Raw genomic sequence first — 56,764 nt, forward strand, 5'->3', positions numbered from 1 at the left:
CGTCGATCAGGCTGAACGCGGCCGGCGTGGCGGCCAGGGCCTTACCGTTCTTGACCAGATAACCACGGTCGAGCAGGCCCTGAATGATCGACGCGCGAGTCGCTTCGGTGCCGATGCCGGTAGTGTCCTTGAGCTTTTGCTTGAGCAGCGGGTCTTGCACCAGTTTGGCGACATTCTTCATGGCCTTGATCAGGTCGCCTTCCGTGAACGGCTTTGGCGGTTGCGTCCACAGGTCCTTGAATTGCACGCCGGCCACTGCGCAATCGATGCCTTCGGCCAGGTTGGGCAGAGTCTGTGGCGCCGGGGCTTCGCGCCCCTTGGCCGGAGCCAGTGCTTCGGGCAGGGCGCGTTTCCAGCCCGGCTCGATGATCTGCTTGCCGACAGCGCGCAGGCCCTCTCCAGCACAGTCGAAGTCGGCCTGGGTGCGATCGTATTCGTGATTGGGCAGGAACTGCGCCAGGTATCGGGCGCGGATCAGTGTGTAGACCGCACGCTGTTTGCCCGCCAGGCGTTCGAGATTTTTTGCCGCAGCCGTGGGGATGATGCCGTGGTGCGCGCTGACCTTGGCATCGTTCCAGGCCCGTGAGCGCCGTTGCGGATCAAGGTGATCGTGCAAGGCGTTCAACGCCGGATCGGCCTGGCGCAATGCCGCCAGAATGGCCGGTGCCTCGCTGTGCTGGCTGAGGGGCAAGTAGCCGCAATCACTGCGCGGATAAGTAATGACTTTGTGGGTTTCGTAGAGCGCCTGGGCGATGTCGAGGGTTTCCTGGGCGCCGAGGCCGAGCTTCTTCGAGCAGACCTCCTGCAGGGTGCCCAGATCGAACGGCAGCGGGGCCACTTCGCGCATTCGTTCGGTGCGCAGCTTGATCACCCGCGCACTGGCCGCGCCGCTCATGGCGGCCGCCGCTTGTTGTGCCAGCGCCTGGTTCAGGCAGCGGTCCTGATCGTCGCAAAGCTCCGATGCCGCGCGCCATTGAGCGGTGAATGCGGTGCCGTTGTGCAGCAGTTGCACGTCGATGGCCCAATAGGGGACGGGCACAAAGTCGGCGATGCTGCGATCGCGATCCACCACCAGGCGCAAGGTAGGCGTTTGCACCCGGCCCACCGGCAACACGCCTTGATAGCCGGACTGGCGCCCCAGCAGGGTGAACAGCCGGCTCATGTTCATGCCGATCAGCCAGTCGGCCCGGGAACGCCCGAGGGCCGAGTGATAGAGGCTGAAGGTTTCGTTCCCCGGTTTGAGGGCCGCGAGGGCCTTGCGGATGGACGCATCGTCCAGCGCCGACAGCCAGAGGCGGCGGATCGGTCCGCGATAGCGGCAATGCTCCACCAGTTCCCGGGCGATCATCTCGCCCTCGCGGTCGGCGTCCGTGGCAATGATCAGTTCGGAGGCTTCGCCGAGCAGGCGTTTGACCGCCTTGTACTGGCTGGCGGTACGCGGCTTGACGGTCATTTTCCATTTTTCGGGAATGATCGGCAGGTCGGCCAGCACCCAGCGCTTGTAGCGCGCGTCGTAGGCATCCGGCGGTGCTGTTTCCAGCAGGTGGCCGATGCACCAGGTCACCGTGATGTCTGTTCCCAGCCAGCAGCCATCGCCCCGGCGCCGGGCGCCTAGGACTGCCGCAATGTCTTTGGCCTGGGAAGGTTTTTCACAGAGGTACAGCCGCATAACCACCATCGTCGATCTATGTGTCAGGGGTGCACAGAATGGCGCTTGATGAGCGATGGAGCAATCTTTATCTGTATGGATGTACAGCTTTGTATGTCGCTCCCGTTCGGCTGCGAAGCAGTCGCGAGGGTAAAACTTGGGTTATACCTGATAAATCGAGGTTTCAGGTTTTGGGGCTGCTGCGTAGCCCATCGCGGGCAAGCCACGCTCCCACATCGATTTGCAGGTCCATCACCGTCATGAGGAACGTTTTCCATGAAAAGCTCCGGTCCTAGTCCTGTCATCACCATCGCCGAGCAGCCTGGCTGTCTGCTGGTGAGATTTCACGGCATTCAAGTGGCCGCCTCGGCGCGAGCACTGGTGTTGCTGGAGGCCAACTACCCGCCGGTGTACTACGTGCCGCGAGAGGACATCGACGAGAAGTACTTCGCCCGCACCGACCACACCAGTTATTGCCCGTACAAGGGCGATGCCAGCTATTTCAGCCTGCAGGTGCCGGGGCATGAAAGTGCCAACGCAGTGTGGAGTTACGAGGATCCCAAGGTGTCGGTGGAGCAAATCCGCGGATACCTGGCGTTCTATCCGGATCAAGTGAAGTTCGAGTTGCTTGATGCCGAGGTCTGATCGGGGTTGATCGCCGCGACGAGGGAGCCAGCTCCCTCGTCGACAGGCATTGCCTCAGTTCTTGTCGAGATCCACGTTGCGCGTTTCGCGCAGACAAATCATCCCCACCACCAGGCTCACCCCGGTGATCACCACCGGGTACCACAGCCCGTAGAAGATGTCCCCGGTGTACACCACCAACGCGAACGATACGGTCGGCAGGAAACCGCCGAACCAGCCGTTGCCGATGTGGTAGGGCAGGGACATCGAGGTGTAGCGGATGCGGGTCGGGAACAGTTCGACCATCAACGCCGCCAGCGGGCCGTAGCACATCGCGGAGATGATGATCAGCGCGACGATCAGCGCCACGATCATCGGTTTGTTGATCTGCTGCATGTCAGCCTGTTGCGGGTAACCGGCGAGGGTCACGGCACCGCGCAGGGCGGCTTCGTCGAAACCATCGATCTTCACGTCACCGACGCTGACCTGCACGCCGCTGCCGGCCGGGGCCGCTGCGCTCTGGTACGGCAGGCCCTGCTTGACCAGGAAGGTCTTGACCTTGTCGCACGGGCTGTCGAATTTCGCCTTGCCCACCGGGTCGAACTGGAAGGTGCAGGTGGCCGGGTCGGCCATCACGGTGATCGGTGCCTGGCGACTGGCCTGGTCGATGGCCGGGTTGGCGTAGTGGGCCAGGGTCTTGAAGATCGGGAAGTACAGCGCGGTGGCCAGCAGCAGGCCGATCATCAGCACCGGTTTACGCCCGACCTTGTCCGACAGCCAGCCAAAGAAAATGAAGAAAGGCGCGCCAATGGTCACGCTGACAATCAGCAAGCCGTTGGCCACCGCCGGGTCCATTTTCAGGAACTGGGTGAGGAAGAACAGCACATAGAATTGCGCGGCATAGAAGGTCACCGCTTGCCCGGCATTGATGCTGAACAGGGCGATCAGCACCACCTTGAGGTTTTCCCATTTGCCGAAGGAGTCGCGAATCGGTTGTTTGCACAGCTTGCCTTCTTCTTTCATTTTCACGAAGGCCGGCGACTCATGCAGGCTCATGCGAATCCAGGTCGAGATGCCCAGCAGCACGATGGAAAACAGGAACGGAATGCGCCAGCCCCAGACTTCGAACTGGTCACCGGTGAAGTAGCGGCAGCCCAACACCACCAGCAGCGACAGCAGTAGGCCCAGAGTCGCGGTGGACTGAATCCAGCTGGTGTGGAAGCCCCGCTTGCCGACGGGCGCGTGCTCGGCGACATAGGTCGCGGCGCCGCCGTATTCACCGCCCAGGGCCAGGCCCTGGAGCATGCGCAGCATCACCAGGATGATCGGCGCGGCGATGCCGATGCTGGCGTAGGTCGGCAGCAGCCCAACGCAGAACGTCGCCAGGCCCATGAGGATGATGGTGGCGAGGAAGGTGTACTTGCGCCCGATCATGTCCCCCAACCGCCCGAACACCAGCGCGCCGAACGGCCGGACGATGAAGCCGGCGGCGAAGGCCATCAGCGCGAAGATAAACGCCGTGGTGTCGTTGACCCCGGCGAAGAACTGCTTGCTGATCACCGCCGCGAGGGCGCCATAGAGGAAAAAGTCGTACCACTCGAAGACCGTCCCGAGGGACGAGGCGAAGATGACTTTCTGGGTTTCCTGGCTGGTGCCCGCGCTGCGCACGGCTTCCAGGGTTTGAACGTTCTCTGACATACCGGTATCCCTCACAGTGATTGTTTTTGTTGTTCCACTGGTGTTGCGTGTTCCTTGCAGGGGTGATGCTCGATGTCCGTGAATCTGATGCGGTCCTTGTGGGAGCGGGCTTGCTCGCGAAAGCGTCGTGTCATTCAACATCAATGTGAATGATCCACCGCCTTCGCGAGCAAGCCCGCTCCCACAGGTGATGTGTTTACAGAAGGGTTGAGGATCATCTGCGCAGCCTTCTCGGCAATCATCAGCGTCGGCGAGCAGGTGTTGCCCGAGGTGATGCGCGGCATGATCGAGGCATCGGCAATGCGCAGGCCGGGGATGCCGTGGACCTTGAGTTGCGCATCGACCACGGCGTCGGCGTCATTGCCCATGCGGCAGGTGCCCACCGGATGGAAAATCGTGGTGCCGATCCGTGCGGCGGCTTCGTGCAGTTGTTCTTCGCTTTGCAGGCTGTCACCGGGCAGGTATTCCACCGGATTGAAGGCGCGCAGTGCCGGGGCAGCGACGATGCGCCGGGTCAGGCGGATGGCGTCGGCGGCGACCCGCAAATCCTCCGGGTGGCTCAGGTAATTGGGTTGGATCAGCGGGGCTTCTTGCGGATCGGCGGAGCGGATTTCCACCCGGCCACGGCTTTGCGGGCGCAGATCGCAGACCGATGCGGTGAACGCCGGGAAGGCATGCAGCGGTTCGCCAAAGCGCTCCAGCGACAGCGGTTGCACGTGATATTCGAGGTTGGCTGACGTCTGCTCCGGCCCCGAGCGGGCAAAGGCGCCCAACTGGCTCGGCGCCATGGACAGCGGGCCACTGCGGTCATACAGGTAGCGCAGGCCCATGCCCATCTTGCCCCACAGGCTGCCGGCAATCTGGTTCAGGGTGCGGGCATTTTCCAGCTTGTAGATCAGCCGCAGTTGCAGGTGATCCTGCAGGTTGCCACCGACGCCGGGTAGCTCATGGGCGACCCCAATACCCAGCCGTTCCAGCAGCGGACGCGGGCCGATGCCGGAGCGTTGCAGGATGCTGGGCGAACCGACCGAGCCGGCACACAGGACGATCTCTTTGCGCGCCTTGAAGGTTTTCGCCTGGCCTTGCCAGCGGGCACTGACCGCCGAGGCGCGGCCATTGTCCAGCAGCACGCGGTCGACTTCGACACCGGTCAGCACGGTGAGATTGGGACGCTGGCGAATGGGTTTGAGAAAGGCCTTGGACGCGTTCCAGCGGATGCCGGCCTTCTGATTGACTTGGAAATAGCCGCAACCTTCGTTGTCGCCCTGGTTGAAGTCATCGATGCTGGCGATGCCACTTTGTTCGGCGGCACTGCGGAAAGCGTCGAGAATCGGCCATGACAGGCGCTGGCGTTCAACTCGCCATTCGCCCGCGACGCCATGAAATTCGGCGGCACCGGCAAAGTGGTTTTCACTCTGCTTGAACAGCGGCAACACCTCTTGCCAGCTCCAGCCAGGGTTGCCGTCGGCGGCCCAGCGGTCGTAGTCGCCGGCCTGGCCGCGCATGTAGATCATGCCGTTGATCGAGGAGCAGCCACCCAGTACCTTGCCGCGCGGGTAGCTCAGGGCGCGGCCTTGCAGGCCCGGTTGCGCTTCGGTCTTGAAGCACCAGTCGGTGCGCGGGTTGCCGATGCAAAACAGGTAGCCCACGGGGATGTGAATCCACGCGTAGTTGTCGCGACCACCGGCCTCGAGCAGCAACACGCGATGTTGCGCATTGGCCGACAAACGATTGGCCAGCAGACATCCGGCCGGCCCGGCCCCGACCACGATGTAATCGTATTCATCAAGGGAAGTCTGCATCCCTGACCTCGCGTTGTTGTTCTTGTTGTCTGTCATCCTAGTTGTTAGCTTTCGTCAAAAGAATGTTAGTTTTTGCGCAGCCGCTGTGCGTTTTTAAACAGCATCCCGAACGGCAAAGAACAAGGACGCTTCATGTTCGACTGGAATGACCTGCGGTTTTTTCTCGAATTGCAGCGCAGCGGGCGTTTGCTCACGGCTGCCCGGCGCTTGAACACCACCCATGCCACCGTGGCGCGGCACATCGAGGCCATCGAAAAGAGCCTCGGTACGGCGTTGTTCGTCCAGCATGCCCAGGGGTATGAGATGACCCCGGCAGGCGAGGCGTTGCTTAAACACGCCGAGGCGATGGAGAACGTGGCGCTGCTGGCCCAGGAGGAAATCACCCAGTCCACCGCGCCGCTGGGCAAGATCCGCGTTGGGGTGACGGAAGGGCTGGGCATCATGTTCCTGGCCAGTCGCATGAGCGGCTTGTTCGAGCGCTATCCGGGGCTGGAGGTGGAACTGGTGGCGGTGCCGCGGTTTGTCAGCATCCTCAACCGCGAGGCGGAAATCAGCATCCACCTCGAACGCCCGGCCGCCGACATGCTGGTCACTCGTAAACTCACCGACTATCGCCTGGCGCTCTATGCCAGCCAGGACTACCTCGACCGTTCACCGCCGTTGCGCAGTCGCGAGGACCTCGGGCGCCATGCGTGGATTGGCTATGTCGATGATTTGCTGTTCAGTCAGGAACTGATGTTCCTCAACAGCTTCTGCCGCAACCCGCGGGTGGTGTTTCACAGTACCAGCGTGATCGCCCAGCAACAGGCAGCGCGCTCAGGTCTGGGGATTGCCGTGCTGCCGTGCTACATGGCCAGTGCCGATCCCGGTCTGGTGCCATTGCTGCCGGACGAAAGCATCCAGCGTAGCTACTGGATCAGCACCCGCCGGGAGCTGCACAAGTCGGTGCGGTTGCGGGTGTTGTGGGATTATGTGGTGGAGTTGTGTGAGCGGGAGCAGGGGTTGTTGCAGGGGGCAGTTTCCCTCGGTGCCTGAGCTGACGCTATCGCGGGCAAGCCCGCTCCCACAGGTTTTTGTGCTGTTCACACCAACTGTGTAGCACAGCAGATCCCTGTGGGAGCGGGCTTGCCCGCGATGGCGGCGGTCCATCCAGAATTGATCCTACGGCTTAACCAACAATCTCGAACGCCGTACTGGCCAGCCGTTCACCATTGACCAGGACATGCACCGCATGGCGCCCCGCATAATGCCGGCGGGTGGTGAGTTCCTTGATCTGCTGGCCACGGCTGACGGCTTCGACGGCGTTGCCCGGCAGCGTCAGCGCCTTGAGTTTGAACACCTTCGCCGAGGTGCTGCCATTGGCCTTGACGTAATCGATGGCGTAGTCGATCACCAGGCGCTGACTGTTTTCTACCGTGGACCTGACGGCAAACGACAGGGTGATTTTTTCTCCCAGGCCAATCACCGGCGGTTCGACTTTCACATCGACGATCTCGACTTCGGGCTTGCCGCCCGCACCGATGATCGCCAGTGCCCGCTGGTTGCCCTGTTTGATCAGGCTGCGCAGGGCGTGCTTGGCGATCCATGCGGTGTGCCGGTTGTCCAGCGACCAGCCTTCAATCAGATCCAGCACCCAGTCGGGATGATCCTTGGTGATGTCGTTGAGGTGGTTGGCCACAGATTTGCGCACGTACAGGCTGGTGTCGGCCTTGAGGTTGTCGAGGATGTTCGCGGCCAGTGTCGGATCGGCCTGGATGGGCTCCAGCCGGAATGACCAGGGCAGGCGTGGCCGGCATCCTTCGCTGGCCAGGCGCCGTACATGCTCGTTGTCGTCCAGCGACCAGGCATGCATCAGCTTGAGCGAGCGATCGAGGTCACTGCGCAGAAAGTGACGGATTGCGAATTCCGAAGAGCCAAATGCGGTGAAGTACTTCAGCGCGTCCATCGACTGATCGAACGCATGGGCGCCGTAGCTGGCGACGTAGTGCGGCAGGCACATGCCGACAAAGCCGCTGTTCAGGCGCGGGGCGAGGGCGCGCAGCACCTGCAGCGACGCCTCGTAGTCCAGGGGCAGCACGGCGTGCAGGCACTCGCTGACCCGGGCCATGCGCTGCATGACGCTGAGGTCTGCCAGGCCGGATTGGGCCAGCTTCAGGAAGCGCCAGGCTTCGAATGGCGGATAGACAGCGGTCATTTCGCTGGCGATGTGCTGGAGGCGCTCGGCGTTGAAGATTTCCTTGAGGGCCGGAGATTGTTGGTCAGTCATGGTGTTTCCCTGGCAATTGTTGTTGATCCATCACACCGCGTTATCGTTCATCGCGAGCAGGCCCTCATATTCACCTCATTTGGTGCCCGCCTGCTCCTGCAGTTGATCCGACTCGAACAACCTGCCCAGTTCGACCCGCGCTTCCTGCGCCGTCTGCATCACTTTCACCGCGTCGTCATACACCGCATGCTGGGCTTCAAGCACCTCTTCGTCGTGCTGCTTGAAGCGTTTGATCCGCGCATCCGCCTGGGCCTGGGTCAATCCCAGGCCGATCAGGGTTTGCCGGCTCATTTCCAGGCTCGAATAAAAGGTTTCGCGCACGGCGTGAGCGCCGACATCCATCAGCCGGTGCACATGCTGGCGGTTACGGGCACGGGCGATGATTTTCATGTGCGGGTAGAGCTTGCGCACCAGTTCGGCGGTCTTGATGTTGGTGTCCGGGTCGTCGGTGGCGATCACGAAATATTCGGCTTCCCCGACCTTGGCCGCGTTGAGGATTTCCGGGCGCATCGGGTCGCCGTAGAACACCGGCACGCCACCGAAGCTGCGGGACAGTTCGATGGTTTCCACCGAGGTGTCGAGGGCCACGAACTTGATGTTCTGCGCGCGCAATATCCGCGCAACGATCTGCCCCATGCGACCCATGCCGGCGATCACCACCCGTGGTGCGTCGGCGTCGATTTCGCGGAACTTCTCCGGTACTTCCACCGGTTGCACTTTCGGGCTGACCAGGCGTGCGCAAAGCAGCAGCAACAGTGGCGTCACGGCCATGGACAGGGTGATGGTCAGCACCAGCAAGTCATACAGCTCCGTGGCGAACAGCCCGTGGTCGCGACCAATCTTGAACACCACAAAGGCAAATTCACCACCGGCCGCCAACACGATGCCCAGGCGGATCGCACTGACCTTTTTCAAGCCCCCGGCCAGGCGACCGACCAGGAACAACAGCGGCAGTTTGATCGCGATCAGCAGCAGGGTCAGGCCCAGCACCGCCATCGGCATGTTCAGCAACAGGCTCAGGTTCGCGCCCATGCCGACGCTGATGAAAAACAGCCCGAGCAACAGGCCCTTGAACGGTTCGATCTGGGCTTCCAGTTCATGGCGATACTCGGAGTCCGCCAGCAGCAGGCCGGCGAGGAAGGCGCCCAGGGCCATGGATATTCCGACCAGCTCCATCAGCCATGCCGTGCCAATCACTACCAGCAACGCCGTGGCGGTGGAGACCTCTGGCAGCGCGGTTTTGGTCACCACGCGAAACACCGGCCGCAGCAGATAACGCCCGCCGATCACCACCACGGCGATGCTGGCCAGCACTTGCAGGCCGTGGTTCAGGTTTTCGCTGGCGGTCGTGCTGTGATCGCCACCGGCAAGCAACGGCACCATGGCGATCAAGGGGATCGCGGCGATGTCCTGAAACAACAGGATCGCGAACGCCAGCCGCCCGTGGGGGCTTGTCAGTTCCTTGCGCTCAGCCAGGCTTTGCAGGCCGAACGCCGTGGACGACAACGCCAGGCCCAGGCCCAGGACGATCGCGGTGTTCAACGGCTGGCCAAACAGCCAAAGCGCAACCACGCCAATCACCGTGCCAGTGAGCAACACTTGCGCCAGGCCCACGCCGAACACTGACTTGCGCATCACCCACAAGCGTCGTGGCGACAGTTCCAGGCCGATGATGAACAGCAGCAACACCACGCCGAGTTCGGAAATGTTCGCGACGCTTTGCGGATTGTCGATCAGGCCCAGCACCGACGGGCCGATGATCACCCCGGCAAACAGATAGCCCAGAACCGCCCCCAGTTGCAGGCGCTTGGCCAAGGGAACGATGAGCACGGCCGCCATCAGAAATACGACAGCGGCTTGTAGCGGGTTGCCTTCATGGGGCATGGGCGAAACTCCAGAACTCGACACAGCGGGGGTGACAAGAATAAAGGCTGGGCCCTTCGGCGTCAGCAAAACGCTCGGGCTCAGATGTTACAATTTGCATTAATTGGTTACATTTATAGAATTAGCTGATCAATCAAACTGTCCCTCTCGAGTAGACCCCATGGCGATCAACTTCGACCTCAACGATCTGCAGGCTTTTCGTGCCGTGGTCGAGCAGGGCAGCTTCCGCAAGGCCGCCGATACGGTACGGATATCCCAGCCAGCCTTGAGCCGGCGCATCGAAAAGCTCGAAGACGCCCTCGGCGTGCGGCTGTTCGAGCGCACCACGCGCAAGGTCAGCCTGACCCAGGCCGGACGGGGTTTCATGCCCAGCGTCGAGCGCCTGCTGGACGATCTGGACGTGGCATTGCTGGGCATCAGCGAAGTCGCTTCGACCCGACTCGGCCATGTCACGGTCGCCTGTGTACCCTCGGCGGCTTACTACTTCATGCCGCGAGTGATCGCGCACTATCACCGGCAGTTTCCACGGATCAAGGTCAAGGTGCTGGACTCCAGCGCCCACGACGTATTGAGTGCGGTGGTCAATGGCGAAGCGGATTTCGGCCTGAGCTTCATGGGCACGCTGGAAGCCGAAGTGGATTTCGAGCCCTTGGTGCAAGAGGGGTATGTAGTGGCGTGCCGGCGCGATCATCCGCTGGCGGGGCGAAGCAGTGTCACTTGGGACGAGTTCTATCAGCAGGACTACATCTCGCTGGATAAAACCTCGGGCAACCGTTTTCTGCTGGATCAGGCACTGACCGGCGTGGTGCCGCAGCGGCCGAGCATCTGCGAAACCCGTCACGTGACCACCATGATCGGGCTGGTGGAGGCCGGGTTGGGCGTGGCGGCGGTGCCGCTGATGGCGATGCCGGCGGCGGACCATCCGATCCTGACGCGGGTGCCGTTGACCGATCCGCAGGTGATGCGCAGCGTCGGTCTGATCAAGCGCCGGGGGCGAACCCTGACCCCGGCGGCATTGGAGCTGGAACGGCTGGTGGTGGAGATGAAAGTCCTGTAGCCGTCGGTCAGCGACTGACCGAGTCCAGTCCGGTTGCTTTCACGTCCGGTTGAGCCTGGGCCGAGGCCATGTAGTCCAGTAAAGCCTTGGCTTCGGCCGGGTGCCGGGCACCTACCGGGATGCCGGCGGCAAACCGGGTGACCGACTGCACAGACTCCGGAATCTTCGCCACGAAACTGACCCCCGGCACCGGCAACAATTCGCTGACCTGCTGGAAGCCAAGTTGATAGTCGCCAGTGGCAACCACCGAACCCACGGGGATTTTCGCCACCATGGTCGACTTGGGCTTGAGCTGGTCTTCGATCCCCAGGCGCTTGAACAGTTGCTGCTCGATGTACACGCCGCTGGCGCTGTCGGAGTAGGCCACTGATTTGGCGTCGAGCAGCGTCTTTTTCAGGCCCTCGACGTTGCTGATATCCGGTTTCGGCGCACCTTCACGCACCACCAGGCCAATGCGCGAATCCGCCAGTTCGACACGGGAAGCCGGGTCGACCTTGCCCTGCTTGATCAAATCGTCCAGAGCGTAACCGACCATGATCACCACGTCGGCTTGCTCACCCCGGGCCAGGCGATTGGGAATCGCTTCGGGGGCCTTGCCCATGGAGGGACCGAGCGCGGTGTCGAGGGTGTTGCCGGTGGAAGCGGCGAATTTCGGGCCGAGGATCTTGTAGGCTGCCGTGAAGCCGCCGGAGGTCATCACGCGGATCTCTTCAGCCTGGGCAATGCTGCTCAAGCCCAGGCTGACCAGCAACGCGAGGGCGGCAAGATTGAAGGTTTTTTTCATGGTCATGTTCTCGATGAAGGGCCGGTTCACGACGCCACCGGTTGCAGATGATTCGAGGCGCGGCGATAGAGCATGAGCGTGGCGCACAGCGCGCACAGTGCTGCAAAGCTCATCCAGTAACCCGGCGCCGCCTTGTCGCCGGTGTACTGGATCAGCAAGGTCGACATCGCCGGGGTGAACCCGCCGAACACGGCCGTGGCCAGGCTATAGGCGAGGGAGAAACCGGCCACCCGGACTTCCACGGGCATGATCTCCGTCAGCGCCGGAATCATCGCGCCGTTGTACAGGCCGTAGATGAACGACAGCCACAACAGCACCAGCAGCATGTGGATGAAGCTGGGCGCGTTCACCAGATAGGTCAGCACCGGGTAAGTGGTGGCGATGGCCAACAAGGCCATGGCGATCAACACCGGACGTCGACCGATGCGGTCCGAGAGGGCGCCACCGATCGGCAGCCAGATGAAATTCGAAACGCCCACCAGCAATGTCACCAGCAGCGCATCGGACGTGCTCAGGTGCAGCACGGTTTTACCAAAGGTCGGCGCGTACACCGTGATCAGGTAGAACGCGGTGGTGGTCAGGGCGACCATCATCATGCCCGCGAACACGGTCAGCCAGTTTTGCCCCAGGGTGCGGAACACCTCACCCATGCTCGGGCGGTGTTTGCGGGTGGCGAACTCTTCGGTCTCCTCCAGGTTGCGGCGTAGCAGGAAGATGAACGGCACGATCATGCAGCCGACGAAGAACGGAATCCGCCAGCCCCAATCGGCAATCACGCTCGGCGCCATCCACTGGTTCAAGGCGTAACCCAGCGCGGCGGCGACGATGATCGCCACTTGCTGGCTGCCCGACTGCCAACTGGTGAAAAAGCCCTTGTGGCCGGGTGTGGCGATCTCGGCGAGATACACCGACACGCCGCCCAGTTCCGCACCGGCGGAAAAGCCCTGCAGCAGCCGCCCGATCAGCACCAGGGCCGGGGCGAACAGACCGATGGTTTCGTAACCGGGCACCAGCACAATCAGGATGGTGCCGCTGGCCATGATCGACAGGGTCACGATCAACCCTTTGCGTCGACCCACATCATCGATATAGGCACCCAGCACCACGGCGCCCAACGGACGCATCAAAAAGCCTGCACCGAACACGGCGAAGGTCATCATCAGCGAGGCGAATTCGCTGCTGGCCGGAAAGAACACGGCAGCGATCTGCGTGGCATAGAAACCGAAAAGGAAGAAGTCGAACTGTTCGAGGAAGTTGCCCGAGGTGACCCGGAAAATGGCACTGGCGCGAGAGCGTCCGCGCGGGATTGAGGCTGTCATCGATAAATACTCCACCGCTTTTATGACGTGCGCCGGCTGGACGCGGCGCACGGTTCTTATTGGGGCTGATAGTGGAGCAGGGGCATCGATATGTTAATTGCATTGTTGGCATGCATTGATGCGTGAAGCGGATCAATGCATTCGTGGCCTTGCTCGTGCAGTTACCGGTACAGGCTCCCGTCGACGAAGCGCTATTCGCTATGCGCCCGCGCAACGCTCTCGGTGCCCAGCCGATATTGATTGTTCCCGCTGCGTTTGGCCTCATACATCGCCAGGTCGGCAATGTGCAGCAAACGGTCGATACTCGACGCATGATCGGGGAACACCGCGACGCCGAGGCTGGTGCCGATGTGGCGCTGGTCGTTGCCGATGGTGACGGGCGGGGAGAGTTCGACGAAGATTTTCTGGCAGATGCTGCGCGCTTCGTCTTGAAGGCTATTGCCCTGGGGCAGGTCCTGGAGAATGACCACGAATTCGTCGCCGCCGATCCGGGCGACGGTGTCGGTGCCGCGCAGAATGCGCTTGAGCCGGGTGGCGGTCGTGACCAGCACGCGGTCGCCGGCCGCATGACCATAGCGGTCGTTGATGGCCTTGAAACCATTGAGGTCGACAAACACCAGCGCCACCCGCGTGGCACTGGTGCGCGCCAGCTCCAGCGCTTCGGACAGGCGTTCTTCGAGCACCAGGCGATTGGGCAGGCCGGTCAACGGGTCGTAATGGGCCAGGTGCTTGAGGTAGTTGGCCGAGGCCTTTTCTTCGGTGATGTCGCGTACCACGCCCATCATCTTGACCGTTTCGTCGTGGTCGTTCTTGACCACGTTGCCGGTTTCGCGCAGCCAGCGGATCGTTCCGTCGGGCCAGACCACGCGGTATTCCTCGTCATGGTTTTCGCCGGTTTCCAGGCAACGCAGTTCGCCGGCCCGAACCCTGGGCCGGTCGTCCGGATGCACGCAGGAGCAGAACAGGGCGTAGGAGGGCGTCACTTCGCCGATCTTGAAGCCGAACATGCCGAAAATCGCATCTGACCAGTACAACCGGTCGGTGTCGACATCCCAATCCCAGGTGCCGATGCGGGCAAAGTACTGGCTGCGTTTGAAGCGCTCGGCGTCGCCGTCCTGATGGATGCTCTGGCCTTCGGACAGGCGGGTGACGATGCTGCGATATTCGGCCAGTTGCTTTTGCAGCGAACGTTCGCGCCAGACCAGCGCGACGATCAGGGTGAGCGTCGTTGAACCAAGGATGACGCTGGTCCAGAGCAGGATCATTCGGGGATGGCCATCAGGGCGGTGAACCGTAGGGTAATTGTTGATTATTTTAGTTCAGCAAACCGCTTTGAACGCCGCGCGGGAGGCGGCAATGGTTGCCAATCGCGAGCAAATCTGGGAAAACGGCGCCCATCAGGCCCTTGAGGGCGAGAGAGCATACGAGTGAATTCAATGAATGACGAGCTTCAGGTAATCGATCTTCAGGTGGGTGACGGAAAAGCCGCCGTAAAAGGCGCGCTGATCACCACCCAGTACCGTGGTTGGCTGGAGGACGGGACCGAATTCGACTCTTCCTACAGCCGGGGCAAACCCTTCCAGTGCGTGATCGGCACCGGGCGGGTCATCAAGGGCTGGGACCTGGGCATCATTGGCATGCAGGTCGGTGGCAAGCGCAAGGTGTTGGTGCCGGCGCACCTTGCCTATGGCGAGCGCACCATGGGCAAGATCACGCCGAATTCGAACCTGATCTTCGAAATTGAATTGCTGGAAGTGCTGACGCGGGATGATTGACCCTCAGGCCTGAAAGGTTTCCCGGTACGCGTACAGGCCAGGTGTGCCGCCGGTCATGACGAACAGCACGTTGTCCCCGGTGGCGAATCGCCCTTGCTGCAAGTCGGCCAGCAATCCCGCAAAGGCTTTGCCGGAGTACACCGGGTCGACCAGCAGGCCTTCGGCACGGGCCATCAGGCGTACCGCGTCCTGCATGGCGGCGGTTGGCAAACCATAGCCGGCGCCCAGCTGGCTGCCATCAATCACCATCTCATCAGCCTGCACCTCGGCGCTGCTGCCCAGTAGCGCCAGTGTCTCGCGGGTCAATTGCAGAGTTCTCGTCGCTGATGAGTCCTGGTCGGACAACACCGAGTACGACTTGACCAGGGAAGTACCCCGGCCAAGCAAATGGAAGCCCGCCGCGAGCCCTGCATGGGTCCCGGCGCTACCATTGGGGACCACCACTTGATTGAACGTCAGGTCCAGCTCCGCCTCTTGCCGGGCGATTTCCGCTGCGCAGCGAGCGTAGCCGAGGCTGCCCAAAGGGGTCGAGCCACCGGTCGGCAGAACCATGACCTTGCGCCCGCAATCCCGAAGCTGCGCCGCCCTGGCCTCGGCTTTGGCCAGTGAGTCGGTACCGCCGGCAAACACCTGCATCTGTGCGCCGAACAGTTGGTCGAGCAGCACGTTGCCATTGAGTTCGTAATCCACCTCGGCCTTGGCGACGGCCCGGGTCAGGAACAGCTCGCAGTCGATGCCCAGCCGGGCGCACACCGCGGCGGTCAGGCGCGCATGATTGGACTGGATACCTCCCACGGTAATGATCGTATCGACCCCGGCTTGCAGCGCCGCGCCAATATGGAATTCAAGTTTGCGCAGCTTGTTGCCGCCCGCGCCGATCAACATATGGTCGTCGCGTTTGAGAAACAGGCCGATACCCTGCTTGTCCAGGCCCAGCTGCTGTTCGAGTCGCGCAGCCCGCTGGATGGGGGTGGGACCTTGCAGCAGGTCTGCCCGCGCAAAAACACTCAGGGACTTGTCCAGTTGGGTCTGCATCGATCGAGCCTCGTTGTTCACCATGATCAGGCTGACTTTATGGAGAAAGGTCGGTGGGATAAACGCACTGCCGGTCATGACTGTTTTAACACGGTGTAACTAATCGGCCGGGCGGCGGGACTTTCCAGGTCGCTTTGGATAGGCTGAACCGGACTTGAAACCACGATCTGAAGAGGAGAAGGCGGGTTGCCAATCAACGAATACGCCACGGCCATCGAACTGCTGGACGAGTCTTATCGGCATTGGACCGGTGAACCCCTGCCAGCACCGCAGGCGCTGAGCGGGCCTGAACGCCTGCTCTGGCTGCACGCCCACGCGCCCTACAGCTTGCTGGCCCACGGCACGGAGGACGACCCTCTGTTCTTCTACGCCAATGAACAGGCGCTGACCTGCTTCAAGTACCCGCGCCCGGAATTTCTGGGCATGCCGTCACGCTTCAGCGCCTCGCCACTGGACCGCGCGGTGCGCCAGACCCTGCTGGAGCAGGTCACGGCCCATGGCATTGCCCACGGTTACAGCGGCTATCGGGTGGATCGGCAGGGTAGTGCCTTCATGATTCATGAAGGCAAGGTGTGGACGCTGATCGATCAACAGGGGTTGCGCGTGGGGCAGGCGGCGTTGTTCTGGCCGGATGCAGAGCGGGTCGGGCAGTTGGGGTGTTGAGCCCCAACCTTTAGCGGACGGCCTGCCGACCGGCTGGCGAATATCGATATCAACCCGACCTGTCATCGGGTTGTGACTTGCCAGGCTGCGCTCTATCGGCGAACATACGCGCCATATAGGGGTAGGGGGTATAGGTATGTCGCACATTCACGAACATAAAGATGACTTGATCAAGCGGGTCAGACGGATTGCCGGGCAGGTGGAGGCCGTAGAGCGAGCGCTTGAGTCCGATGCCGATTGCGCCAAGACCCTGCACCTGGTCGCCGCCATCCGGGGCGCGGTCAATGGTCTGCTGGAGCAGTTCATCGACGCCCATGCCCGCGAGCACGTGGCCCATCCGGACTTGAGCGATGAAGAGCGCGCCCAGGGCGTGGAAGACTTGTTGCTGGCCATCCGCCGTTATGCCAAATAGAGGCCTGAATTCCATGAAACAGACACCCCAGGCTTCGCGTTTTGCCCATGATCATGTGTTTCTCGGCGCATCCCATGATGAAAACGCCCGACGCACCTTATGGGTGGTGGCGCTGACGTTCGTGATGATGATTGGTGAAATTGCTGCCGGTTACATCACTGGTTCCATGGCCCTGCTGGCCGATGGTTTTCACATGGCCACCCATGCCGGGGCCTTGGGCATCGCGGCGGCGGCCTATGGATTCGCACGACGCAATGCCAACAACGCGCGCTACAGCTTCGGCACCGGCAAGGTCGGGGATCTCGCCGGTTTTGCCTCGGCCATGGTGCTGGGGCTAGTGGCGATCGGCATTGCCGGTGAGTCCGTTTATCGCCTGTTTCAGCCAACGACCGTGGCATTCACCGAAGCGACGGTGATTGCGGTGGTGGGGCTGGCGGTGAACATCGCCAGTGCCTTTTTGCTGGCTGGCGACCACGGCCATCATGGCCACGATCACGGACATAGCCATGACCACGGCCATCATCACCATCACGACAACAACCTGCGCTCGGCGTATGTCCATGTGTTGGCCGACGCCTTGACCTCGGTGCTGGCGATTGCCGCGTTACTGGCCGGGCGCTATCTGGGGTGGGTGTGGCTGGACCCGGTGATGGGCATCGTGGGCGCCATCGTGATCGCGAAGTGGGCCGTTGGATTGATGCGTGACAGCGCTGCGGTGTTGCTCGATGTCACGGATGAGCACGTTGCCGATGAAATTCGTGAACTGCTGGAGTCATCGGACGATGTGCGCATCAGCGATCTGCATGTCTGGCAGGTTGGCCCCCAGGCGCGGGCCGCGATTGTCAGCGTTGTGGCCGCGGCCAATGTCAGTGCCGACAGCATTCGCGAACGCCTGGCGCCGGTCCATGAACTGTCTCACCTGACCGTTGAATACCGCACGGCTTGAGCGGCTTGCGGTCAGTCACTGACCAGCGGAATCCGTCCATTCGTGGATGGGCGGTATTGCCACTTCAGCTGCTCCAGTGCCGGCCTCATCGCCAGAAACTGCCTGAGCGTGGCGCCGGCAATGCTCAACGCCAGGCGTTGCCCCGGGCATTGATGGCGCCCTGCACCGAAGGTGAAGCTGCGCCGGTTCGGGCGGTCGAGCAGGAAGGTGTCGGGGTTGTCGTTGAGCTGCGGGTCGCGATTGGCCGAGGCCAGCAGCACCAGGATCACGTCGGTGGCGTTCAGCCTCACGCCGTCAATCTCGCAGGGGGCGGTGACGAAGCGGCGGGTGTTCTGTACCGGCGGGTCGAAGCGCTGCACTTCGGCCATCAGGTCTTCGACAGGGATTGATTCGCCGCGTAACAACGGATGTTGAATCAATGCCAGCACGGCGTTGCCGATCAGCCCGGCAGTGGCCTCGAAGGTCTGGGAGAGCAGGCCGATCAGGTTGGCGATCAGGGTTTGCGGCGCGCCGGTTGCGAAACGTTGGCGGATGCCTGCCAGCAAAGGGCTGTGGTTGTGCGGATCGTCGAGCAATTCGATGAAGTAACCGCTCAATTGTTCGGCGGCAGCGTTGGCGGCGGTCAATTGTGCCGCGTCGCTCAAGGGCGACAGGCAGGCGACGAAATCCGCCGTCAACTCGCTGATGGCGCGGCCCTGGGCCGGGGTGAACCCCAACAACGCCGCCACCACGCACACCGGTCCGCGAAACATGGCGTTGTACAGGCCAGCGGCATCCGCGGTGATCAATCGGGCGCTGACCAGGGCCTCGACTTCCCGCGCATCGATCAACTCCAGCCCCGGCGCAATCGCCGACCGTGGGCAACGCTGGCGTTCACCTTCATTCATGCGCATCAATTGGCTGAACACCTGGCCGGCCATGCCGTCGGCGATCGCCTTGGGGACTGGCTCCTGCGCCGGTCGAACGTGGCAATCGGGGTGCGCCAGCACGGCGGCCACCGCCCGGGCGCTGCTGGCCACCCACAGGTTCAGCCCCGGATGAAAAGCCAGTCCACCGTTGGCACGCAGTTGTGCGTAGTAGGGATAAGGATCGGCATGGGTCGCAGCGATGATCGGGTCCATGGGTCACAGCCTTTTGTTGTTGGAAAGAGTTGCTACTATCTCCAGTCCGAAAGGGCTTTGATTCGTCCGGGAGCGAAATATGAGCGCAGAACATCACGACATCGGTGTCTCGCAGGTGGCGGCAGCCATCGCTGAGCCGGCGCGGACGAAAATCCTCTGTTCGCTGATGGACGGCCACGCCCGGACCAGCACCGAACTGGCGGCGGTGGCCGAAGTCAGCGCGTCGACCGCCAGTGCCCACTTGGCCAAACTCAAGGAGCTGGCGCTGGTGCGGCTGCACGTCCAGGGACGTCATCGCTATTACAGCCTGGCGGACAAACGCGTGGCCCAGGCCCTGGAGGTACTGATGGTGATCGGCCAGAACACCGCGCCGGGCTTCCGGGCGCGGACCCCGGATCGCCTGCAATTTGCCCGCACCTGCTACGACCACATGGCGGGAACCCTGGCGGTGCTGTTGCATGACCGGTTGCTTGAAGCGGGCTGGCTGGAGGAAACCGATGAACAGGCCTATCGCTTGAGCGACAGTGGTACGGCAATGTTTCAAGGGCTCGGGATCGAGGTACAGGACTTGAGCACCTTGCGCCGCCGCTTTGCCTGCCCGTGCCTGGACTGGAGCATGCGCCGGCCACATCTGGGCGGGTCGCTGGGCGCGGCGTTGCTGCAAACGGCGCTCAAGCGCAAGTGGGTGACCCAGGATCTGGACAGTCGGGCGTTGGCGTTGACGGGGTTGGGGCGCAAAGAGTTTGGAAGGCGGTTTGGAATCGAATTGCCGTTGGTGGTTGAGGGTAATGTCAAAGTTTCGCAAATGACGGCAGGTTCGGTGGAGTTCGGGAACATTCGCTGACTGACAATAGGTGTATTCCGGATGCTTCTGTATTGAATGCAATGCCGTCATCGCGAGCAAGCTCGCTCCCACAGGGGGGGGAGTGGTGGGTTTGTCAGTACAATGCAAACAAAAAGCCCCCCATCGGTCACCCGATGGGGGGCTTTTGTGCGTCTGGCGTCAGGTCAAACCTTGACGATCCAGCCCGCTGGCGCTTCGATGTCGCCGGTTTGCACGCCGGTCAGCTCTTTGTAGAGCTTCTGGGTGATCGGGCCGACTTCGGTTTCGCTGTGGAACACGTGCAGGTGGTCGTTGTAGTTGATGCCGCCAATCGGCGTGATCACCGCAGCGGTACCGCAAGCACCGGCTTCCTTGAAGTCGGAGAGCTTGTCGATGAACACGTCACCTTCGACCACGTCCAGACCCAGGCGGGACCTGGCCAGCTCGATCAGCGACAGACGGGTGATGCCCGGCAGTACCGATGGCGAGTTCGGGGTCACGAACTTGTTGTCGTGGGTGATCCCGAAGAAGTTGGCCGAACCGACTTCCTCGATCTTGGTATGGGTCAGCGGATCCAGGTAGATACAGTCGGCGAAATGCGCTTTCTTGGCCTGGGAGCCCGGCATCAGGCTGGCGGCGTAGTTGCCACCGACCTTGGCGGCACCGGTGCCTTGTGGCGCGGCGCGGTCGTAGCTGGAGATCAGGAAGTTGTGCGGGGTCAGGCCGCCCTTGAAGTAGGCGCCAACCGGAATGCAGAAGATCGAGAAGATGAACTCGGGGGCGGTACGCACGCCGATGTTGTCACCCACGCCGATCACGAACGGACGCAGGTACAGCGCGCCGCCAGTGCCGTACGGCGGAATGAAACGCTCGTTGGCGCGGACCACTTCCTTGCAGGCTTCGATGAACTGCTCGGTTTCCACCTGCGGCATCAGCAGGCGGGCGCAGCTGCGCTGCATGCGCAGGGCGTTCTGGTCCGGGCGGAACAGGTTGATCGAGCCGTCCTTGCAACGATAGGCCTTCATGCCTTCGAAGCATTGCTGGCCATAGTGAAGGGCAGTGGAGCCTTCGCTGATGTGCAGCACGTTGTCTTCGGTCAGGGTGCCTTTGTCCCACTCGCCATTGCGGAAATACGACAGATAGCGCTTGTCGGTCTTGATGTAGTCAAAACCCAGCTTGTCCCAATTGATGCTTTCGTTACCCATGACACCCTCTATCACTGAACAACCGCCGAAACGGTTCAAGGCTTCTGACGTTTTTTGGATGGGGACAACAATACTTCATTCTTGGGCTAAATCGCAGCCCAGACTATCGGGTGACGGACAGATTTCTTAGCCTGCTCATGAAAAAAGCCGCCGATCCCTCATCGTTCGAAATCCTGTGGCGAGGGAGCTTGCTCCCGTTCCAGTGCGTAGCACTGGTAAAACCAGACATCGCGGTACTTCTGAAAGACCGCGGTGGTCCGGTTGGGACGGCTTCGCCGCCCAGCGGGAGCAAGCTCCCTCGCCACAATTGGCCTCCGGTCGATCTGCTTACAGATGCAACGCATGCCCCAACGCCCGCAACGCTGCTTCCTGCACCGCCTCACCCAGCGTCGGATGCGCATGGATGGTGCCGCCGATGTCTTCCAGGCGTGCGCCCATCTCCAGGCTCTGGGCAAACGCCGTGGACAACTCCGACACGCCAACGCCCACCGCCTGCCAGCCGACAATCACATGATTGTCCCGACGGGCGACCACCCGCACGAAGCCGCTTTTCGACTCCAATGTCATCGCCCGGCCATTGGCGGTGAACGGGAAGCTCGACACGATGCAGTCCCAACCTGCGGCGTTGGCTTCGTCCGGGGTCTTGCCGACCACCACCAGTTCCGGGTCGGTGAAGCACACGGCGGCGATGGCGGTCGGGTTGAACTCGCGGGATTTACCGCTGATCAGCTCGGCGACCATCTCGCCCTGGGCCATGGCCCGGTGGGCGAGCATCGGTTCGCCGCTCAGGTCACCGATGGCATACACGTTGCGCATGCTGGTCTGGCAGCGGTGGTCGATCTTGATCGACGAACCGTTCATGTCCAGGTTCAGCGCTTCGAGGTTCCAGCCCTGGGTGTTCGGCTTGCGACCGACGGCCACCAGCACCTGATCGGTCTCTAGGTTCAGGGTCGCGCCGTTCGGGGCCAATACCTGCAATGTATTTTCTTTTGAATCAAAGCCTTGCACGCTGTGTTTCAAGTAAAGCTTTATGCCGAGTTTTCTCAGTTCGTCGTGCACAGGCTGGGTCAGTTCGGCGTCGTAGGCCGGCAGGATGCGTTCCTGCGCCTCCACCACGCTGACCTCGGCGCCGAGCTTGCGATAGGCAATGCCCAGCTCCAGACCGATGTAGCCACCGCCGACCACGATCAAGCGCTTGGGTACGGACGTCGGCGCCAGGGCCTCGGTGGACGAGATGATCGGCCCGCCAATCGGCAACATCGGCAGGTTCACGCTTTTCGAACCGGTGGCCAGCACCAGGTGCTCGCACTGGATGCGCGTGTCGCCGACATCCACGGTTTTTCCGTCAACCACTTTGGCCCAGCCTTGAACGACCTGGACCTTGTTCTTTTTCAGCAACGCGGCAACGCCGGTGGTCAGGCGATCGACAATGCCGTCCTTCCACTCAATGCTCTTGGTGATATCGAGGGAAGGCGCCGAAACGCTGATGCCCAGGGCCGAAAGCTGATGGTGGTGCTGCGTCTGGTGAAACTGCTCGGCGACGTGAATCAGTGCCTTCGACGGAATGCAGCCGATGTTCAGGCAGGTGCCGCCCAACGATTGGCCTTCCACCAGAATGGTCGGGATGCCCAACTGGCCGGCACGGATCGCTGTCACATAACCGCCAGGACCGCCGCCGATGATCAGCAGAGTGGTGTTCAAAGTTTGCATGGTGCTCTCCAACAAAAATCAGTCCACAAACAAGGTAGCGGGTTGTTCGAGCAAGCCACGGATGGCCTGGATGAATAGCGCCGCGTCCATGCCGTCGACCACGCGGTGATCGAAGGAGCTGGAGAGGTTCATCATCTTGCGGATCACGATCTGGCCTTTGATCACCATTGGCCGTTCGACGATCTTGTTCACGCCGACAATCGCCACTTCCGGCAGGTTCAGCACCGGCGTGCTGACGATGCCGCCCAAGGCGCCAAGGCTGGTCAGAGTGATGGTCGAGCCGGACAACTCGTCGCGGCTGGCCTTGCCGTTGCGCGCGGCAGTGGCCAGGCGAGCGATTTCCGCTGCGCTGTCCCACAGGCTGCGGGCTTCGGCGTGACGCACCACCGGCACCATCAGGCCAACGTCGCTCTGGGTCGCGACGCCCACATGCACCGCGCCAAGGCGGGTGATGACCTGGGCTTCGTCGTCGTAGCGGGCGTTCATCTGCGGGAAGTCGCGCAGGGCGACGACCATGGCACGGACCAGGAACGGCAGCAAAGTCAGCTTGCCGCGGGTCGCGCCGTGTTTTTCGTTGAGGTGCGCGCGCAGTTCTTCCACGGCGGTGACGTCGATTTCTTCGACATAACTGAAGTGGGCAGCACGCTGGGTGGCGTCCTGCATGCGCTGGGCGATCTTGCGGCGCATGCCGATCACCGGGATCTGCTGTTCATCGGTACGTTGGGCGTAAGCAGCCGCCACCGGTGCCGAAGCGTTCGACTGACCCTGGGCCAGGTAGGCGTCGAGGTCTTCATGCAGTACACGGCCGGCGGGGCCGCTGCCACGCACCAGGCGCAATTGAATGCCGAGGTCCAGCGCATGCTTGCGCACGGCCGGGGAGGCCAGCGGGCGCTCATCGGCCTGGCGAGCAACCATCGGGCCCTGGCAGACGGCAGCTTTCGGCGCCGGGGCAGCAACCGGTTTGCTTTCAGCCACGGCTTCAACTTTAGGTGTGGCCACCTGGGCTTCTTTAACGGGAGCCGGTTGCGCCGACTCCTTAACGTTACCCGCGCCTTCGACTTCAATGCTGATCAGCACACTGCCAACCGCCATGACTTCGCCCGGCTGGCCGCCAAGGGCGATGACCTTGCCATGCACCGGCGACGGGATATCGACCATCGCCTTGTCGGTCATGACATCGGCCAGCACCTGATCTTCGACGACCATGTCGCCGACCTTGACGTGCCATACCGACAATTCAACTTCTGCAATGCCTTCACCAATGTCCGGCATTTTAATGACGTGCGTGCCCATTCAGACCTCCATGACCCGTTTCAACGCCGCGCCCACTCGGGACGGGCCTGGGAAATACGCCCACTCTTGCGCGTGCGGGTAGGGGGTGTCCCAACCGGTGACGCGTTCGATCGGCGCTTCCAGGTGGTGGAAGCAATGCTCTTGCACCAGCGACACCAGTTCGGCGCCAAAGCCGCAGGTACGGGTCGCTTCGTGCACCACCACGCAACGGCCGGTCTTTTTCACCGATTTGACGATGGTTTCCAGGTCCAGCGGCCACAGGCTGCGCAGGTCGATGACTTCGGCGTCAACGCCGCTTTCTTCAGCAGCGACTTGCGATACGTACACGGTGGTGCCGTAGGTCAGCACGGTGACGTCCTTGCCCGGACGGGTGATCGCAGCGACGTCCAGCGGTACGGTGTAGTAACCGTCCGGCACTTGCGCGGCGGGGTGCTTCGACCACGGGGTTACCGGGCGGTCGTGGTGGCCGTCGAACGGGCCGTTGTACAGGCGTTTCGGCTCGAGGAAGATCACCGGGTCATCGTTTTCGATGGAGGCAATCAGCAAGCCCTTGGCGTCGTACGGGTTGGACGGCATCACCGTGCGCAAGCCGCAGACCTGGGTGAACATTGCCTCGATGCTCTGGCTGTGGGTCTGGCCGCCGTAGATGCCGCCGCCGCATGGCATGCGCAGGGTCATCGGTGCGGTGAATTCGCCAGCCGAGCGATAACGCAGGCGGGCGGCTTCGGAAATGATCTGGTCGGAGGCCGGGTACACGTAGTCGGCGAACTGGATTTCGGCCACCGGACGCAGACCGTAGGCGCCCATGCCCACGGCGACACCGACGATGCCGCTTTCGGAGATCGGCGCGTCGAACACCCGGGAGGTGCCGTACTTGTTCTGCAGGCCTTCGGTGCAGCGGAACACGCCGCCGAAGTAGCCCACGTCCTGGCCGAAGACCACGACGTTGTCGTCACGTTCAAGCATCACATCCATGGCCGAGCGCAGGGCCTGGATCATGGTCATGGTGGTCGTGGTCATGGCGGTTTCCAGCTCGATATTGTTGTTGTGATCGTTCATGTCAGATCCCCAACTCTTGACGCTGGCGCTTCAAGTGCTCCGGCATCTCTTTGTAGACGTCTTCGAACATGGTCGCGGCGCTCGGAATCTGGCCGCCGGCGAGGGTGCCGTACTGTTCGGCTTCTTTCTGTGCTGCGATCACTTCGGCTTCGAGCTCGGCGCTGACCGCGGTGTGTTCCTCTTCGGACCAGTGACCGGTCTTGATCAGGTGCTGCTTGAGGCGCGCGATCGGATCACCCAGCGGAAAGTGGCTCCAGTCATCGGCCGGACGGTATTTCGACGGATCATCGGAGGTCGAATGCGGGCCGGCGCGGTAGGTGACCCATTCGATCATGGTCGGGCCGAGGCCGCGGCGTGCGCGTTCGGCGGCCCAGGCAGAGGCGGCGTAGACCGCGTAGAAATCGTTGCCATCAACCCGCAGGGAGGCAATGCCGCAACCGACGCCACGACCGGCGAAGGTGGTCGCTTCACCACCGGCAATCGCCTGGAAGGTGGAGATCGCCCACTGGTTATTGACCACGTTGAGGATCACCGGCGCGCGGTACACGTGGGCGAACGTCAGGGCGGTGTGGAAGTCCGACTCGGCGGTGGCGCCGTCGCCGATCCACGCCGAAGCGATTTTGGTGTCGCCCTTGATCGCCGAGGCCATGCCCCAGCCCACGGCTTGCACGAACTGGGTGGCGAGGTTGCCGGAGATGGTGAAAAAACCGGATTCCTTGACCGAGTACATGATTGGCAACTGACGCCCCTTGAGCGGATCGCGCTCGTTGGACAGCAGCTGGCAGATCAGGCCGACCAACGGAACGTCGCGGGCCATCAGGATGCTTTGCTGGCGGTAGGTCGGGAAACACATGTCGTCGATGTTCAGGGCCAGGGCCTGGGCGCTGCCGATGGCTTCTTCGCCAAGGCTCTGCATGTAGAACGACATCTTTTTCTGACGCTGGGCGACCACCATGCGGTTATCGTAGATGCGGGTCTTGAGCATGGCACGCATGCCCTTGCGCAGGATCTCGCTAGAGACGCCTTCGGCCCAGGGACCGAGGGCATTGCCCTGGTCGTCGAGCACGCGAATCAGGCCACGGGCCAGGTCAGCCGTGTCAGCCGGTTCAACGTCGATTTGGGGTTTGCGCACCGTGCCGGCATCGGTCAGATGCAGGTAGGAGAAGTCGGTTTTACAGCCGGGACGGCCCGAGGGTTCGGGGACGTGCAGGCGCAGCGGTTCATACGCTTGGGTCATGGCTTCTACGCTCGATCTTGTGAATTTCTTGTAGTGAGCTGACAGATTTCGTTCGGTAGAAGAAATCTTGTCCTACAACAATCATAGGCCCGGCCAAGAAGAATATTTCTCTCTGTTTCGTTGCGCTAAAGATCATTTGCAGATAAAAAACCTGCATAAACACAAAAAACAGGTGGTTTTGTCTCATGCGCAAACTGGACCGTACCGACATCGGCATTCTCAACAGCCTTCAGGAGAATGCGCGCATCACCAACGCCGACCTCGCGCGTTCGGTGAACCTGTCGCCGACCCCGTGCTTCAACCGGGTCAAGGCCATGGAAGAACTGGGGGTGATTCGCGAGCAAGTGACGCTGCTTGATGCCGACCTGCTGGGGCTGCATGTGAACGTGTTCATTCACGTCAGCCTGGAGAAACAGGTGGAGGAGGCGTTGCAGCATTTCGAAGAGGCGATTTCCGATCGCCCCGAAGTGATGGAGTGCTACCTGATGGCCGGCGACCCGGACTATCTGATCCGGGTGCTGGTGCCGACCATCCAGTCGCTGGAACGCTTCATGATGGACTTTCTGACCAAGGTTCCGGGGGTGGCGAACATCCGGTCGAGCTTTGCGCTCAAGCAGGTGCGATACAAGACCGCGCTGCCGTTGCCGGCCAATGGGTTGACCCTGGGTAATTGAAGGTCAAAAGATCGCAGCCTTTAGAGCTTGTTGATCGGGATTTTCAGGTAGGTCACGCCGTTGTCCTCGGCTGGCGGCAAATTCCCCGCCCGTACGTTCACCTGGATCGCCGGCAGCAACAGTGTCGGCATCCCCAACCCTGCATCGCGCCGGGTGCGCATTTCCACGAAGGCGTTTTCGTCGATACCGTCGCGTACGTGAATGTTGTGTTTGCGCTGTTCACCGACGGTGGTCATGCATTCGGACGCGCGTCCCTCGGGCGGGTAGTCGTGGCAGACGTACAGGCGCACGCTGGCGGGGAAGGCCAGCAGTTTCTGGATCGAGGCAAACATCTGGTTGGCATTGCCGCCGGGGAAGTCACAACGGGCAGAGCCGACGTCGGGCATGAACATCGTATCGCCCACCAGAATTACATCTGCGTCGATCAGGTAGGCCATGTCCGCCGGGGTATGGCCGGGCACGTGCAGGGCGGTCGCCTTGAGGTTGCCGATCATGAACGATTCGTTGGGGGCGAACAGCTGATCGAACTGGGAACCGTCGACGCGAAAGGATGGCTCCAGATTGAACAGCGCCTTGAACACGTCCTGGACCTTGCTGATGGACTCGCCAATGGCGATTTTGCCGCCAAGCTCCCTACGCAGATACGGCGCGGCGGACAGGTGATCGGCATGGGCGTGGGTTTCCAGCAGCCATTGCACTTGCAACTGACGGGCGCGGACGAAGGCGATGATCCTGTCGGCCTGGGTGGTCGCGGTACGCCCGGCGGCGGCGTCGTAGTCGAGCACCGGATCGACAATCGCACACTGCCCGCCATCGGCCTCGTAGACCACGTAGCTGTAGGTCGAGGAGGCGGGGTCGAGGAAAGCTTCAATCAGCGCGGGCATGGACACGAACCTGTGCAGGGTAGGAAAAGCAAGACGGCGAAATTTCAGCCGTGGGTTGCAACATTATATATTTAAACATAATGTTTACAGCTTAAGTGACATTGAAGGCATCCTGCAAATGCAATCCATTCTGACCGAATGTGAAGTCGCCCAACTGCGCGCCTCGGCCTCCAAGGCCTGTGCGCTGCTCAAGGCCCTGGCCAATGAGGATCGCCTGTTGATCCTGTGCCAGCTGACTCAGGGCGAACGCAACGTAGGCGAGCTGGAAAAAATGACCGGCGTGCGCCAACCGACCCTGTCCCAGCAATTGGGGATCCTGCGCGATGAAGGACTGGTCGCCACCCGTCGTGAAGGCAAGTACATTTTTTACGGTCTCGCCAGTCACGAAGTGATCCAGGTGATGAAAACCCTCTCCGGGCTTTATTGCGGGGCGGTGCTAAAAAGCTGGATTCAACCCTGAATGCAAGCCAGCACACCAATCCAATGAGATTTCGTTTCGACTAGCATCAATCCTTGCGTGCAGCAAAAGGAACAAGCAATGAACGATCAACACTGGGGCCCATCCATCAGTGCAGATATCGTGGTCATCGGCGGCGGCACGGCGGGCATCGGCTTTGTCGCCAGCCTGCTCAAGCGTAGCCCGCATCTGAACATCACCGTGATCGAACCCGACTCCCGGCACTACTATCAACCGGCCTGGACACTGGTCGGCGGTGGTGCCTACAACGTGGAAAACACCGTGCGGCCGATGGCGTCGGTGATGCCGCGCGGGGCTCATTGGCTGCAGGCTGCCGTGACGGGCATCGATCCCGACAAGCGCCAACTCACCCTCGGTGACGCGCGCACGGTCAGCTATCAAAACCTGGTGGTCTGCCCCGGCCTGCGCCTGGCCTGGGAGAAAATCGAAGGACTGGAGGACACCCTCGGCCAGCACGGCGTGACTTCCAATTACAGCTACCGGCACGCGACCTACACCTGGGATCAGGTGCAGAAATTGCGCGGCGGCAAGGTGCTGTTCACCCAGCCGGCCATGCCGATCAAATGTGCCGGAGCGCCACAAAAGGCGCTGTATCTGTCCTGCGATCACTGGCGCAAGACCGGTGTGCTGGACAACATCGACGTCGAATTCAATCTCGCGGGCGCGGCGCTGTTTGGGGTGGCGACCTTTGTCCCGCCACTGATGAAGTACATCGAGAAGTACAAAGCCCGGTTGGCGTTCAACTCGAACCTGGTCAAGGTCGACGGCCCGGCGAAAACCGCGTGGTTCGACGTCAGGGATGCCGATGGCAATGTCACGCGCCAGGCAAAGTCCTTTGACCTGCTGCATGTCGTGCCGCCTCAGGTGGCCCCGGATTTCGTTGCCCGCAGTCCGCTGGCCGACGGCGCCGGCTGGTGCGAAGTCGACCCCCACAGCCTGCAGCATCCGCGTTATCCCGGCGTCTTCGCGCTGGGTGATATCTGCGGCACCACCAATGCGAAAACCGCCGCGGCGGTGCGCAAGCAGATCGTGGTGGTGGCCGAAAACCTGCTGGCCTTGCGCAAGCAACAGCCGCTGCCGTTGAAGTACGACGGCTATGGCTCCTGCCCGCTGACGGTGGAGAAGGGCAAGGTGATCCTTGCCGAGTTCGGGTACGCGGGCAAGTTGCTGCCGACCTTTCCCCTTGACCCGACGATCCCGCGCCGCTCGGCGTGGTGGCTGAAGGCGACACTGCTACCGTGGTTCTACTGGAACGGCATGCTCAAGGGCCGCGAGTGGCTGACACGTGTGACCAAGGTCGACTGAGAACTCCCTATGTTGCTGGCAAGTCTGTTTGGTGTAGTGATGGGGTTGGTGCTCGGCTTGACTGGCGCCGGCGGCGGTATCCTTGCGGTCCCGGCCCTGGTGTTGGGGTTGGGCTGGAGCATGACCCAGGCCGCTCCGGTGGCGTTGTTTGCAGTGGGCAGTGCGGCAGCGGTGGGTGCCATCGACGGCTTGCGCCATGGCTTGGTGCGTTATCGCGCGGCGCTGCTGATCGCCGCGCTCGGAGCGGTGTTTTCGCCGGTGGGCATCTACTTTGCCCACCAGTTGCCGGAAAAAATCCTGATGATCCTGTTCAGCCTGCTGATGGTCGTGGTGGCCGGGCGGATGTTGCGCCGCGAGCGCAAGGACGGGGGCCCCAGCGATCACGGTCAGGCCAACTGGGGCCAGAAGAACTGCATGCTCGATCAACAGACCGGGCGCTTTTCCTGGACCGCCAAATGCACCGCGACCCTCGCCGCGCTCGGGGCGGTGACTGGCGTAGTCTCAGGATTGCTGGGGGTGGGCGGTGGTTTTCTGATCGTCCCGGCCTTCAAGCAGCTGACCGACGTGCAGATGCGTGGGATCGTTGCCACGTCGCTGATGGTGATCAGCCTGATTTCTGCCATCGGTGTGATCGGCGCCTTCCATGCCGGGGTGCGCATCGACGGTTCGGGCATTGCCTTCATCGTCTCCAGCATCGTCGGCATGATCATCGGTCGCAAGCTCTGCGCCCGGGTGCCGGCGCGGGCGTTGCAGGTCGGGTTCGCCAGCATCTGCGTCGTGGTCGCCGCCTACATGCTGTTTCGGGCCAACGCCTAGCCGGTACCGGTTCCTGTGGACGCCACTGGGGTCCACAGGCCTACACCCTAAGTGGCGAGCCTCGCCGACCAGCGGTCTTACGCCATAGTGGTCGCGCACCGCCGGCCCATCCAAAGCACCTGAAAACCAGCCCCAAGGCAGCGTATGGCGCCGCCGGTCTGGTTTCGATAATCGCCTCCGACACTCAGTCCCCCGTTTCGGAGCGCGCCATGCACAACAATAAGAACGTCACGCATCGTTTTCTGCCTGCCATTATCGCCAGCCTGTCTGCCTTTGGCCTGAGCCAGGTGGCCGAGGCGGATATCATGCTGTACGACAAGGACCAGACCACGTTCTCCACCGACGGCTACATCAACGCCTTCTACGTGAACAGCGATGTCGACCGCGCCGGCGATCAGTTCGACCGTCGACAGGCCCGGGTCAAGATGGGGTTCCTGCCCAACTACCTGGGGTTCAACATGGGCAAGCAGGTAGACGATCTCAAGCTCGGCGCCCGTGCCTCGTTCTGGGTCACCATCAACGACAGCCAAACCAACGGCACCGACACCGCCATTGATGTGCGGCAGTTCTACGGCACCGTGGCCAACCCGGAATGGGGCGAAGTGCTGATCGGCAAGGACTTCGGGCTGTTCGCCCGCTCCAACATCCTGCTCGACGAAATGCTCGCCGGTTACGGTCAGGTCAGCGATACGTTGGGGCTGGTGGATGGCGGCGGGGTGTCGTTCGGCAACATCGGCACCGGTTACCCGTACCCGTTCCCGACCTCGCAGATCACCTATCGCACCCCGGTGATGGACGGACTGCGCGTGGCGGTCGGCATCATGGACCCGGTGGACACCAACGACAGCAGCCCGACGGGCAAGGCCTATCAGGAAAACCCGCGTACCGAGAGCGAAGTCACCTATCAGTTCGACCTGGCCGGGGCAAAGATCTACAGCTGGGTCAACGGCAGCTACCAGACCTCGGACAACACCGATTCCACGGTCGAGACCGTCACCTCCAAGGGTGTCGGTTATGGCGTGCAGGCGAAGATGGGCGGCTTGTCCCTCACCGGGTCCGGTTTCCAGGCCAAGGGCATCAACCCGTTTTTCACCAACAATGCCGGCGAGCCGACCCTGCGCAACGTCGACAGCGACGGCTACCTGTTGCAGGGCTCCTACAAGCTGGGCAAGAACCGCCTGGCCTTGTCCTACGGCAAGACCAATGACGATGGCAACGGCGTGGTCGGCAGCGGCGCGGACTACGAGACCCGCGGCATCGCGTTGTTCCATGACGTGAACGACAACCTCAAGCTGGTGGCCGAGTACAACCAGTTCGAAATCAACGGCCACGACACCAACGAGCAGAACGAAAACACCGACACCTTTGCAGTGGGCGCTGTGCTGACCTGGTAACCCCGGGAGGTGGCCCTGGCCGTGCGCATCGCGGCGAGGGTCGCCAACCGTCTCATCCCATCGAAGCGGCTACCCGCTACCCAAGTAGCATTCGTCGCACCCCACAGACTTCGTACACTCGTGCCTCATACACACGCACCTGCGGGAGGTAAGGATGCAGCAGAGCAATGGCGTCGTCAGTGCAATGTCCCAGGCCACCGATGCCCGGCAGGTCGCGCAGGAACTGGCACGACAGTTGTTGCATCCGCACCTGGGGTTCGTGCTGTTCTTCTGTTCCGCCGAGTACGACTTGCAGGCGCTGGGCCAGGCCTTGGAGCAAAGCTTCGGCGGCATTCGCCTGGCGGGTTGCACCAGCGCCGGAGAAATAACCCCGCTGGGCTATGGACGCAATTGCGTGACAGCGGTCGGCTTTGATCATCGGCACTTTTCCATCGCAGTCGAGCTGATCGACCAGATGGAGCACTTCAGCCTGATCGACGCCCAGCAAATGGTCGAGCGCCTGGTCAGTGGCTGTCGCAGCAACACCCTGGCACCGATCAAGGGCAACAGCTTTGCCCTGACCCTGCTCGATGGCCTGTCCAGCCGCGAAGAAATGGTCCTGGCCGCCTTGAGCGCGGCATTGGGCGACATTCCGCATTTCGGCGGCTCGGCCGGCGACGATAACTACCTGACCCATACCCATGTGTACTTCGATGGCGAGTTCCACAGCGGCGCGGCCGTGGTGGTGCTGGTCAATACCTGGCTGGATTTCGAAGTGTTCACCACCCACCACGTGCTGCCCCGCGCCGAAAAGCTGGTGGTCACCGGGGCCGACAGCACCTTGCGCCGGGTCTTCGAACTCAATGCCGAGCCGGCCGCCGCCGAGTACGCCCGGCACATCGGCGTGCCGGTGGCGCAGCTCGATCACCGGGTCTTCGCCGCGCACCCGTTGGCGGTGCGGATCAACCAGCAGTACTACGTGCGGGCCATCCAGCAGGTGCATCCGGACCTGAGCCTGAGTTTCTACTGCGCCGTGGAAAACGGCATCGTCCTCACCGCCATGACCCCGGGGCCGATGCTGCCGAACCTGCAGAGCCTGTTCGAGGGGTTGCAGGAACGCCTGGGCGATTTGCTGCTGACCATCGGTTGTGACTGTTTCCTGCGGCGTCTGGAACTCGAAGACGACGGCAGTCTTGATCAGATCGGCACGTTTTTGCGTGAGCAACGGGTGATGGGTTTCAACACCTATGGAGAACAGTTCAATGGCATGCACATCAACCAGACCTTCACCGGCGTTGCCATTGCCCGAGGCCGTGCCCCAGGACATCGCTGAGCTGCAGGCCGAACTGGCCAGGCTGCGCCTGGAAAACCATAAACTGCAACGCATCAATGGCGCGCTGATCGAACGGGTCGAGTCCGGGGGGACCCGCGGCAACGATCCGTACGCGGCATTCCAGCATTCGGTGGTGCTGGCCGAGCAAGTGCGCGAACGCACCGATGCCCTGAACCAGGCCATGGCCGAACTCAAGGCCGGTAATCATCTGCTCAGCGAAGCCCGCCTGCGCGCGGAAACGGCGCATCAACACCTGATCGATGCCATCGAAAGCATTTCCGACGCCTTCGTGCTGTTCGATGCAGAGCAGCGCATCGTACTGTTCAACAGTCGCTTCAAGGCGTTCTGGAGCAACAGCCGGGTGCGGATCAATGCCGGCATGCGCCTGACCGAGGTCAAGCGGCTGATGATGAACAACGGCCTGTTCACCGAAGAGCCTCGGGGGCATGCCGACGAAAACCTGCTGTACCGCCTGCAGAACGGGCGCTGGCTGCAGGTCAGCGAGCGGCCGACCCAGGAAGGGGGGCGGGTGATCCTGTTCACCGACATTACCGACGTCAAACTCAGCGAAACCATGCGCCGTGAGCAGGCGGTGGCGCAGAAGTCGCACCTGTTGCAACGGGCGGTCGACAACCTGTCCCAAGGGGTGGCGATGGTCAGCGCCGAAGGCATCCTGGAGTTGTGGAACCGGCGTTTCCTGGAGTTGAGCGGTCTGGCGCCGGTGGCGGCCCATCGCCCGTTTGCCGAAGTGATCGCCGACAGCGAGTTGAACCTGCTGACCCCGGCCAGCCGCGATAGCAACGGGCGACCGGTCCGCGAGTGCGAACAGCGCCTGTACGATGGCCGGGTCCTGGAAATCCGCACCCATCCGTTGCCCACCGGCGGTTTCGTCAATACCTTCACCGACATCACCGAACGCTACCAGCACGCCGAAGCGCTGAGTGAAAGCGAACACTGGATCCGCCTGATCACCGATCACGTACCGGCATTGATTGCCTACCTCAATGCCGACCTGGTCTACGAGTTCACCAACAAGGTCTACGAAGAATGGTACTGCTGGCCCCGCGGCGTGATGCTCGGCCAGAGCCTGCGCGAAGTGCACAGCGAGCAGCATTACCAGCGCCTGGAGTCCTACGTGGCCAGGGCGCTGGCCGGCGAGAGCGTGACCTTCGAGTTCGCCGAAACCAACGTCAACAACCAGGAGCGCTACATGCTGCGCTCCTATGTGCCCAACCGTCTGGCCAGTGGCGAGGTGGTGGGGATTTTCGTGCTGATCCGCGACATCACTGAACGCCGCCGCACCGCCGAGGCGCTGCATCAGGCGTATCAGAACCTTGAGCTGCGGGTACGCGAGCGCACGGCGGAACTGACCACCCTCAACGATCAGTTGTTGCGCGAGATCGATGAGCGTCGGCTGGTCGAGTCACGCTTGCGCGAAGCCAAGCAGGAAGCCGAGCAGGCCAACCTGTCGAAGACCAAGTTCCTCGCCGCCGTCAGCCACGACCTGCTGCAACCGTTGAATGCCGCGCGCCTGTTTACCAGTGCCTTGCTGGAACGGCGCGAGCCGATGTCCAGCGAGATTCTGGTGCGCAACGTGAGCAATTCCCTGGAAGACGTGGAGAACCTGCTTGGCACCCTGGTGGACATTTCCAAGCTCGATGCGGGGGTGATCAAGGCCGACATTGCGCCGTTCGCCCTCAGTGAACTGCTGGACAACCTGGCCGCCGAATACACCCAGGTGGCGCGCAGTGAAGGCCTGCAACTGCACTTCATCGGCTGTTCGGCGCTGGTGCGCAGCGACATCCAGCTGCTGGCGCGGATTCTGCGCAATCTGCTGAGCAATGCGATTCGCTATACCTACAGTGGTCGCGTGGTGCTCGGTTGCCGGCGGCATCATCAGTGCCTGACGATCGAAGTCTGGGACAGCGGCATGGGCATTGCCGAGCATCGCCTGGAGGAGATTTTCCAGGAGTTCAAGCGCGGCGATGTGCAGCGCCCCGATCAGGATCGCGGTCTGGGCCTGGGCCTGGCGATTGTCGAGAAGATCGCCGGCATCCTCGGGCATCCCATTCATGTGCGCTCGTGGCCGGGCCGGGGCTCGATGTTTTCGGTCGAATTGCCTTTGAGCGCCACCGCGCCGACACCGCCGCCGGCGTTGCAGATGAGCGAGCCGATGCTTGAGCGCCTGCGGGGTGCGCGGATATGGGTGCTGGACAACGACGCGACCATCTGTGCCGGCATGCGCACCTTGCTGGAGGGATGGGGGTGTCGGGTGGTGACGGCGCTGTCGGAGGAGGACCTGGCGCGGCAAGTGGACAACTACCACGCCGAGGCCGACCTGCTGATCGCCGACTACCACCTGGACAACGATCAGAACGGTGTCGATGCGGTGGCAAGAATCAATGCCCGTCGTGCTTCACCGATTCCGGCGATGATGATCACCGCCAACTACAGCAATGAACTCAAGCTGCAGATCCGCGAACTGGGCCACACCCTGATGCACAAGCCGGTGCGGCCGATGAAGCTGAAGACGGCGATGAGTTATCTACTCGACCGGCCTTGATATCTCGACGTTTTCACCACCGCTATCGCGAGCAGGCTCACTCCTACAGGTACATCGCTGTCCCTGTAGGAGTGAGCCTGCTCGCGATGGAGGCGCCGCGGTCTTGAATCAACGCCGCAGATAAGACCCGAAATCAATATCCCCGGCACTCAGGATCGCCTGCACCCGGTTGTGCACGTTGAGCTTGCGCAGGATCGCCGAGACGTGGGCCTTGACCGTGGTCTCGGCGATTTCCAGGGTGTAGGCGATCTGCTTGTTCGATTCGCCCTTGGTCATGCGTTCCAGCACCTGCAGTTGCTTGCGGGTCAGGGCCTGGAGCAGTTCGGGCGGGAAGCTAGGGGTGTCGTTCATCCGCCGATGGGTGCTGCTTTTGCCGGTGCGGATGATGTCCGGGGGCAGGTAGACGTTGCCATTGAGAATCTGCTGGATCGCATCGGTCATCTGGGCTCGTGGCGAGGACTTGGTGATGAAGCCCACCGCACCATAGGTGATGGCTTGCAGCACGATCTGTTTGTCCTGCTCGGCGGAGACAATCACCACCGGAATGGTCGGCGCTTCGTTACGCAGGTTGATCAGGCCATTGAGCCCGTGCATGCCGGGCATGTTCAGGTCGAGCAGGATCAGGTCCAGGTCATCGTGTTCCTGGGTCAGGGCCAGGGCGCTGTCCAGGTCGGCGGTTTCCATCACTTCGCTGCCGGCAAAACCGTCGCTGATGACGTTGTGAATGGCTTCGCGAAACAGCGGGTGATCGTCGGCAATCAGGATTTTGTACATGGCCTTTCACCTCATTATTTTGATTATGGTGTGGCAACAACACGCACGCGTAAAGCTCAGGGAAAGGGTTCGGGCCGGGCTGGCGAAACCGGCAGATTGGCCGCTTGCCAGGCATCCAGGCCATCGCGATACCAATACAGAGTCTTATAGCCCATGGTGGCTGCGCGCTTGACCGCATTCCAGCTCAACCAGCAGTCGGAGCGGCAGTAGAAGACCAGCGGTTGCGTCGGGTCGCCGGCGGTCAGCTTTTTCAGGTTGGTGGCGAAATAGTCCTGCCATTGCGGCGTCAGGTCGCCATCCCCGGTATTGGCCAGCCAATGGCTGCCGGGCAGGTTTTCATGGGGCTGGTCTTCGATGAATTGCCCTTGCAGCCACTGACGGCGGTAGACGTCGATCAGCACCGGGTGCGGAGTTTGATTGAGCAGGGTTTGCAGGGCGGGGGTGTCGATGATGGTTGCGCCTTGCAGCTGGTCGGGTGTCGGGCTGCGGTACAGGCCGATGCGATAACCCTCGGCGGAGAACAGCGCAGTGTCGGCCTGCGCGGTGCTCAGCAGCAGATTCAGCGACAGGGCGGCGAAAGCAGGGCGCAACAGGCAACGTCGGGCGCGTGGCATGGGTTCAGTCCTTATAGTTATGGACCTATTACATGCCAGTCGGGGGGGCTTTGGGAATGCGACGATAGACAGGGAAACCAGTACTAAAGTAGTAATTTCATCCTGTTACCCGGCCTTGCGCAAGGCCGCATGCTGCGGGTTGAAGGTCAGTACGGCGAGCAACGCAAACAGCAACGTCAGCCCCACGCACACCACCAGCGCCAGCGGATTGAAGCGTTCATACAGGGCGAAACGCACCAGTTCCACAGCATGGGTAAACGGATTCACCGCGCACAACCAATACAGCCACTCGCTGGCCTCGCGCATCTTCCACAGCGGATACAGCGCCGATGACAGGAAAAACAGCGGGAAGATCACGAAATTCATCACCCCGGCAAAGTTCTCCAGCTGGCGGATTGCGTTCGACAGCAACAGGCCCAGTGCGCTGAGCATCAACGCCACCAGCAGCAAGGCCGGCAACGCCAGCAACAGCCCCATGGCTGGTGGCCGCACGCCGTAGACCCAGGCAATCGCCAGGAACGCATACACCTGCAACAGCGAAATCAGCGACGTGGCCAACAGTTTGCTGCACAGCAGAAAGGTGCGGGGCAGGGGGCTGGTCAGCAGCACGCGCATGCTGCCCATCTCGCGGTCGTAGACCATCGACAGTGAGCCCTGCATGCCGTTGAACAGCAGGATCATGCAGGCCAGCCCGGGAATGATGTAGACCTCGTACGGGATGTAGGTGTCGTAGGGTTCGATGATCGCGATTCCCAGCGCTGCGCGAAAACCGGCGGCGAACACCAGCAACCACAGCAACGGCCGCACCAGGGCGCTGAGAAACCGCGTGCGTTGCAGCACAAAGCGCAGCCACTCGCGCAGCACGATACCGCTAAAGCATTGCCAGTAAGCGTTCATTGGGCAGCTCCTGATGTTGTCAGGCGGGTGAAGGCCGAACCGAGGTCACCGCCGTGTTCCAGGCTCAGGGCATCGGCCTGCCCACTGGCCACCAGCCGGCCTTGATGCAGGATCAACAAGTCATCGCTAGGCTGCACCTCGTCGAGCAGGTGGGTGGTCCAGAGCACGCTGATGCGCTCCTCGCGACACAGGCTGCGGATGTGCTGGTTGAGCGCCAGGCGACTCGCCGGGTCGAGGCCGACACTGGCTTCATCGAGCAGCAACAGGCGCGGCTCATGCAGCAGGGCGCGGGCAATTTCCACCCGGCGACGATGGCCGCCATTGAGTTCGCGTACCCGTTCGCGGCGGCGGTCGGTCAGGGTCTGGCGGGCCAGTTCGGCGTCGACCCGAAGGTCGGTCTGACGCCGGGACAGGCCATGCAATGCCGCGTGATAACGCAGGTTCTGTTCGACGCTGAGGTCCAGGTCCAGGGTGCTTTGCTGGAACACCACACCCATCTGCTTGAGTGCCGGGCGTGCCGCGCTGCGCAATGAGCAGCCACCGATGCGGATCTCGCCTTGCTGCAGATCATAGAGCCGGGTCAGCAGGGCAATCAGGGTCGACTTGCCCGCGCCGTTGGGCCCCAGCAGCGCGGCGAAACGCCCGGGCTCCAGGCTGAAACTCACCTTGCGCAAGGCCTCTCGGGCGCCGTAGGCAAAACTCAGATCACTGACTTCAAGGGCGTTCATGGCGTCACCACCACACCCCAGGGATAGCGCCCGACCTTCACCGACTTGCTGACCTTGAGGCTGTCGACATCGATCACCGAGACATCGCCGCTGACGCCGTTGGTGGCCAGCAATTGCTTCTGATCCGGGGTGAACGCCATCTGCCAGACCCGTCGACCCACCAGCAGGTAATCGAGAATCTCGAAGGTCTTGGCATCGATCACGGCCACATGGTTGGCCGGGCCGAGTGCGACGAAGCCGTACTTGCCATCGGCGCTGAGCTTGATGCCCACCGGCTGGACCTTGTCCGGGTGCACACCCTTGATCTGGAAGTTCAGGGTCTTGAGCACGGTGCGGCTGGCCACATCGAGAATGGTCACGGTGCCGCCGATTTCCGCCGAGGCCCAGAGCTGGGCGCCATCGGGGGAGAACTCGACGAAGCGCGGGCGCTGGTCCACCAGGGTGCTGTCGGCCAGGGTCTGGGTGCTGGTGTCGATCCAGTGCAGCATGTTGGTGGTCTCGCTGGTGTTGACCGCCCACTTGCCGTCAGGGCTGACGGCCATGCCTTCAGGTTCGACGCCGACGTTGATCTGGCCGAGTACCTTGGAGGTCTCGGTGTCGATCACCGTGACCAGCGCATCGTCTTCGTTGGAAACGTACAACCAGCGGTTGTTGGGGTGCAGGGCAAATTGCTCGGGGTCTTTACCCGAGGGCAGTTCCTTGATGATCTTGCGCGTGGCCACGTCCATCACCTGGACCCGGTCAGAGTCGCTGGCGCAGATGTACAGCAGCTTGTTGTCATGGGACAGCAGCAGGCCGCGGGGGCGCTGGCCGACGGGCAGGGTGTCGGTGACTTGCAGGGTCTGCAGGTCGATCAGGCTCAGGCTGTTGTCCTTTTCGTTGGAGACCCAGGCAGTGCTGGCAACGGCATGGCCAGCGGCGAGCAGCAAAGTGCAAGAGAGCAGGGTGCGGCGCATGGCGGATTCCTTGTTGTTGTGATTATCGGATCAGGGAAAACGGCAGCTGACCTCGGGTTTGTCGTAGCCCAGGCTGTCCATCTCGTTGAACGGGTGCAGAAAGCCGTCCTGGGGTGAGGTGCTGACCAGCGCCCGGGGCTGGACGATAGGAATCGGCTGGCGCAACTGGCCGTTCCACGGCCGGTAGCTGAGCTTGCGGCCCTTGAAACCGTCGAGGGGCAACTGGTCGCTGATTTCCAGCGTACGGATCGCCATCGGCTCGGCCTGGCGCAGTTTGCTCACGGCGCTGGCGATACTGCGCACGGCCATCCAGGCGGCGAAATCGCGGTCATTCATCCAGCGTCCGGTCAGGGCTTCGAAGCGTTTTTGCAGCTGCGCGGCGCCGTAGGTTTCCACGGTCTTGTGCCAGCCCACCGGGGTCAGGCCCTGGGTGCCGGCGACCGGGCGCGGGTACCAGGTCTGGTAGGGCACGTATTCACCGAAGTCGCCGCGTTCATCGGCCACCAGTACCACGTCGTACTCGGCGGTCTGGGTGAACAGCGGCATATCCGCCTGGGCGCTGCGGCGTTGGTCGTTATCGAAACTCCAGGTTTTTTCCGCCACCAGTTGCAAGCCGAAGCGCTTGGCCCCGCGGCGCAGGGCGGCGGCATAGGCTTGATCGTCCGGCGTCGGGCCGACAATCAGCAGCACCCGCTGCCATTTGCGCAGCACCAGAAACTGCGCCAGTGCATCGGCAAGCATCGCCCGGCTCGGCAAGGTGTGCAGCACGTTCGCCAGGCAATCGGTGGTGCGCAGGCTGTCATCGGGGCTACCGGCGTTGAACAGCAAGCTGTCGGGCAGTGCTGCACTCAATTGGCGCAGGCTGCTCGCGGGGGCATTCACCACAAACAGGCGCAGGCCCTGTTCATGCTGCGCCTTTGCCGCTTCGAGCAAGGCTTCGGGACTGTCGACGCTGGCGCTGACCAGGCTGTAGCCGTGGTTGAGAAAGCGTCCGGTGCTGTTGCTGTCGGTGATCGCCAGTTCGGCGCCGCGCAGCCCGGCATCGGTGGGCTCGGGGATGACGTTGGACAGCAGCGGGCCGGGGTCGGGGCGATAACCCAGGTAGCCGATCTGCACCTGCAAGGGCGCATCGGCGGCCTGGCTCTGGGTGGCCAGGCCGGCGGCGCAGGCAATCGCCAGCAGGTAGAACAGGGCGTAAGGGATGAGCGGGCGCATAGGGCACTCCATTACAGGTAGCGCCAGCTTAGGTAGCCCGTGAAGCTGAGGAAATATGCAGAAAGTACCGGTGGTGTCCATCCAGCGCCTTACTACCAAGGGACTAGGTAGCGACCACCAAAGCAGCATGGGGTGAGTGCGATGCCGTTTCTAAGATGGCTGCCATAGCCTCTGCCAAGAGGTTTTGCGTGCAATCCAGAGGGCATAACAATGAAAACAAAACGCAACGCCTTGCTCGTGACCGGGCTATTGGTCAGTTTGATCAGCGCAGGTTCCGTATGGGCCCACGGCAACGTGGTCCCACAAGCCGTGGCCACCCCGGGGCTGACCCCGATCAAGGACGCCGGTGTGCAGCTCGATGCCGATGGCTGGGCCGCGGTGAACCCGTATCGCACCGCCCCGGAACATGACAAGGCAGTGGAGATCGGCACCTCGGCCTACACCCAGAACTGCGCGGCCTGTCATGGCCTGGAAGCCAAGTCCGGCGGTATCGCCCCCGACTTGCGCATGCTCGATGTCGGCGAGGCGGGCGATGAGTGGTTCGCCGAACGGGTGCGCCATGGCGCGGTGCGCGACGGTCGGGTGTACATGCCGAAGATGGCCGACTACCTGAGCCAGGAGGCCCTGTGGGCGGTGCGCACTTATCTGGACACTGTGCACGTCGAGGAGTGACCCATGCGCCTGCTCGCGGTGTTGATCAGCGCTCTGTGGCTGTGCTGCCAGGCGGCGCAGGCGCAGGTTCGCAACTACGACGAAATGATCGCCGCCGGGGAGCTGAAGGTGGCGGTCTACAAGGACTTCGCCCCCTACAGCTTTGAAAGCGCCGGAAAGCCTCAGGGTGTCGATGTCGAACTCGCCGAGGCCCTGGCCAAGGCGCTCGGCGTGCGCCTGACACTGATCTGGGCACCGGCCGGGGAAAAGCTCGATGACGATCTGCGCGATTACATCTGGCGTGCCAGTGCCTTGCACAACCAGCAACTGGCCGACCTGATGATGCGCGTGCCTTATGACCGTGACTACGCGCAGAAGCGTAACGAACTAGGCGAACTGGAAAATGGCCATGTAGTGATGTTCGGGCCGTACCAGAACGAACAATGGCAGGTGGCCTATGATCGCCGGCGGCTGGACAAGGTCGCCAGCGTCGCAGTGTTCGAGCATCACCCGATTGGTGTCGAAGTCGACAGCGTGCCGTCGTTCTACCTGACTTCGGTGTTCAACGGCATGCTCGCCGGCAAGACCCATCACTATCCGGGCGTGCCCCAGGCATTTGCCGCGATGAAGGCCGGTGAGGTCGATGCGGTGATGGCCATGCGCGGCGAAATCGACTGGCAGGTCCATGAAGCGGCCGACCCGCAAGTGGCACTGGCGGAGAATGCCTATCCGAACATGGGCAAGCAGCTCTGGGAAATCGGCATGGCGGTGCACGAAAGCAACCGGCAACTGGCCTATGCCGTGGAAGAGGCGCTGGAAAGCCTGATCCGCGAGGGCTCGGTGAAGACCATCTACGGCCATTACGGCCTGCAATACGACGTGCCCGAGATGTATCAATAAGGAGCAGGCGATGAAATGGCGAGGGAGTTGTCTGTTGGCCTGCTGGTTAAGCCTGGCGGCACATGCTGGCGCTATCAATCCCGGCAAAGACCCGGTGCCATCGGTGATGTGGGCCTTCTATCACCAGCAGTTTCTGGGTAATGCGCCGTTCGTTTTCGATGATCGGGTCAAGCTGCTGGCGCCGCCGTTTGCCGAAGATGCCCGGCAGGTGCCGCTGGAAATCGACGCCCGGGCGTTCAAGGGCGATGTGGTGAAAATCCTCGCCTGGGCAGAGCTGAACCCGTTGCCGAAAATCGTCGACTTCCAGCCGCTGAATTCCGTTTTACCCTGGCTGTCGTTGCGCATTCGCATCGAACAGGCCACGCCCTTGCGCGCGGCGGTGTTGACCCGCGACGGCGTGTGGCATATCGGTTCGACCCTGATTGACGCCGCGGGTGGTGGTTGCACCGCGCCGAGCGTGGTACGTACGCAACCAGGCTGGGAGGAGCACATCGGCGAGGTGCTCGGCGGTCGCTATCCCCGGGGCGAGTTCAGCCGCTTGCGTTTGCAGGTAGCCCATCCCATGGACAACGGCATGGTCAGCGGCATTCCGGAATTCTTCATCAACCATGCCGAGCTGCGCGACCACAACGAGCAAGTGCTGGCCCGGCTGGAGCTGTTTCCCGCGGTCAGCGAAAACCCCAACCTGGCCTTCGACATCGAAGGGGCAGGGCAAACGCGCCTGCTGCTACGGGACAACAGCGGCAATGAGTTCGATGCGTCGATCCTCTGACCCCAAGGAGCGTGACCCCAAGGAGCGTGGCATGCGCTGGATCCTGTTGATGGTGCTGAGCGTCAGTCTGCCGGCCCTGGCCGATCTCGAATATTCACTCAAGCCTCGGCAGATCGCCCAGGACACCTGGCTGCTGGAAGGCAGCACCGATAATTTCGCCAAGGCCAATGGCGGCAACATCGTCAACACCGCGTTCATCGTCACCGAACGCGGTGTGGTGGTGATCGACACCGGGCCGTCCCGGCGTTACGGCGAAGCGATGCGCAAGGCCATTACCGCCACCACCGACAAACCGGTGATCGAGGTCTTGCTGACCCATCACCACCCGGACCATGTGCTGGGCAATCAAACCTTCAGCGACGTGCCGATCGGCGCCTTGGCGGGCACCACCGAGCTGTTGCATCAGCAAGGCGATGCCATGGCCGAGAATATGTACCGCATGGTCGGCGACTGGATGCGTGGCACCGAAGTGGTGTTGCCGACCCAGACGCTGACACCCGGCGTGAAAAGTTTTGGGAATCACGATCTGCGTCTGCTGAGCCTGGGTGGGCATACGGGCGCAGATCTGGCTATTCTCGACCAGCAAACCGGCGTGCTGTTTGCCGGCGACCTGGTGTTTTATCAGCGGGCGCTGACCACGCCCAACAGTCCAGGGCTGTCGGTGTGGCTGGCGGACATCGCGACCCTGCAAGGCTTGCCCTGGACGCAGGTTGTGCCCGGCCATGGGCCGGTGGCGAGCGATCCGCAACCCTTCGAGCAGATGCGCGATTACCTGACCTGGCTCGATCAGCTGATGCGCGACGGCGCCGCCAATGGCAGCGACATGGCCGAGATGATCCGCAGCCCCATCCCCGAACGTTTCGCCGGGATCAACCTGAGTCGTTACGAACTGATCCGCAGCGTCAGCCATCTGTACCCGCGCTACGAGCGCGAGCGGATGACGCGGGTGGATTCTGCCAGCAAATAGTCGACCTGAATCCCCTGTAGGAGCGAGCCTGTTCGCGATGGACGTTAACGATAACGCAAGCTGCCTGGATGAACGCGGTGGTCTGACGTTTTTCGCGAGCAGGCTCGCTCCTACAGGGGGCCGGTGCCGTTCACATAATCTCGTGCCCATCTCATCCGACCCGCTACCAAGGAACTAGCAATCTCCTCATTGCGGGCAATTGTTGCCAGGGCGACGGCGCTCAAGAATCTGCACCAGACCGGGAGAATTTCCCGGACATAACAAAAATCCGCAGAGGAAGCCGTCATGACCCAACCCGCACGTCGCCAGCCCTTCGTCTTGAGCCTGCTGCTCAGTGCCATGCTGTTGTCCGGCCAGGCATTGGCCGGGGTTTCCGACCAGGACATTCTCCAGGACCCGAAGAACCCGGAACAGGTCGTGACCAACGGCCTCGGCGTTCAAGGGCAGCGCTACAGCCCGCTGGATATTCTCAACGTCGACAACGTCAAGGAGCTGCGCCCGGCGTGGGCGTTTTCCTTCGGCGGTGAAAAACAGCGTGGCCAGCAAGCGCAGCCAATGGTCAAGGACGGCGTGATGTACATGACCGGCTCCTACTCCCGGGTGTTCGCCGTGGATGCACGCACCGGCAAGAAGCTCTGGCAATACGATGCACGCCTGCCCGATGACATCCGCCCTTGCTGCGACGTGATCAACCGTGGCGTCGCGCTGTATGGCGACCTGGTGATTTTCGGCACCCTCGACGCCAAGCTCGTGGCGCTGAACAAGGACACCGGCAAGGTGGTGTGGAGCAAGAAAGTCGCCGACCACAAGGAAGGCTACTCGATCAGCGCCGCGCCACTGGTGATCAACGGCAAGCTGATTACCGGCGTGGCCGGTGGCGAGTTCGGCGTGGTGGGCAAGATCGAGGCCTACGACCCTAACAACGGTGATCTGCTGTGGACCCGGCCAACGGTCGAAGGCCATATGGGCTACGTCTACAAGGATGGCAAAGCGGTGGAAAACGGCATCTCCGGCGGCGAGGCGGGCAAGACCTGGCCGGGCGATCTCTGGAAAACCGGCGGCGCGGCCCCTTGGCTTGGCGGCTATTACGACCCGGAAACCAACCTGCTGCTGTTCGGTACCGGCAACCCGGCGCCGTGGAACTCGCACCTGCGCCCTGGCGACAACCTCTACTCCTCATCGCGCCTGGCGCTCAACCCGGACGACGGCACCATCAAGTGGCACTTCCAGAGCACGCCCCACGACGGTTGGGACTACGACGGCGTGAACGAGCTGGTGTCGTTCAACTACAGCGAAGGCGGCAAGGAGATCAAGGCGGCGGCCACTGCCGACCGTAACGGTTTCTTCTACGTGCTGGATCGTACCAACGGCAAATTCATCCGTGGCTTCCCGTTCGTGGACAAGATCACCTGGGCCACCGGCCTGGACAAGAACGGCCGGCCGATCTACAACGAGGCCAGCCGTCCCGGCGCCCCGGGCTCGGAAGTCAAGGGCAGTTCGGTGTTCGTAGCACCGGCGTTCCTCGGCGCGAAAAACTGGATGCCGATGGCTTACAACAAAGACACCGGGCTGTTCTATGTGCCGTCCAACGAATGGGGCATGGACATCTGGAACGAAGGCATCGCCTACAAGAAGGGCGCGGCGTTCCTCGGCGCCGGCTTCACCATCAAACCGTTGAATGAAGACTACATCGGCGTGCTGCGGGCCATCGATCCGAAAACCGGCAAGGAAGTGTGGCGCCACAAGAACTACGCGCCGCTGTGGGGCGGGGTGCTGACCACCAAGGGCAACCTGGTGTTCACCGGCACGCCTGAAGGCTTCCTGCAGGCTTTCAACGCCAAGACCGGCGAAAAGGTCTGGGAATTCCAGACCGGTTCCGGCGTGCTCGGCTCGCCCATCACCTGGGAAATGGACGGCGAACAGTACGTCTCGGTGCTCTCCGGCTGGGGCGGTGCGGTACCGCTGTGGGGCGGCGAAGTGGCCAAGCGCATCAAGGACTTCAACCAGGGCGGCATGCTCTGGACCTTCAAGCTGCCCAAGGATCTCGTGGCCAAGCACTGATCCCGATTCCACCGCATAACCCCTGTAGGAGCGAGCCTGCTCGCGATGGTCGTCAACGATAACGCTGGAAACCTGATACCCCGTGGCGTTCTCGGGTTCATCGCGAGCAGGCTCGCTCCTACAGTGATCTGTGTGAAATCTACGACCAAATAACGAGAGCCCCTCCTGCCAACGATGCATTCGTCTGGCACGCGGGGCTCTCTAGTATCGGCTCATCGCCTGTCAGTACGACAGGCATCGACCCAGACAGAGGCCCACCATGATCTACGCACAACCCGGAACCCCAGGCGCCGTCATTACCTTCAAACCACGCTACGGCAACTTCATCGGTGGCGAGTTTGTCGCTCCGATCAATGGCGAGTACTTCACCAACACCTCGCCGGTCAACGGTGAAGTGATCGCCGAATTCCCGCGCTCCAGCGCCGCCGACATCGACAAGGCCCTCGACGCCGCGCATGCCGCAGCGGATGCCTGGGGCAAGACCTCGGCCCAGGACCGCTCCCTGGTGCTGCTGAAAATCGCCGATCGCATCGAGCAGAACCTTGAGGTGCTGGCCGTCACCGAAACCTGGGACAACGGCAAGGCCGTGCGCGAAACCCTGAACGCCGACGTGCCGCTGGCGGCCGACCACTTCCGTTACTTCGCCGGCTGCATCCGCGCCCAGGAAGGCGGCGCCGCCGAGATCAACGAGCTGACCACGGCCTATCACTTCCATGAGCCCCTGGGTGTGGTCGGGCAGATCATTCCGTGGAACTTCCCGCTGTTGATGGCTGCCTGGAAACTCGCCCCGGCCCTGGCCGCCGGTAACTGCATCGTGCTCAAGCCTGCCGAGCAAACGCCGCTGTCGATCATGGTCTTTGCTGAACTGATCGCCGACTTGCTGCCAGCGGGCGTGCTGAACATCGTCCAGGGCTTCGGTCGCGAAGCCGGCGAGGCCCTGGCCACCAGCAAGCGTATCGCCAAGATCGCCTTCACCGGCTCGACCCCGGTGGGCGCGCACATCATGCATTGCGCCGCTGAGAACATCATCCCGAGCACCGTCGAGCTGGGCGGCAAGTCGCCGAACATCTTCTTCGAAGACATCATGAACGCGGAACCTGCGTTCATCGAAAAAGCCGCCGAAGGGCTGGTGCTGGCGTTCTTCAACCAGGGCGAAGTCTGCACCTGTCCGTCCCGGGCGCTGGTGCAGGAGTCGATCTACGAGCCGTTCATGGCCGAGGTGATGAAGAAGATCGTCAAGATCAAGCGCGGCAACCCGCTGGACACCGAGACCATGGTCGGCGCCCAGGCGTCCGAACAGCAATACGACAAGATCCTCTCGTACCTGACCATTGCCCAGGAGGAGGGCGCTGAGCTGCTCACCGGCGGCGCAGTCGAGCGTCTGGAGGGCGACCTGTCCAGCGGTTACTACATCCAGCCGACCCTGCTCAAGGGCCACAACAAGATGCGTGTGTTCCAGGAAGAAATCTTCGGTCCGGTGGTGGGTATCACCACCTTCAAGGACGAAGCCGAAGCCCTGGCCATCGCCAACGACAGCGAGTTCGGCCTCGGTGCCGGCCTGTGGACGCGCGACATCAACCGCGCCTACCGCATGGGCCGGGCGATCAAGGCCGGGCGCGTGTGGACCAACTGCTACCACCTGTACCCGGCGCACGCCGCGTTCGGTGGCTACAAGAAGTCCGGCGTTGGTCGGGAAAACCACAAGATGATGCTCGATCACTATCAACAGACCAAAAACCTGCTGGTGAGCTACGACATCAATCCGCTGGGGTTCTTCTGACTTAGCTAGAACACTGAAAAACCTGTAGGAGCGAGCCTGCTCGCGATGAGGTCAGCACATTCAACATTAATGTTGACTGTCGGACCGCTATCGCGAGCAGGCTCACTCCTACACTGTTTTGTGGCGTGCAAAACATCTGCGTAACACCCCCTACCAAATCACCCCGCCAACTCCTTCGAAAGTAGCATTCGGGCGCTCATCGCCCCGTGCATTAATGGCTCTACCGGAATCACCCGGGCACAAGAAGAGGAATGACCCATGTGGACTAAACCCGCGTTTACCGATCTGCGCATTGGCTTCGAAGTGACGATGTATTTCGCCAACCGTTGATTGATCACCCGGCCAGCCGATGCGTTGGCCGGGCCTGCCTTCTGGAGCATCCGCCATGCACATCCGTGTTCTCGGTTCCGCCGCTGGCGGTGGTTTCCCTCAGTGGAACTGCAACTGCCGCCAGTGCGCCGGCGTGCGCAATGGCAGCCTGCGGGCACAGCGCCGTACGCAGTCGTCGATTGCCCTGAGTGACGACGGCGTGGAGTGGGTGTTGTGCAATGCTTCACCGGACATTCGCGCGCAACTCGATAGTTTTGCGCCATTGCAACCGGCGCGGCGCCTGCGTGACAGCGCCATCGCCGGCATCGTGCTGCTCGACAGCCAGATCGACCATTGCACCGGGTTGCTCAGCCTGCGCGAAGGCTGCCCGCATGCGGTGTGGTGCACCGAGCGCGTGCACCAGGACCTGAGCAGCGGTTTCCCGCTGTTCAACATGCTCGGACACTGGAACGGCGGGTTGCACTGGCAACCGGTCGGCCTCGATCGCCAGCCGTTCGGCATCCCGGCCTGCGGGCATTTGCAATTTCGCGCGATTCCCCTGGTGAGCAACGCGCCGCCGTATTCGCCCAATCGCGGCAACCCGCAACCGGGCGACACCATTGGCCTGTTCATTGAAGACCTGCGCAACGGCGCCTCGCTGTTCTATGCCCCGGGCCTTGGCCGAATCGACGATGAAGTGCTGGGCTGGATGCAGCGTGCCGATTGCCTGTTGCTGGATGGCACCCTGTGGCGCGACGACGAGATGCGTATCTGCGAAGTCGGCCAGAGCCTGGGCAGCGAAATGGGGCACCTCCCACAAAGCGGCCCCGGCGGGATGCTTGAAGTGCTGGAGGGTTTCAACCGCCAGCGCAAGGTGCTGATCCACATCAACAACACCAATCCCCTTCTCGATGAAGACTCGGCCGAGCGGGCCTTGCTGGAGCGGCGGGGTATTGAAGTGGCTTATGACGGCATGAGTATTGAGCTGTAGCCGAAGGCCTCTTCGCGAGCAGGCACCGCAAAAATTCCCGGAGAACAAAATGACTGACACCCCCATGTCCCCCACAGAATTCGAAGCCGCCCTGCGCGCCAAGGGCGCCTACTACCACATCCATCATCCCTTCCACCAAGCCATGTACGCCGGCCGCGCCAGCCGTGAACAGATCCAGGGCTGGGTCGCCAACCGCTTCTACTATCAGGTCAACATCCCCCTGAAGGACGCCGCGATTCTCGCCAATTGCCCGGACCGCGACGTGCGCCGCGAATGGCTGCAACGGATTCTCGACCACGACGGCGTCCCCGGCAGCGAGGGCGGTATCGAAGCCTGGCTGCGCCTGGGCGAAGCCGTGGGGCTGGATCGCGAGCAGATTTTGTCCCAGGAACTGGTGCTGCCCGGGGTGCGATTTGCCGTGGACGCCTACGTCAATTTCGCCCGTCGCGCCTGCTGGCAGGAGGCGGCCAGCAGTTCGCTGACCGAACTCTTTGCGCCACAGATCCATCAGTCGCGACTCGACGCCTGGCCGACCCATTACCCGTGGATCGACGTCGCTGGCTACGACTACTTCCGCACGCGCCTGAGCCAGGCGCGGCGCGATGTCGAGCACGGCTTGCGCATTACCCTGGGGTACTACGTGACGGCCGAGGGGCAACAACGCATGCTGGAGATTCTGCAATTCAAGCTCGACGTGCTGTGGAGCATGCTCGATGCCATGAGCATGGCCTACGAACTCGAACGCGCGCCGTATCACACGGTCACCGGCGACAACGTCTGGCACCGGGGGATCACCCTGTGAGCCTGATCAATCGCCAGCAGTCACCGGCCTTGCGCCGCGGTTTTCGCCTGCAGTGGGAGCCCCGTCAGGACTGCCATGTGCTGCTATACCCCGAAGGCATGATCAAGCTCAACGCCAGTGCCGGACAGATTCTCGACCTGGTGGATGGCCAGCGCAGCGTGGCGGCGATCATTGATCGATTGAGCGCCAGTTTCCCCGGGGTACCCGGGATCGACGAAGACGTGCTGGCGTTTCTGGAGGTGGCCCATGCGCAATTCTGGATCGAGTGAGACGATGCCGGGGCCGCCGTTGTGGCTGCTCGCCGAGCTGACCTACCGCTGCCCGCTGCAATGCCCGTATTGCTCCAATCCGCTGGATTTTGCCCGGCACGGCGAGGAACTGAGCACGGAAGAATGGATTCGCGTATTCCGCGAAGCGCGGGACATGGGCGCCGCGCAATTGGGCTTTTCCGGTGGCGAGCCATTGGTGCGCCAGGACCTCGCCGAACTGATCAAGGCCGCCCGGGACATGGGCTACTACACCAACCTGATCACCTCCGGCATCGGCCTGACCGAGCAGAAGGTGCGCGACTTCAAGGTGGCCGGGCTGGACCATATCCAGATCAGCTTCCAGGCCGCCGACGAGGAGGTGAACAACATGCTCGCCGGCTCGCGCAAGGCCTTTGCCCAGAAACTCGCCATGGCCCGTGCGGTGAAAGCCCAGGGCTATCCGATGGTGCTGAACTTCGTCACCCATCGGCACAACATCGACCGGATCGCGCAGATCATCGAGCTGTGCCTGGAGTTGGAGGCGGACTTTGTCGAACTGGCCACCTGCCAATTCTATGGCTGGGCCGAACTCAACCGCGTCGGCCTGTTGCCCACCCGTGAGCAACTGCAGCGTGCCGAGCGCATCACCAATGAATACCGCGAACGCCTTGAAGCCCAGGGCCACCCGTGCAAGCTGATCTTCGTCACCCCGGACTACTACGAGGAGCGTCCCAAGACCTGCATGAACGGCTGGGCCAACCTGTTTCTCGACATCACCCCCGACGGCACGGCCTTGCCTTGCCACAGCGCCCGGCAGTTGCCGGTAGCGTTTCCCAACGTGCGCGAGCACAGCCTCTCGCACATCTGGAACGACTCGTTCGGTTTCAATCGTTTTCGCGGCGATGACTGGATGAAGGAGCCGTGCCGCTCCTGCGATGAAAAACACAAGGACCTGGGCGGGTGCCGCTGCCAGGCCTTCATGCTGACCGGCGATGCCAGCAATGCCGACCCGGTGTGCAGCAAGTCCCCGCACCACGGGGTGATCCTCAAGGCCCGGGAGGAAGCGGAGGCACCGGGGTTGGGGATCGAACACCTGACGTTGCGTAACACGAAGGCTTCGCAGTTGATCTATCGCGGCTAGCCTGGCGATACAAATCACTGTCTGGGTCAATGACCTTGGTCTGATTGCATTCACAGCTGGATGGTTTAGTGTGGTTTCTACCTTCCAAAACAATAAAAACAGGCTTTCCAATGAGCCAGAGTCTCAACCAGCTGCGCAAGTTCGTTTCCCCTGAAATCATCTTCGGTGCCGGTAGCCGGCACAGTGTCGGCAATTACGCCAAGACCTTTGGCGCGCGCAAGGTCCTGGTGGTCAGTGACCCCGGTGTGATTGCCGCCGGCTGGGTCGCCGATGTCGAGGCCAGCCTGCAAGCGCTGGGCATCCAGTATTGCCTGTACTCCGATGTCTCGCCGAACCCGCGGGTCGAAGAGGTGATGCTCGGCGCCGAGATGTACCGGGAAAACCACTGCGACGTGATCGTCGCCGTCGGTGGCGGCAGCCCGATGGATTGCGGCAAAGGCATCGGCATCGTCGTCGCCCATGGCCGCAGCATTCTCGATTTCGAGGGCGTGGACACCATCCGCGTGCCCAGCCCGCCGCTGATCCTGATTCCAACCACCGCCGGCACCTCGGCCGACGTCTCGCAATTCGTGATCATTTCCAATCAGCAGGAACGCATGAAGTTCTCCATCGTCAGCAAGGCCGTGGTGCCGGACGTTTCGCTGATCGACCCGGAAACCACCCTGAGCATGGACCCGTTCCTGTCGGCCTGTACCGGCATCGACGCCTTGGTGCATGCCATCGAAGCCTTTGTGTCCACCGGCCACGGGCCGCTGACCGACCCCCATGCGCTTGAGGCGATGCGCCTGATCAATGGCAACCTGGTGCAAATGATCGCCAACCCGACCGACATCGCGTTGCGCGAAAAAATCATGCTCGGCAGCATGCAGGCCGGGCTGGCGTTTTCCAACGCGATCCTGGGTGCTGTGCATGCCATGTCCCACAGCCTGGGCGGCTTTCTCGATCTGCCCCACGGTCTGTGCAACGCGGTACTCGTCGAGCACGTGGTGGCCTTCAACTACAACTCGGCGCCAGATCGCTTCAAGGTGATCGCCGAGACATTGGGCATCGACTGCCGAGGCCTGAATCACCGGCAGATCTGCGGGCGCCTGGTCGAACATCTGATCGCTTTGAAACACGCCATCGGCTTTCACGAAACTCTCGGTTTGCATGGCGTCAGGACCTCGGACATTCCGTTCCTGTCGCAGCATGCGATGCACGATCCGTGCATCCTGACCAACCCGCGCGAATCCAGCCAGCGTGATGTCGAGGTCGTCTATGGCGAAGCCCTCTGACGAGCAACAACGGGCCCTGACGGGGCTGCTGGGGCTGGGCAGCCACTCGGCGCGCAAGAGCCATTACCCGGAGCTGGCCGCGCGTCTGGATGAGCTGGAAGCCGAGCGTAACCGCTACAAGTGGCTGTTCGAAAACGCGGTGCACGGGATCTTCCAGGCCAGCCTGCACGACGGCATGCGCGCCGCCAACCCGGCGCTGGCACGCATGCTCGGCTACCAGGACCCGCAGGAGGTGCTGTTCTCCCTGACCGATCTGGGCAGCACCCTGTTCGTCGACGGCGCGCAGGAGCTGGAAACCATCGGCGAAATCCTCAGGCACCAGCGCAGCCTGCACGGCTATGAAACCCGCTTGCGGCGCAAGGACGGCAGTCACCTCGACGTATTGATGAACCTGCTGCTCAAGCCCGGCCAGGAAGGCCTGGTGGAAGGGTTCGTCTCCGATATCACCGAGCGCAAGCTGGCCCAGCGACGCCTGCAGCAACTCAATGACGAACTGGAGCAGCGCGTCGTTGCGCGCACCGATGAATTGCTCGAGGCCAACCGTAACCTTCAGCAGCAGATCACCCAGCGTAAACAGATCGCCAAGGCCTTGCGCGATGCCCGCGATGCCGCCGAGGCCGCCAATCACAGCAAGGACAAATACCTCGCCGCCGCCAGCCACGACCTGCTGCAACCGTTGAACGCCGCGCGGTTGCTGATTTCGACCTTGCGCGAACGCAAACTGCCGGAAGCCGAGCAAGTGCTGGTGGAACGCACTCACCAGGCCCTGGAAGGGGCCGAAGACCTGCTGACGGATCTGCTCGACATTTCCCGGCTCGATCAGGCCGCGGTCAAGCCGGACGTTGCGTCGTACCGCCTCGACGAACTGCTCGGGCCGCTGGTGTCGGAGTTCCAGTCTGTCGCCCAGGCAGCCGGCTTGAACCTGCGGGTGCGCATGGCCGATTACGCCATCAGCACCGACTTGCGCCTGATGACGCGGATCCTGCGCAACTTCCTCAGCAATGCCTGCCGCTACACCGATGAAGGCAGCATCCTGCTGGCGGCCAGGCGTCGGGGCGAGATGTTGCGCCTGGAGGTCTGGGACACCGGGCGTGGCATCGCCGCCGACCGGCTCGATTCGATCTTCCTCGAGTTCAACCAGCTGGACGTCGGCCGCGCCGCCGACCGTAAGGGCGTGGGCCTGGGGCTGGCGATTGTCGAGCGCATCGCCAAGATCCTTGGCTACAGGATCGGCGTGTACTCGATGCCGGGGCGGGGTTCGATGTTCAGCATTGAAGTGCCGATATCCGATGAGGTTCCGCTGCCCGTGAGCCAGGCGGTGCCACAACCGGGCACCGGCAACCCGCTGCCGGGCCGCCGTTTACTGGTGATCGACAACGAAGTGAGCATTCTCGAAAGCATGAGCGCATTGCTCGGGCAGTGGGGCTGCGAGGTTCTGGTCGCCACCGATGAAGAGGCTGCGCTGGCGGCGCTACGCGGGCAGGCGCCGGAACTGATTCTCGCCGACTATCACCTCGATCACGGGGTGGTCGGCTGTGATGTGGTGCGACATTTGCGCGAGCATTTCCACCAGGACATTCCCGCGGTGATCATTACCGCCGACCGCACCGACCATTGTCGGCGTGCGTTGCAGCGGCTCAACGCACCCTTGCTGAACAAACCGGTGAAGCCCGGCAAGTTACGAGCGGTGTTGAGTCAATTGTTGGGGGCACCAGCCTGAAGCGGCCGGTACTGCAGGGTGAAGCCCAGTTCGGTGGATTGACCCTGTTCCAGTAAACGCAATCCTGGCCGACCGGGCAGGTGATGCGCGTTGACCGGGTGGCTCACCGGTTCGATGCAGAAAAACCCCAGGCCCACGGGGCAATAGAGCAGGTAGTAATCGCTGCCGGTAGCCTGGCAGTCGAGTGTGTAACCAAGATCCATTTGTTCGATCAGGCAGTGTCCGTTCCATTCGCAGAAACCGTTGTCCACCAGCGATTCGGGCAACGACTTCAGTTGCTGGAAATCCCACTCGACCGGCAATGCGCTGAGTTCCGTCGGCAGTTTTGCCCCGTCGCACATCCACACATGCCGGGCGGGTGCCTGTAGTCGGGTGTTCGGTGTCCGAGGCAGATACGGATGCAATCCCAGGCCATGCCACGCAGCGTGTTCAGCCAGGTGCGTGACGTGCAGTTCGATGCTCAGCTTGCCCGCGCTCAAATGGAAACGTTGCCGCGCGCGATAAGCGAAGGGGGTTGTGCTGTCTAGTTGCAGGACCACTTCATTTTGCGACCGGGAAACCACCTCCCACGGCTGCTGCCAGGCGCTGCCGTGAATCGGCAGGGGATCGGTGAGGCTGTTGGGCGTCAATGCCAGCCAGCCATCGGGGCAGTCGAAACCTCCACCGGCGATGCGATTGGACCAGGGGATCAAGGGAAAGCCGCCGAGCTTGCCGGGCAGGCCGGTGTTCAAGGCGTGCTCATCGGCGTGGCGCAGCAAGGGCTGGCCAGTGCTGCGCACGGTCCAGTTGACGATGCTCGCCCCTAGTTCCGGGGCGAGGGTGAGGTGGGTGAGTTCGTCTTCAAGTTCGATCAGTGTTAACGACATGTTGACCTGCCATGTGATTTTTTGAGGCTTGCACCGTTCCCTGTGGCGAGGGGCTTTTGTGGCGAGGGGGCTTGCCCCCGTTGGGCTGCGAAGCGGCCCCCTGCAACTTTTGAGGAACACCGAGTCGCTTGTATTTGCGACTGCTGAGCAGTCGAACGGGGGCAAGCCCCCTCGCCACAGGAGGGCTTGCGTGTCTGAATGCTTACAACACCAGATGCGGCAACCACAGCGACAGTGCCGGAATGTAGGTCACGGCCAACAGCACCAGGAACAGCACGCCGTAGAACGGCAGCAGGGCTTTCACGGTGGATTCGATACTGACCTTGCCCACCGCCGACCCCACGAACAGTACCGCACCCACCGGCGGTGTGATCAAGCCGATGCCCAGGTTCACCAACATGATCATGCCGAACTGCACCGGGTCCACGCCAATGCCGAGGATCACCGGCATCAGGATCGGCGTGAGGATCAGGATCAGCGGTGCCATGTCCATCACGGTGCCCAGCAACAGCAGCATGACGTTGATGCACATCAGGATCACATAGCGGTTGTCCGAGAGAGTCAGGAACAGCGTGGTGATCTTCGCCGGAATCTGCATCAGGGTCATGATGTAGCCGAAGCTGGCGGCGAAGCCGATCAGGATCATCACGATCGAAATCGTGCGCACGGTGCGGTGCATCAGTTTTGGCAGTTCGCTCCATTTGTAGTCGCGGTAGATGAACATGGTCACGAAGAACGACCACAGAACGGCAATCGCCGCCGACTCGGTGGCGGTGAAAATACCCGACAGGATGCCGCCGAGGATGATCACCATCGCCATCAGGCCCCACAGCGCCTCGCCGCAGATCTTCAGCGCCTCGCGCATCGGAATGACTTCACCCTTGGGGTAGTCGCGCTTCTTGGCGAAGATCAGGCACAGCACCATCAGGCACGCGCTCATCAACAGGCCCGGCACTACGCCGGCCATGAACAGCGAGGCAATCGACACCGTGCCGCCGGCGGCCAGTGAGTAGAGCACCGAGTTGTGGCTGGGCGGTGTCAGCAGCGCTTGCACCGAACCGCTGACGGTCACCGCCGTCGCGAATTCCCGGGGATAGCCACGGCGTTCCATTTCCGGAATCAGCACCGAACCGACCGAGGCGGTGTCCGCCACCGAGGAGCCGGAGATCGCGCCGAAGAAGGTCGAGGCCATGATGTTGACCAGCGACAAGCCACCACGCACGAAGCCCACCAGCACCCCGGCGAACGCCACCAGGCGCCGGGACATGCCGCCCTCGGCCATGATCGCGCCCGCCAGGACGAAGAACGGAA

At 62.1% G+C, this 56,764-nt stretch carries 52 protein-coding genes (2 of these 52 cut by a window edge); 28 read left to right on the forward strand and 24 right to left on the reverse strand.

Features of this window, described 5'->3' with window-relative positions:
- Positions 1–1,669, reverse strand: partial view of a DNA topoisomerase III gene (locus tag KGA96_RS11485; protein WP_263286960.1) — the 5' portion only. The gene continues 278 nt to the left of window position 1, outside the view; only the first 1,669 of its 1,947 coding nucleotides appear in the window; its start codon is at positions 1,667–1,669; its stop codon lies off the left edge, out of view.
- 255 nt (positions 1,670–1,924) lie between these two features.
- On the opposite strand from KGA96_RS11485, the gene KGA96_RS11490 reads away from it, so the two are divergent.
- Entirely contained in the window at positions 1,925–2,293 is a 369-nt protein-coding gene (locus KGA96_RS11490) for a DUF427 domain-containing protein (RefSeq protein ID WP_008046975.1), read from the forward strand.
- A gap of 54 nt (positions 2,294–2,347) precedes the next feature.
- On the opposite strand, the gene KGA96_RS11495 is transcribed toward KGA96_RS11490, so the two are convergent.
- Together KGA96_RS11495 and KGA96_RS11500 are read right to left on the reverse strand one after the other, a co-directional pair.
- Positions 2,348–3,970 (reverse strand): MFS transporter, encoded by a 1,623-nt coding sequence (locus KGA96_RS11495; RefSeq protein WP_046037337.1) that lies wholly within the window; start codon positions 3,968–3,970, stop codon positions 2,348–2,350.
- Between the two features lie 140 nt (positions 3,971–4,110).
- Positions 4,111–5,772 (reverse strand): GMC family oxidoreductase, encoded by a 1,662-nt coding sequence (locus KGA96_RS11500; protein ID WP_046037335.1) that lies wholly within the window; start codon positions 5,770–5,772, stop codon positions 4,111–4,113.
- Between the two features lie 132 nt (positions 5,773–5,904).
- Between KGA96_RS11500 and KGA96_RS11505 the strand changes: the two genes are divergently transcribed.
- Positions 5,905–6,807: a LysR family transcriptional regulator gene (locus KGA96_RS11505; RefSeq protein ID WP_046037333.1), complete on the forward strand. Its 903-nt coding sequence runs from the start codon at positions 5,905–5,907 to the stop codon at positions 6,805–6,807.
- A gap of 133 nt (positions 6,808–6,940) precedes the next feature.
- Here the strand turns inward: KGA96_RS11505 and KGA96_RS11510 are convergent, their stop codons facing one another.
- Both KGA96_RS11510 and KGA96_RS11515 read right to left on the reverse strand, forming a co-directional pair.
- Complete coding sequence (locus KGA96_RS11510) at positions 6,941–8,038, reverse strand: DNA alkylation repair protein (protein WP_223512861.1); 1,098 nt, start codon at positions 8,036–8,038, stop codon at positions 6,941–6,943.
- A 75-nt stretch (positions 8,039–8,113) separates the two neighbouring features.
- Positions 8,114–9,922, reverse strand: a complete 1,809-nt coding sequence (locus KGA96_RS11515) for a monovalent cation:proton antiporter-2 (CPA2) family protein (protein ID WP_223512863.1) — start codon at positions 9,920–9,922, stop codon at positions 8,114–8,116.
- A gap of 160 nt (positions 9,923–10,082) precedes the next feature.
- Between KGA96_RS11515 and KGA96_RS11520 the strand changes: the two genes are divergently transcribed.
- Positions 10,083–10,979: a LysR family transcriptional regulator gene (locus KGA96_RS11520; protein WP_046037328.1), complete on the forward strand. Its 897-nt coding sequence runs from the start codon at positions 10,083–10,085 to the stop codon at positions 10,977–10,979.
- A 7-nt stretch (positions 10,980–10,986) separates the two neighbouring features.
- Here the strand turns inward: KGA96_RS11520 and KGA96_RS11525 are convergent, their stop codons facing one another.
- The 3 genes from KGA96_RS11525 to KGA96_RS11535 all read right to left on the reverse strand — a co-directional run bounded on the left by KGA96_RS11525 (position 10,987) and on the right by KGA96_RS11535 (position 14,347).
- Positions 10,987–11,763: a substrate-binding domain-containing protein gene (locus KGA96_RS11525; protein ID WP_046037437.1), complete on the reverse strand. Its 777-nt coding sequence runs from the start codon at positions 11,761–11,763 to the stop codon at positions 10,987–10,989.
- 26 nt (positions 11,764–11,789) lie between these two features.
- Positions 11,790–13,082 (reverse strand): MFS transporter, encoded by a 1,293-nt coding sequence (locus KGA96_RS11530; RefSeq protein ID WP_046037327.1) that lies wholly within the window; start codon positions 13,080–13,082, stop codon positions 11,790–11,792.
- A 191-nt stretch (positions 13,083–13,273) separates the two neighbouring features.
- Positions 13,274–14,347 (reverse strand): sensor domain-containing diguanylate cyclase, encoded by a 1,074-nt coding sequence (locus tag KGA96_RS11535; protein ID WP_046037325.1) that lies wholly within the window; start codon positions 14,345–14,347, stop codon positions 13,274–13,276.
- Positions 14,348–14,518: 171 nt separating this feature from the next.
- Between KGA96_RS11535 and KGA96_RS11540 the strand changes: the two genes are divergently transcribed.
- Positions 14,519–14,857 carry an FKBP-type peptidyl-prolyl cis-trans isomerase gene (locus tag KGA96_RS11540; protein ID WP_223467331.1) on the forward strand — a complete coding sequence of 113 codons (339 nt, stop codon included), beginning with the start codon at positions 14,519–14,521 and terminating at the stop codon, positions 14,855–14,857.
- Positions 14,858–14,860: 3 nt separating this feature from the next.
- Here the strand turns inward: KGA96_RS11540 and KGA96_RS11545 are convergent, their stop codons facing one another.
- Positions 14,861–15,892: a D-cysteine desulfhydrase family protein gene (locus tag KGA96_RS11545; RefSeq protein ID WP_046037436.1), complete on the reverse strand. Its 1,032-nt coding sequence runs from the start codon at positions 15,890–15,892 to the stop codon at positions 14,861–14,863.
- A gap of 186 nt (positions 15,893–16,078) precedes the next feature.
- Here KGA96_RS11545 and KGA96_RS11550 point away from each other — a divergent pair, with 186 nt between their 5' ends.
- The 3 genes from KGA96_RS11550 (at position 16,079) to dmeF (ending at position 17,913) form a co-directional block, all read left to right on the forward strand.
- Entirely contained in the window at positions 16,079–16,555 is a 477-nt protein-coding gene (locus KGA96_RS11550) for an MEKHLA domain-containing protein (protein WP_080925230.1), read from the forward strand.
- A gap of 136 nt (positions 16,556–16,691) precedes the next feature.
- Complete coding sequence (locus tag KGA96_RS11555) at positions 16,692–16,967, forward strand: metal/formaldehyde-sensitive transcriptional repressor (RefSeq protein WP_046037323.1); 276 nt, start codon at positions 16,692–16,694, stop codon at positions 16,965–16,967.
- Between the two features lie 13 nt (positions 16,968–16,980).
- Positions 16,981–17,913: a CDF family Co(II)/Ni(II) efflux transporter DmeF gene (gene dmeF, locus KGA96_RS11560; protein WP_046037322.1), complete on the forward strand. Its 933-nt coding sequence runs from the start codon at positions 16,981–16,983 to the stop codon at positions 17,911–17,913.
- Positions 17,914–17,924: 11 nt separating this feature from the next.
- On the opposite strand, the gene KGA96_RS11565 is transcribed toward dmeF, so the two are convergent.
- Positions 17,925–19,034, reverse strand: a complete 1,110-nt coding sequence (locus tag KGA96_RS11565) for a cytochrome P450 (protein WP_223467327.1) — start codon at positions 19,032–19,034, stop codon at positions 17,925–17,927.
- Positions 19,035–19,113: 79 nt separating this feature from the next.
- Here KGA96_RS11565 and KGA96_RS11570 point away from each other — a divergent pair, with 79 nt between their 5' ends.
- Positions 19,114–19,878: an ArsR/SmtB family transcription factor gene (locus KGA96_RS11570; RefSeq protein ID WP_223467325.1), complete on the forward strand. Its 765-nt coding sequence runs from the start codon at positions 19,114–19,116 to the stop codon at positions 19,876–19,878.
- Positions 19,879–20,042: 164 nt separating this feature from the next.
- Here KGA96_RS11570 and KGA96_RS11575 read toward each other — a convergent pair whose 3' ends face one another.
- From KGA96_RS11575 to KGA96_RS11595, 5 genes are all read right to left on the reverse strand, one after another.
- Positions 20,043–21,062 carry a branched-chain amino acid aminotransferase gene (locus KGA96_RS11575; protein ID WP_046037319.1) on the reverse strand — a complete coding sequence of 340 codons (1,020 nt, stop codon included), beginning with the start codon at positions 21,060–21,062 and terminating at the stop codon, positions 20,043–20,045.
- A 327-nt stretch (positions 21,063–21,389) separates the two neighbouring features.
- A complete protein-coding gene (gene lpdA, locus KGA96_RS11580; protein ID WP_223512870.1) occupies positions 21,390–22,772 on the reverse strand; it encodes a dihydrolipoyl dehydrogenase in 1,383 nt (460 codons plus the stop codon).
- Between the two features lie 18 nt (positions 22,773–22,790).
- Positions 22,791–24,065, reverse strand: coding sequence for a dihydrolipoamide acetyltransferase family protein (locus KGA96_RS11585; RefSeq protein ID WP_046037317.1), 1,275 nt, complete (start codon positions 24,063–24,065; stop codon positions 22,791–22,793).
- Positions 24,066–25,124: an alpha-ketoacid dehydrogenase subunit beta gene (locus KGA96_RS11590; RefSeq protein WP_015095444.1), complete on the reverse strand. Its 1,059-nt coding sequence runs from the start codon at positions 25,122–25,124 to the stop codon at positions 24,066–24,068.
- Between the two features lies 1 nt (position 25,125).
- Positions 25,126–26,361: a 3-methyl-2-oxobutanoate dehydrogenase (2-methylpropanoyl-transferring) subunit alpha gene (locus KGA96_RS11595; RefSeq protein WP_046037314.1), complete on the reverse strand. Its 1,236-nt coding sequence runs from the start codon at positions 26,359–26,361 to the stop codon at positions 25,126–25,128.
- 185 nt (positions 26,362–26,546) lie between these two features.
- Between KGA96_RS11595 and bkdR the strand changes: the two genes are divergently transcribed.
- Positions 26,547–27,035 carry a Bkd operon transcriptional regulator BkdR gene (gene bkdR / locus KGA96_RS11600; RefSeq protein ID WP_007976593.1) on the forward strand — a complete coding sequence of 163 codons (489 nt, stop codon included), beginning with the start codon at positions 26,547–26,549 and terminating at the stop codon, positions 27,033–27,035.
- Positions 27,036–27,055: 20 nt separating this feature from the next.
- Here bkdR and KGA96_RS11605 read toward each other — a convergent pair whose 3' ends face one another.
- Positions 27,056–27,919: an MBL fold metallo-hydrolase gene (locus KGA96_RS11605; protein ID WP_223467321.1), complete on the reverse strand. Its 864-nt coding sequence runs from the start codon at positions 27,917–27,919 to the stop codon at positions 27,056–27,058.
- A 118-nt stretch (positions 27,920–28,037) separates the two neighbouring features.
- On the opposite strand from KGA96_RS11605, the gene KGA96_RS11610 reads away from it, so the two are divergent.
- From KGA96_RS11610 to nahK, 6 genes are all read left to right on the forward strand, one after another.
- Complete coding sequence (locus KGA96_RS11610; protein ID WP_046037309.1) at positions 28,038–28,379, forward strand: ArsR/SmtB family transcription factor; 342 nt, start codon at positions 28,038–28,040, stop codon at positions 28,377–28,379.
- A 78-nt stretch (positions 28,380–28,457) separates the two neighbouring features.
- Positions 28,458–29,702, forward strand: coding sequence for an FAD/NAD(P)-binding oxidoreductase (locus KGA96_RS11615; protein WP_223512873.1), 1,245 nt, complete (start codon positions 28,458–28,460; stop codon positions 29,700–29,702).
- Between the two features lie 9 nt (positions 29,703–29,711).
- A complete protein-coding gene (locus KGA96_RS11620) occupies positions 29,712–30,518 on the forward strand; it encodes a sulfite exporter TauE/SafE family protein (RefSeq protein ID WP_223467317.1) in 807 nt (268 codons plus the stop codon).
- Between the two features lie 209 nt (positions 30,519–30,727).
- Positions 30,728–31,912, forward strand: a complete 1,185-nt coding sequence (locus KGA96_RS11625; RefSeq protein ID WP_046037306.1) for a porin — start codon at positions 30,728–30,730, stop codon at positions 31,910–31,912.
- Between the two features lie 154 nt (positions 31,913–32,066).
- Positions 32,067–33,224 carry a nitric oxide-sensing protein NosP gene (gene nosP, locus KGA96_RS11630; protein ID WP_046037305.1) on the forward strand — a complete coding sequence of 386 codons (1,158 nt, stop codon included), beginning with the start codon at positions 32,067–32,069 and terminating at the stop codon, positions 33,222–33,224.
- Positions 33,193–35,787 (forward strand): hybrid sensor histidine kinase/response regulator NahK/ErcS', encoded by a 2,595-nt coding sequence (gene nahK, locus KGA96_RS11635; protein WP_317850343.1) that lies wholly within the window; start codon positions 33,193–33,195, stop codon positions 35,785–35,787. The genes nosP and nahK overlap by 32 nt, the downstream gene beginning before the upstream one ends.
- Positions 35,788–35,895: 108 nt before the next feature.
- Here nahK and KGA96_RS11640 read toward each other — a convergent pair whose 3' ends face one another.
- The 6 genes from KGA96_RS11640 to KGA96_RS11665 form a co-directional block, all read right to left on the reverse strand.
- Positions 35,896–36,561, reverse strand: a complete 666-nt coding sequence (locus tag KGA96_RS11640) for a response regulator transcription factor (RefSeq protein ID WP_046037303.1) — start codon at positions 36,559–36,561, stop codon at positions 35,896–35,898.
- Positions 36,562–36,617: 56 nt separating this feature from the next.
- The gene (locus tag KGA96_RS11645; protein ID WP_223512879.1) at positions 36,618–37,175 is read right to left on the reverse strand and encodes a PQQ-dependent catabolism-associated CXXCW motif protein; all 558 of its coding nucleotides are present in this window, start codon (positions 37,173–37,175) and stop codon (positions 36,618–36,620) included.
- Between the two features lie 105 nt (positions 37,176–37,280).
- Positions 37,281–38,072 carry an ABC transporter permease gene (locus KGA96_RS11650; protein ID WP_046037300.1) on the reverse strand — a complete coding sequence of 264 codons (792 nt, stop codon included), beginning with the start codon at positions 38,070–38,072 and terminating at the stop codon, positions 37,281–37,283.
- Positions 38,069–38,800, reverse strand: coding sequence for an ABC transporter ATP-binding protein (locus KGA96_RS11655; protein WP_046037299.1), 732 nt, complete (start codon positions 38,798–38,800; stop codon positions 38,069–38,071). The genes KGA96_RS11650 and KGA96_RS11655 overlap by 4 nt, the downstream gene beginning before the upstream one ends.
- Entirely contained in the window at positions 38,797–39,756 is a 960-nt protein-coding gene (locus KGA96_RS11660) for a YVTN family beta-propeller repeat protein (RefSeq protein ID WP_150724134.1), read from the reverse strand. The genes KGA96_RS11655 and KGA96_RS11660 overlap by 4 nt, the downstream gene beginning before the upstream one ends.
- Positions 39,757–39,786: 30 nt before the next feature.
- Positions 39,787–40,971, reverse strand: a complete 1,185-nt coding sequence (locus KGA96_RS11665) for an ABC transporter substrate-binding protein (RefSeq protein WP_223512882.1) — start codon at positions 40,969–40,971, stop codon at positions 39,787–39,789.
- A gap of 210 nt (positions 40,972–41,181) precedes the next feature.
- Between KGA96_RS11665 and pedF the strand changes: the two genes are divergently transcribed.
- The 13 genes from pedF to KGA96_RS11730 all read left to right on the forward strand — a co-directional run bounded on the left by pedF (position 41,182) and on the right by KGA96_RS11730 (position 54,587).
- The gene (gene pedF, locus KGA96_RS11670; RefSeq protein WP_046037296.1) at positions 41,182–41,643 is read left to right on the forward strand and encodes a cytochrome c-550 PedF; all 462 of its coding nucleotides are present in this window, start codon (positions 41,182–41,184) and stop codon (positions 41,641–41,643) included.
- Between the two features lie 3 nt (positions 41,644–41,646).
- Positions 41,647–42,522, forward strand: coding sequence for a substrate-binding periplasmic protein (locus KGA96_RS11675; RefSeq protein WP_046037295.1), 876 nt, complete (start codon positions 41,647–41,649; stop codon positions 42,520–42,522).
- A gap of 10 nt (positions 42,523–42,532) precedes the next feature.
- The gene (locus tag KGA96_RS11680; RefSeq protein WP_223512888.1) at positions 42,533–43,294 is read left to right on the forward strand and encodes a quinoprotein dehydrogenase-associated SoxYZ-like carrier; all 762 of its coding nucleotides are present in this window, start codon (positions 42,533–42,535) and stop codon (positions 43,292–43,294) included.
- 31 nt (positions 43,295–43,325) lie between these two features.
- The gene (locus KGA96_RS11685) at positions 43,326–44,261 is read left to right on the forward strand and encodes a quinoprotein relay system zinc metallohydrolase 1 (RefSeq protein WP_223512968.1); all 936 of its coding nucleotides are present in this window, start codon (positions 43,326–43,328) and stop codon (positions 44,259–44,261) included.
- A gap of 285 nt (positions 44,262–44,546) precedes the next feature.
- A complete protein-coding gene (locus tag KGA96_RS11690; RefSeq protein WP_223467307.1) occupies positions 44,547–46,322 on the forward strand; it encodes a PQQ-dependent methanol/ethanol family dehydrogenase in 1,776 nt (591 codons plus the stop codon).
- 259 nt (positions 46,323–46,581) lie between these two features.
- Positions 46,582–48,102: an aldehyde dehydrogenase family protein gene (locus tag KGA96_RS11695; RefSeq protein WP_223512889.1), complete on the forward strand. Its 1,521-nt coding sequence runs from the start codon at positions 46,582–46,584 to the stop codon at positions 48,100–48,102.
- A gap of 258 nt (positions 48,103–48,360) precedes the next feature.
- Positions 48,361–48,432: a pyrroloquinoline quinone precursor peptide PqqA gene (gene pqqA / locus KGA96_RS11700; protein WP_003253598.1), complete on the forward strand. Its 72-nt coding sequence runs from the start codon at positions 48,361–48,363 to the stop codon at positions 48,430–48,432.
- 55 nt (positions 48,433–48,487) lie between these two features.
- Positions 48,488–49,402 (forward strand): pyrroloquinoline quinone biosynthesis protein PqqB, encoded by a 915-nt coding sequence (gene pqqB / locus KGA96_RS11705; protein WP_223512892.1) that lies wholly within the window; start codon positions 48,488–48,490, stop codon positions 49,400–49,402.
- Between the two features lie 49 nt (positions 49,403–49,451).
- Positions 49,452–50,204, forward strand: coding sequence for a pyrroloquinoline-quinone synthase PqqC (pqqC, locus tag KGA96_RS11710; RefSeq protein ID WP_223512895.1), 753 nt, complete (start codon positions 49,452–49,454; stop codon positions 50,202–50,204).
- Positions 50,201–50,473, forward strand: a complete 273-nt coding sequence (gene pqqD, locus KGA96_RS11715) for a pyrroloquinoline quinone biosynthesis peptide chaperone PqqD (RefSeq protein ID WP_046037287.1) — start codon at positions 50,201–50,203, stop codon at positions 50,471–50,473. The genes pqqC and pqqD overlap by 4 nt, the downstream gene beginning before the upstream one ends.
- Positions 50,451–51,593, forward strand: coding sequence for a pyrroloquinoline quinone biosynthesis protein PqqE (gene pqqE, locus KGA96_RS11720; RefSeq protein WP_046037286.1), 1,143 nt, complete (start codon positions 50,451–50,453; stop codon positions 51,591–51,593). The genes pqqD and pqqE overlap by 23 nt, the downstream gene beginning before the upstream one ends.
- Positions 51,594–51,703: 110 nt before the next feature.
- A complete protein-coding gene (gene ercA / locus KGA96_RS11725; protein ID WP_046037285.1) occupies positions 51,704–52,867 on the forward strand; it encodes an alcohol dehydrogenase-like regulatory protein ErcA in 1,164 nt (387 codons plus the stop codon).
- Positions 52,851–54,587 (forward strand): NahK/ErcS family hybrid sensor histidine kinase/response regulator, encoded by a 1,737-nt coding sequence (locus KGA96_RS11730; protein ID WP_046037284.1) that lies wholly within the window; start codon positions 52,851–52,853, stop codon positions 54,585–54,587. Before ercA ends, KGA96_RS11730 begins: the two co-directional genes overlap by 17 nt.
- Here KGA96_RS11730 and KGA96_RS11735 read toward each other — a convergent pair.
- Together KGA96_RS11735 and KGA96_RS11740 are read right to left on the reverse strand one after the other, a co-directional pair.
- Positions 54,563–55,453 carry an aldose 1-epimerase gene (locus KGA96_RS11735; RefSeq protein ID WP_223512897.1) on the reverse strand — a complete coding sequence of 297 codons (891 nt, stop codon included), beginning with the start codon at positions 55,451–55,453 and terminating at the stop codon, positions 54,563–54,565. The genes KGA96_RS11730 and KGA96_RS11735 overlap by 25 nt on opposite strands.
- Before the next feature lie 202 nt (positions 55,454–55,655).
- Positions 55,656–56,764, reverse strand: partial view of a TRAP transporter large permease gene (locus tag KGA96_RS11740; protein ID WP_046037280.1) — the 3' portion only. It continues 172 nt past the right edge of the window; 1,109 of the gene's 1,281 nt are visible here — the last part of the coding sequence; its start codon lies beyond the right edge, outside the window; its stop codon occupies positions 55,656–55,658.

The sequence above is a fragment of the Pseudomonas sp. GL-R-26 genome (assembly GCF_019947365.1).
Classification (GTDB): domain Bacteria; phylum Pseudomonadota; class Gammaproteobacteria; order Pseudomonadales; family Pseudomonadaceae; genus Aquipseudomonas.

Bases quoted from the DNA above. Each gene is read 5' to 3' on its own strand.
- KGA96_RS11730 (WP_046037284.1), top strand. From the start codon at position 52,851: ATGGCGAAGCCCTCTGACGAGCAACAACGGGCCCTGACGGGGCTGCTG.
- KGA96_RS11540 (WP_223467331.1), top strand. From the start codon at position 14,519: ATGAATGACGAGCTTCAGGTAATCGATCTTCAGGTGGGTGACGGAAAA.
- KGA96_RS11525 (WP_046037437.1), bottom strand. From the start codon at position 11,763: ATGAAAAAAACCTTCAATCTTGCCGCCCTCGCGTTGCTGGTCAGCCTG.
- KGA96_RS11655 (WP_046037299.1), bottom strand. From the start codon at position 38,800: ATGAACGCCCTTGAAGTCAGTGATCTGAGTTTTGCCTACGGCGCCCGA.
- KGA96_RS11555 (WP_046037323.1), top strand. From the start codon at position 16,692: ATGTCGCACATTCACGAACATAAAGATGACTTGATCAAGCGGGTCAGA.
- KGA96_RS11545 (WP_046037436.1), bottom strand. From the start codon at position 15,892: ATGCAGACCCAACTGGACAAGTCCCTGAGTGTTTTTGCGCGGGCAGAC.
- bkdR (WP_007976593.1), top strand. From the start codon at position 26,547: ATGCGCAAACTGGACCGTACCGACATCGGCATTCTCAACAGCCTTCAG.
- pedF (WP_046037296.1), top strand. From the start codon at position 41,182: ATGAAAACAAAACGCAACGCCTTGCTCGTGACCGGGCTATTGGTCAGT.
- KGA96_RS11530 (WP_046037327.1), bottom strand. From the start codon at position 13,082: ATGACAGCCTCAATCCCGCGCGGACGCTCTCGCGCCAGTGCCATTTTC.
- KGA96_RS11690 (WP_223467307.1), top strand. From the start codon at position 44,547: ATGACCCAACCCGCACGTCGCCAGCCCTTCGTCTTGAGCCTGCTGCTC.
- KGA96_RS11680 (WP_223512888.1), top strand. From the start codon at position 42,533: ATGAAATGGCGAGGGAGTTGTCTGTTGGCCTGCTGGTTAAGCCTGGCG.
- nosP (WP_046037305.1), top strand. From the start codon at position 32,067: ATGCAGCAGAGCAATGGCGTCGTCAGTGCAATGTCCCAGGCCACCGAT.
- KGA96_RS11585 (WP_046037317.1), bottom strand. From the start codon at position 24,065: ATGGGCACGCACGTCATTAAAATGCCGGACATTGGTGAAGGCATTGCA.
- lpdA (WP_223512870.1), bottom strand. From the start codon at position 22,772: ATGCAAACTTTGAACACCACTCTGCTGATCATCGGCGGCGGTCCTGGC.
- dmeF (WP_046037322.1), top strand. From the start codon at position 16,981: ATGAAACAGACACCCCAGGCTTCGCGTTTTGCCCATGATCATGTGTTT.
- KGA96_RS11650 (WP_046037300.1), bottom strand. From the start codon at position 38,072: ATGAACGCTTACTGGCAATGCTTTAGCGGTATCGTGCTGCGCGAGTGG.
- KGA96_RS11535 (WP_046037325.1), bottom strand. From the start codon at position 14,347: ATGATCCTGCTCTGGACCAGCGTCATCCTTGGTTCAACGACGCTCACC.
- KGA96_RS11510 (WP_223512861.1), bottom strand. From the start codon at position 8,038: ATGACTGACCAACAATCTCCGGCCCTCAAGGAAATCTTCAACGCCGAG.
- KGA96_RS11615 (WP_223512873.1), top strand. From the start codon at position 28,458: ATGAACGATCAACACTGGGGCCCATCCATCAGTGCAGATATCGTGGTC.
- KGA96_RS11590 (WP_015095444.1), bottom strand. From the start codon at position 25,124: ATGAACGATCACAACAACAATATCGAGCTGGAAACCGCCATGACCACG.
- KGA96_RS11500 (WP_046037335.1), bottom strand. From the start codon at position 5,772: ATGCAGACTTCCCTTGATGAATACGATTACATCGTGGTCGGGGCCGGG.
- KGA96_RS11515 (WP_223512863.1), bottom strand. From the start codon at position 9,922: ATGCCCCATGAAGGCAACCCGCTACAAGCCGCTGTCGTATTTCTGATG.
- KGA96_RS11695 (WP_223512889.1), top strand. From the start codon at position 46,582: ATGATCTACGCACAACCCGGAACCCCAGGCGCCGTCATTACCTTCAAA.
- KGA96_RS11610 (WP_046037309.1), top strand. From the start codon at position 28,038: ATGCAATCCATTCTGACCGAATGTGAAGTCGCCCAACTGCGCGCCTCG.
- KGA96_RS11605 (WP_223467321.1), bottom strand. From the start codon at position 27,919: ATGCCCGCGCTGATTGAAGCTTTCCTCGACCCCGCCTCCTCGACCTAC.
- KGA96_RS11520 (WP_046037328.1), top strand. From the start codon at position 10,083: ATGGCGATCAACTTCGACCTCAACGATCTGCAGGCTTTTCGTGCCGTG.
- pqqC (WP_223512895.1), top strand. From the start codon at position 49,452: ATGACTGACACCCCCATGTCCCCCACAGAATTCGAAGCCGCCCTGCGC.
- KGA96_RS11490 (WP_008046975.1), top strand. From the start codon at position 1,925: ATGAAAAGCTCCGGTCCTAGTCCTGTCATCACCATCGCCGAGCAGCCT.
- KGA96_RS11505 (WP_046037333.1), top strand. From the start codon at position 5,905: ATGTTCGACTGGAATGACCTGCGGTTTTTTCTCGAATTGCAGCGCAGC.
- pqqE (WP_046037286.1), top strand. From the start codon at position 50,451: ATGCGCAATTCTGGATCGAGTGAGACGATGCCGGGGCCGCCGTTGTGG.
- ercA (WP_046037285.1), top strand. From the start codon at position 51,704: ATGAGCCAGAGTCTCAACCAGCTGCGCAAGTTCGTTTCCCCTGAAATC.
- KGA96_RS11570 (WP_223467325.1), top strand. From the start codon at position 19,114: ATGAGCGCAGAACATCACGACATCGGTGTCTCGCAGGTGGCGGCAGCC.
- KGA96_RS11660 (WP_150724134.1), bottom strand. From the start codon at position 39,756: ATGCGCCGCACCCTGCTCTCTTGCACTTTGCTGCTCGCCGCTGGCCAT.
- KGA96_RS11595 (WP_046037314.1), bottom strand. From the start codon at position 26,361: ATGACCCAAGCGTATGAACCGCTGCGCCTGCACGTCCCCGAACCCTCG.
- KGA96_RS11685 (WP_223512968.1), top strand. From the start codon at position 43,326: ATGCGCTGGATCCTGTTGATGGTGCTGAGCGTCAGTCTGCCGGCCCTG.
- KGA96_RS11620 (WP_223467317.1), top strand. From the start codon at position 29,712: ATGTTGCTGGCAAGTCTGTTTGGTGTAGTGATGGGGTTGGTGCTCGGC.
- KGA96_RS11645 (WP_223512879.1), bottom strand. From the start codon at position 37,175: ATGCCACGCGCCCGACGTTGCCTGTTGCGCCCTGCTTTCGCCGCCCTG.
- pqqB (WP_223512892.1), top strand. From the start codon at position 48,488: ATGCACATCCGTGTTCTCGGTTCCGCCGCTGGCGGTGGTTTCCCTCAG.
- KGA96_RS11575 (WP_046037319.1), bottom strand. From the start codon at position 21,062: ATGGGTAACGAAAGCATCAATTGGGACAAGCTGGGTTTTGACTACATC.
- KGA96_RS11565 (WP_223467327.1), bottom strand. From the start codon at position 19,034: ATGGACCCGATCATCGCTGCGACCCATGCCGATCCTTATCCCTACTAC.
- KGA96_RS11625 (WP_046037306.1), top strand. From the start codon at position 30,728: ATGCACAACAATAAGAACGTCACGCATCGTTTTCTGCCTGCCATTATC.
- KGA96_RS11495 (WP_046037337.1), bottom strand. From the start codon at position 3,970: ATGTCAGAGAACGTTCAAACCCTGGAAGCCGTGCGCAGCGCGGGCACC.
- KGA96_RS11640 (WP_046037303.1), bottom strand. From the start codon at position 36,561: ATGTACAAAATCCTGATTGCCGACGATCACCCGCTGTTTCGCGAAGCC.
- KGA96_RS11675 (WP_046037295.1), top strand. From the start codon at position 41,647: ATGCGCCTGCTCGCGGTGTTGATCAGCGCTCTGTGGCTGTGCTGCCAG.
- KGA96_RS11735 (WP_223512897.1), bottom strand. From the start codon at position 55,453: ATGTCGTTAACACTGATCGAACTTGAAGACGAACTCACCCACCTCACC.
- KGA96_RS11665 (WP_223512882.1), bottom strand. From the start codon at position 40,971: ATGCGCCCGCTCATCCCTTACGCCCTGTTCTACCTGCTGGCGATTGCC.